Origin of the sequence: uncultured Schumannella sp. (assembly GCF_905479755.1) — a bacterium.
GTDB lineage: Bacteria > Actinomycetota > Actinomycetes > Actinomycetales > Microbacteriaceae > DCRR01.
The window spans coordinates 1-42659 of record NZ_CAJQNT010000031.1; the positions used below are offsets into that span (position 1 = coordinate 1).

Consider the following 42659-nt stretch of genomic DNA (forward strand, 5'->3'; position numbering starts at 1 on the left):
GTCCTTGAAGCGCCCGTCATAGGCCTTGAGGATTGTGTTCTTGGTCGAAAGATAGACCGGAAACTTGCGGCCCAGGCCGTAGTTCAGCGAGGCGCGGGCGAAATCGCGGATCGACTCGTCGAGGTTGTACATCGCCATGGCGACGCCGGAGGATGGCGCGTCGAACACCTCGCGTTCGATGACCTCGCCGTCCTCGCCTTCGAATTTCATGGTCAGCTTCCCCTTGCCGGGGAACAGGAAGTCTGTGGCGCGATACTGGTCGCCGAAGGCATGGCGCCCGACAACGATCGGCTGGGTCCAGCCCGGCACCAGACGCGGCACGTTCGAGCAGATGATCGGCTCGCGGAAGATGACGCCGCCGAGGATGTTGCGGATCGTGCCGTTGGGGCTGCGCCACATCTTCTTCAGGCCGAACTCCTCGACGCGCGCCTCGTCGGGTGTGATCGTCGCGCACTTGACGCCGACTCCGTGCTTCTGGATGGCGTGCGCCGCGTCGACCGTGACCTGGTCGTCGGTCGCGTCGCGGTGTTCGATTCCGAGGTCGTAGTACTCGAGCTCAATGTCGAGGTAGGGGTGGATCAGGCGGTCCTTGATGAACTGCCAGATGATCCGCGTCATCTCGTCGCCGTCGAGTTCGACGACCTTGCCTTCGACCTTGATCTTGTCGACCACGCCGCGTCCTTTCGGGAGACTGTCTGGGGGCCGGAACCGGCCCATCACAGACTACCCGCTCTCCGAACTATCTCGACATCGAGAGAATTCACCGCGAAACGCCGCGGGGCGTTACCCTGTCGTTATGGCAGAGCTGAGACTGCACGACCTGACCGCCCAGACCATTGCGGCGGCGAACAGCCTCACGCTCAAGCCCGGTCAAGAGGCCTTCATCGAGCCGGAGACCTACACGGCCGCGGAAGACAAGCTCGACGCGTCCGGCTCCTGGCCGCGCGTGGTGCTCGACGAGAACGACGTCGTCGTGGGCTACATCATGGGTGCGTTCGATGCCGACGCGAGCGAAGAGTACCTGCGTGCCGCCCTGTGGCGCGTCCACGTCGCCGCCGAGGCGCAAGGCACGGGCGTCGGCCGGTTCGCCGTGAAGGCGTTCGCCGACGAGGCGCGCACGCGCGGCTTCGATCACGTCACGGTCGTCTGGGCGAGCGGCGACGAAGGCCCCGAAGAGTTCTTCAAGGCCGTCGGCTTCGAGATCATCGGCGAGACGCCGTACGGCGAAAAGCTCGGTGCGCTCAAGCTGTAACGCGCCCGTGGCCCCTCCCGGCGCCGACTTCACCTCGGCCGTGCTCGAGCTCGTGGCCGACATTCCGCCCGGTTGCGCCATGAGCTACGGCGACGTCGCCGCCGTGCTCGGCTCGCGCGGGGCGCGTGCGGTGGGCATGGTGATGGCCCGCTCGGGCGCCGAGGTGCCGTGGTGGCGCGTCATCCGCTCCTCCGGCCACCCGGCGATCGGGCATGAGCAGCGCGCCCTCGAACACTTCCGCGCCGAAGGCACACCGCTCATCTGGGCGGCCGACGGCGCGAGCTACCGCGTCGCGCCGTCCGCGCGCTGGGCGCCGCGTTAGCTAGACGAGCGAGTCGCGCCAGGCGGCGTGCAGCCTCGCGAAGCGCCCCGTGCCGCCGATCAGCTCGGCGGGCGCGCCGTCCTCCACAATCTGACCGTGCTCCATCACCAGCACCCGGTCGGCGATCGCCACGGTCGACAGCCGGTGGGCGATGATGATCGCCGTCCGGTCTGCCAGCAGCGTCGTCAGACCCTCCTGCACGAGTCGTTCGCTCGGGATGTCGAGCGAGGCCGTCGCCTCATCGAGGATCAGCACCGCCGGGTTCGCCAAGAACGCGCGCGCGAAGGAGAGCAGTTGCCGCTGCCCCGCCGAGACGCGCCCGCCGCGCTTATTCACGTCGGTGTCGTAGCCGTTCGGCAACTCCTCGATGAACCCGTGCGCCCCGACCGCCTTCGCGGCCTGGATGATCTCGTCGAACGTCGCGCCCGGCTTGCCGAGCGCGATGTTCTCGGCGACCGTCCCACTGAACAGGTACGCCTCCTGCGTCACCATCACGATCGCGCGCCGCAGATCCTTCGGGTGCAGGCGGCGCAGATCAACGCCGTCGAGCAGGATCTCGCCGTCGCTCGGATCGTAGAAGCGCGCCACGAGCTTGGCGAGCGTGGACTTCCCGGCGCCGGTCGACCCGACGAGCGCGATCGTCTGCCCCGCCGGAATGTTCAGCGTGAACTCCGGCAGGATGACCCGGTCGGCCCGATAAGCGAAGCGCACCTTCTCGAAGTCGAGGCGGCCCTCCGCCTCCCAAAGGTCGACCGGATCCACCGGATCCGGCACGCTCGGCCGCTCGTCGAGCACGCCCGAGATCTTCTCCAGCGCCGCCGCCGCCGACTGGTAGGAGTTGTAGAACATCGCCATCTCCTCCATCGGGTCGAAGAAGCGGCGCACATAGAGCAGAACGGCGAGCAGGGCCCCAACCTCGAGACCACCGTCGATCACCCGGAAGCCGCCAACCAGCAGCGCCACCGCGACCGCCACGTTGCCGATCAGCACGAGCCCCGGGTCGAAGATGCCGAACAACTGAATCACGCGCGCGTTCGCGTCGCGGTACTCCTCGACCTGCGCACCGAAGGCGCGCGCATTGCGCGGCTCCTTGCGGAACGCCTTCACGGCGCGGATGCCGGTCATCGTCTCGACGAAGTTCACGATCACCTTCGCCGACGCCACACGGGTGCGGCGGAACGCGCGCTGCGAGCGCGTCTGGAACCACCGGGTCAACAGCAGCAGCGGCGGCAGCGACCCGGCGAGAACGAGGCCCGACACGGGGTCGAGAATCACGAGCGCGCCCGCGATGAACACCATGTACAGCACGCCGCGCACGAGACCGTTGACGCCCGAATCCAGCAGTTCACGAATCGAATCGAGGTCGCTCGTCTGGCGCGCGATGATGCGACCCGAGGTGTAGCTCTCGTGGAACTCCAGGCTCAAGCGCTGCGCGTGCAGGTACACGCGGCGGCGCAGGTCGAACAGCACCGCTTGGCTCACGCGCGCCGAGAGCACGGTGTACTGCGCGATCAGGATCGCGCCGATCAGCCCGGTGATCAGGTAGGCGACCACGATCAGAGCGACGGGCATCCAGTCCTGGTCGTCCAGCAGCGCCGGCAGACCGCGATCGATTCCGATCGCGATGAGCGCGGGACCCGCGACCTGCGCGGCCGTGCTGACCACGACGACCAGCATGGTGAGGGCGACGCGCAGCTTGAGCGGCGCGAGAAGCGAGCCGAGTAGCCGCAGCGAACGCTGCCGGATCACGCGCGACTCGACCTTCGTGTAGTCGTCGCGCTCTTCGCCGGTGACTCCGCTGACGCTCATCGTGCACCTCCCCCGGGAATCGTGATGGTGCCGGTCTCGGTCGAGATCGGCGCGGTCGTCGTCGGCACGATCCCCTCGGCCACCTCGCGCTCGCGCCCCGGCGGCACATCATCGTCGAGGGACGAGATGACGTAGCGGTAGTGCTCGTTGTGCGCGATGAGCTCCGAGTGCGTGCCGACGGCCGTCACGCGTCCGTCCTGCAGCAGCGCGACGCGATCGGCCAGCTGCACGGTCGACGGCCGGTGCGCGACGATGAGCGCGGTCGTCGTGGCGAGCACGCGACGCAGTCCCGCCTCCACGCGCGCCTCGGTGTCGACGTCGAGCGCCGAGAGCGGGTCGTCGAGGACGAGCACGGCGGGTGCCGCGGCGACCGCGCGCGCGAGCGCGAGCCGCTGGCGCTGACCGCCCGAGAGACTGAGCCCCTCCTCGCCGATCAGCGTGTCGACACCCTCGGGAAGCTCGTGAACGAAGTCGGCCTGCGCGATCTCGAGCGCCTCCGCCATGACGGCGTCGCCCTCCTCGCGCCGCGCACCCTCGTCGAACTCGGGGCGCCCGAGCAGCACGTTGTCGCGCACCGACGCCGAGAACAGGGTCGCATCTTCGAAGCCCATCGCGATGTGACGGCGGAGCTCGTCGCGACTCAGGTCGCGGATGTCCACCCCATCGAGCAGGATGCGTCCGCCGGTCACGTCGTACAGTCGCGTCGCGAGCGCCGTCAGCGTGGTTTTGCCCGAACCGGTAAGTCCGACCAGCGCCATCGTCTCGCCGGGCTCGAGTTCGAGCTGGATGCCATCGAGCAGGTCGCGGGCGCCGGCCGGCGCATCCTGATACCGGAAGTGCACGTCATTAAAGACGAGCCGGCCGTGCGGCTCGGTAACCGTCGCGGGCGCCTCCGGGTCGGTGATGGTGTTCTTCTCGTCGAGCACCTCGAACAGCCGGTCGACGGCGGTACGGGTGTCGAAGGTCATCGACAGCAGGAATCCGATCGACTCGATCGGGAAGCGCAGCACCGTCGCCGTCGCGAAGAAAGCGAACAGCTCGCCGACGCTCAACTCACCGACCGAGGCGAGCCAGACCCCGCCCAACAGGCTCACCGCGAACGCGACATCGGGCACCAGCAGCAGCCAGAACCAGATGCCCGCGATCGCGCGCGCCTTCTCCAGCTCGGTGCCGCGCAGTTCCTCCGCCTGACGGGTGAACTTCTCGAGCGAGTATTTGCCCCGCCCGAAGGCCTTCAGCACACGGATGCCGTGCACGCTCTCCTCGACCGCGGTCGCCAGATCGCCCTGCTGGTCCTGACTGCGCCGCGCGACGATCGAGTACTTCTTCTCGAACAGGTACCCGGTGACCCACAACGGAATCGACAGCACCAGGAACAGCAGACCGAGAATCCAGCTCCAGTAGACGAGCACGGCGAAGCCGATCACGATCGTGACGATGTTGACGACGAGCAGCACGAGACCGAAGGAGAGCCAGCGACGGATGTGGCTGAGGTCGCTCATCGCCCGCGAGAGCAGCTGACCCGACTGCCAGCGGTCGTGGAAGGCGACCGGCAGATCCTGCAGCTGCGCGTAGAGGGTGTTGCGCATCGTCGCCTCGACGTGGGTGCCGGGCGTCAGGACGAACCAGCGGCGCAGCGCGATGAAGATCGCCTCCAGCACGCCAAGGCCGAGCACGGCGAGCGCCGCCGGCCAGATGAGTCCCGGGTCTCCGGCCGCGAGCGGTCCGTCGACGAGCCCCTGCAGCACCACCGGGATCACGAGCGCGACAACACCGGCGAACAGCGCCGCGATACCGCCGAGCAGGATGCGCGGCAGCGCCGGGCGCACGAACGGCACCAGGCGCAGCAGGGTCGACACGGTGCCGCGCGGACGCGGCGAAGTCGTGGTGGACGACGAAGAAGGCATTGCGGTGGTCCTTTGGGGACGCCGAAGCGTCAACAGAGCTGAGAAGAAGTCGTGCCCGAGCGGACAGCCTTCCAGATTAGGCGCGAGTGACGCGCCCGGCAAGTGCGAACGCGACCTAGTGGAAGAAGTGCCGCTCGCCGGTGAAGTACATCGTGACCCCGGCGGCGTTCGCCGCCTGGATGGTCTCGTCGTCGCGCACCGAACCGCCCGGCTGCACGATCGCGCGCACGCCCGCATCCAGCAGAATCTGCGGTCCATCGGCGAACGGGAAGAACGCATCCGAGGCGGCCACGCTCCCGGCGGCGCGCTCGCCCGCGCGTTCCACCGCGAGCTTGCACGAGTCCACGCGGTTGACCTGCCCCATTCCGACGCCGACACTCGCGCCGCCCGTCGCCAACAGGATGCCGTTGCTCTTCACGGCGCGGCAGGCGCGCCACGCGAAGTCGAGGTCGGCGAGGGTGTCGGCATCGGCCGCGGGCCCTGCCGCCAAGGTCCACTCGCTGGCCGGCGCAAAGTGCGCGTCGACCTCCTGCACGAGCAGGCCGCCCGAGATCTGCTTCAGCTCGGCGGGCTCGCGCCGGTAGTCGGCGGGCAGCTGCAGCAGACGCAGGTTCTTCTTCGCCTGCAACACCTCCAGGGCGCCCGCCTCGAAGCCGGGAGCGACAATCACCTCGGTGAAGATCGGGGCGATCGACTCGGCCGCCTCGCGCGTGATCGGCCGGTTCGCGGCGATCACACCGCCGAACGCCGACACCGGATCGCAGGCGTGCGCGAGCGCGTGCGCCTCCGCGATCGCGTCAGCCGTCGCGATTCCGCACGGGTTCGCGTGCTTGATGATCGCCACCGTCGGGGTCTCGTGGTCGTAGGCGGCGCGCAGGGCGGCGTCGGCATCCACGTAGTTGTTGAACGACATCTCCTTGCCGCCGAGCTGGGTCGCCTGGGCGATGCCCGCCGAATGCGCGACCGTGTAGAGCGCGCCCGCCTGGTGGCTGTTCTCGCCGTAGCGCAGCGTCGCCGCGCGGTCGGCGCTCAGGGTGAAGGTCGGCGCGAACTCGATCGCGGCACTCGCCGCCGGTACGGCGCCGTCGGCGACCGCCTCCGCCTCCGCCAGCAACGCGGTGCTCTCGAACCAGGCGGCGACCGCGGCGTCGTAGTCGGCCGTGTGCCGGAACGCCTCACGGGCGAGTTCGAAGCGCGTGCCGAGCGTGGTGCCGCCGGCACGCACCGCCTCGATCAGCGCGTCGTAACGGGCCGGGCTCGTCACCACCGCAACGTTGGCGTGGTTCTTGGCGCTCGCGCGCACCATCGCCGGGCCGCCGATGTCGATCTGCTCTACGACGGCGTTCGGCTCGGCCCCCGAGGCGACCGTCTCGCGGAACGGGTACAGGTTCACCACGACGAGCTGGAACGGCGCGATGCCGAAGCTCGCCAGCTCCTTCTCGTGACGCTCCAGACGCAGGTCGGCGAGCAGGCCCGAGTGTACGGCGGGGTGGAGGGTGCGGACGCGGCCGTCGAGGTGCTCGGGGAATCCGGTGACGTCGCCGATCTGGGTGACCGGGAGTCCCGCATCCGCGATCGCCTTCGAGGTGCCGCCGGTCGACACGATCTCGACGCCCGCCTCCACGAGTGCGGTGGCGAGCTCGACGAGGCCCGTCTTGTCGCTGACCGCGATCAGGGCGCGCGTGATGGGGACGACGTCGCGGTCGCGGTACTCGGCGGGGTCGATGGCGGGGCCGGACATCACAGTTCCTTGAGGTCGAGGTGCGAGTTGGCGATGTCGAGCACGACCTGCACGAGCAGTTCGCGTTCGACCCGCTTGATGCGGTTGTGCAGGTGGTCTTCGGTGTCGCCAGGTTCGATCGGCACGCGCTGCTGCGCGATCACCGGACCGGAGTCGATGCCCTCATCGACGACGATGACGCTCGCGCCGGTCTCCTTGGCGCCGGCGACGAGCGCGTCGCGCACCGCGTGCGCGCCCGGGAACTCGGGCAGATACGCCGGATGCGTGTTGATCAGATTCGGCGCGAGGGCCCGCACGGCGGTCGCTGGTAGCAGTCGCATGAAGCCGGAGAGGATCACCAGGTCGGCATCCCACTGGCGGATCTGCGCGACGAGGGCCTCGCCCCACGCCTCCCGGTCGGGGTAGGCCTGGAACGGAACGACGAAGGTCGGGATGCCGTAGTCATCGGCGTGCATCAACCCGTCGGCATCGCGATCGGCGCCGATCGCCACCACCCGCGCGGGGAATTCGGCGTCGTCGCTGGCGTCGAGCAGGGCCCGGAGATTGGACCCGCCCCCCGAGATGAGGACGACGAGGCGGAGCACGCCCCCAGCCTACCCGCGCCCGAGTGTGACGTTTCTCCGGAGGTTCCGGGTCGCGAGTGTGACGTTTCTCCGGAGGTTTCGGGGGCGAGGGTCCCGGGATGCCGAGGGCGCATCCGCTCTCAGAAGCACTTTCTCCGGAAAAGCGACACACTCGCGCGGGGGGCACCGCGCCGGGCGGTGCTCGAGGAGCGGCGGATGCGGGAGGTCAGTCGCGGCGGCGGCGGTCGGCGACCAGGAAGCCGAGCCCGATCGCGACGGTGAACTCGATCAGGGCGACGACCCCGACCGCGAGCGGGTCGGGGCCGACCAGCGCGAGCCGCCCCGGGCCCGCCGATCCGGCGGAGGCGGCGGCAAGCCCCGCCATCACGAGCGCGCCGAGCACGCCAGCGCCGAGCACCGTGCCGAGCAGTGCAACCGGCCCGCGCACCGGCGCCGCACGGTCCTCGGCGGCGTCGCGCAGCATCCGTCGCCTCGCCGCGGCCCCGACCAGGAACGCCGCGACGACGGGGACGAGGAGTCCCAGATACCCGAACGCGCCGATCTCGGGCGGCACGGCCCCGAGGATCGGGAGCGCCGGAATCGGCCCGAGCACCGTGCCGAGCGGCGACACCGTCGAGCCGAGCCCGACCGCGAAGCCGGGGCCGAGCAGCCAGCTGGCCGTCCAGACGACGAGGTTCGGCAAGATCGCGAACTCGGCCGCCGTCACGACGGCACCGCCGAGCACCTCGCCGTGGAGCGATTCGTAGAGGCGGATCACCTCGGCGTAGCGCAGCACGAGCGCCGCCGCGAACACCACCGCGGACGCCGCGATCGTCAGCGCGGCCGCACCGAGACCGGCGCGCACCGCGCCGAGGGCGGCCGCTCGCACGCCCGGATCGAGGCGCCCATCCCGCCACCCCTCCCGTGGTGCGCGCGCCCGCACGCGCTCGCGCAGCAGGCCGAGCGCGAGCCCGAGCGCATAGACGAAGGCGGGCAGAATCGCCGCCTGCACGAGCGAGGGCCTGGCGTCGTCGTGCAGGCTCACCGCCGTGAGGCCGAAACTCACCAGCGCGACGGCGACGATCGCGCCGAGTGCGCCGAGCATCCGATGCCCCGCTTCGGCGATGCGGCGACCCGCGCGCGCGGCGAGCAGGAGCGTCAGCAGCGCGCCGCCGAGCAGCGCGATCGTGACCGGCACCGCGGCCTCGGCCTCGGCGATCCCGAGAGCGGATGCGGTCACCTCATCGAGCCGGAATGTCACGTCGACGCCGTGGCCGAGTAGCCACACGTCGAGGGCGCCGCGCCAGAACACGAGCCAGTCGACGCCGAACCCGAAATACGCCGCCCACAGGATCGTGAGCGGAACCAACGGCAGCGCGATGCCGACCGCGACCGTGAGTACCGCCTCGAACATCGAGAACAGGACGGTCAGGCGGCGGCTCACGGTGCGACCCTACCGCCGGTCCGCGGCCGCGCCCGGGTGCCTCGCGCGCGTCCCTCCCCCGGCCCGCCCCCTTTCACGAAATGCAGGAGATTCTGCGCGGCGAGAGCCGCGCGACCCCGCTACGACAGGGCAGGGTCTCCGCCGCTCCTGCATTTCGTGACAGGCACCACAGGCGCGACAGGCACCACAGGCGCGACAGGCGCGGGCGACCCCGCCCCGACGGGGGCTCAGCCGACGCGGCTCAGCACAGGGGGTCGGTGGCGGGCACCTCATCGCGCAGCAGGTAGGCATCCACGGTGTCATCAATGCAGGAGACACCCTGCGCGTAGATCGTGTGTCCCTCGCCCTCGTAGCTGATCAGCACGCCGCTCGACAGCTGCTCGGCGAGCGAGACCGCGTTCGCGTACGGGGTCGCCGGGTCGTTGGTGGTGCCGATCACGAGGATCGGCGGCGCGCCCGCCGCGGTGAACGAGGTCGGCAGCTCGGCGACCGGCACCGGCCAGTTCGAGCAGACCACGTCGAGCACGGCGTAGTCGTCGTACGCGAAGTAGCGGCCGAGGATCGGCGCGCGGTCGTCGATGATCTCGACGCCCTCCAAGGGGGTCACCCCGTCGGTGCCGAGGTCGCCCTCATTGCAGGTGACGGCGGTGTAGATCTCGTTGCCGTTGCCGTCGTACCAGCCGCCGTAGCGGCCGTAGTAGGAGTCCGCGTTGTCGAAGGTCGGATCCGGATCCCCGACGGCGAGCGCCGCGAACATCGCGGTCAGCGACGGCCAGCTCCACTCGGAATACAGCGTGTAGGCGATGCCGGTGCCCACGGTGGCGGAGTCGAGTTGGCGCCCATCGGAGGCGACCAGTTCAAGGTCGTCAATCCGGTCGAGGAGGTCGCGCACCTGCAGCAACCCGTTGTCGACGCTTCCCGTGAACGGGCAGCCGCTCTCGGACAGGCACCAGGCCATGTACGAGCGCAGCGCGCTGTCGAAGCCGGCCATCTGGGTGGCGAGCGCTTCGAGGTCGCTCACCTGCGGATCCACGGCCCCGTCGAGCACCATCCGCCCGACCTTCTCGGGGAACAGCTCCGCGTAGACCGCACCGAGGTAGGTGCCGTACGAGTAGCCGAGGTAGTTGAGGGAGGTGTCGCCGAGTACGGCGCGGATCACGTCCATGTCGCGCGCGACGCTCGCCGCATCCAGGTGCCCGAGCAGCGGGCCGGTGTTCTCGAGGCACGCGTTCGCCCAGTCGAGCTCGCGCGCGGTCAGCTCGTCGATCCACTCCTGGGTGCCGTAGTCGACGTCGTAGGTGCCGTAGAGCAGCTCGTCCTGGTCGGCGGGGTCGGTGTAGCAGACGACGGGGGTCGAGCTGCCGACCCCGCGCGGGTCGAAGCCGATGACGTCGTAGCTGGCGAGCACATCATTCGTCACGACGTAGGCGGCCGAGTTGACGACGAAGTCGAAGCCCGATCCGCCCGGACCGCCCGGGTTGATCAGAAGGGAGCCCATCGCCGTCCCGGGGGCGCGGTGCCGGGAGATCGCGATTTCGATCGTGGCGCCGGTCGGGTCGCTCCAGTCGAGCGGCACGGTCACACGCGCCTCGTCGAGCCGGGTGTCGATGGACGACCAGCTGAGTTCTTGCGTGTAGTACGGCTCGAGCTCGGCGGCGACGTCTTCACCGGTGGGCGTGCTCCCGCCGGGTGTCTCCGGCCCGAACAGCGAGATCAGCGAGCATCCGCTGAGGACCAGGCCGACGGCCGCCCCCACAGCGGTGGCGGCGACGATGCGCGGTCGAGACACGAGACCTCCTGGTGGTCGCGCGACTCTCACGCGGCCCGCGACCAGCCTAGGCGGGGTTCCGCGCTCAGCCGAGGACCGCGCGCGCAGCGTCGCGCGCCGTCGCCGGGCTGTGCGCCGCCGCGGCCGCCTCCGCCATCGCGCGGCAGTCGGCACGGCTCAGCGCTCCGAGCTTCTGGGCGACGCGCGGGATCGCGCGCGCCGACATCGACAGCGAGGTCACACCGAGCCCGACGAGCACCGCCGCGAGGGCCGGATCGGCCGCCGCTTCGCCGCACACGCCGACCGGGGTGCCGCTCACCTCGCCCGCGGCGCCAACGCTGCGGATGAGACGCAGCACCGCGGGCTGCCACGGGTCGTTCAACTCGGCCAGTTCGCCGAGTTGACGGTCGGCGGCCATCGTGTACTGAGTGAGGTCGTTGGTGCCGAGGCTCACGAAGTCGACGACCTCGACGAGTTCGGGGGCGCTGAGCGCCGCCGCGGGGGTCTCGATCATGACGCCCGCGCGCTCGATGCCGTGCTCGCGGCAGAGCGCGACGAAGGCGGAGGCCTCCTCGACGGTGGCAACCATGGGCGCCATCACCTGCACCTCGGCGCGCTCCTCGGCGGCGGCCTCCGCGATCGCCCGCAGTTGCGTGGCGAGGATCTCGGGCCGACGCCAGGAGGTGCGAAGCCCCCGCACGCCGAGCGCCGGGTTCTCCTCCCCCGCCGCCGTCACGAAGGGCAGCGGCTTGTCGGCGCCCGCATCGAGGGTGCGCACGACGACTTTGCGGCGGGGGAACGCGGCGAACACCTCGCGGTAGGCGCTGCGCTGCTCCTCGACGCTCGGCGCCTCGGCGCGGTCGAGAAAGAGGAATTCGCTGCGGAACAGGCCGATGCCTTCCGCCCGGGCCTCGGCGGCGGCTCGCGCGTCGGCCCCGCCGCCGACGTTGGCCAACAGGGCGACCGGATGCGCATCCGCCGTCGCGCCGGAACCGCTGAAGTCGGGCACCGCCGCGGCGTCACGCACGCGGGCGACCTCGTCGGCATCCGGGTTGGGGCTCACCTCGCCGGTCTCGCCGTCGACGAGCACGAGCATTCCTTCCGGCAGCGCGAGGGCGTCGCGCACGGCGACGACCGCCGGGATGCCGAGCGAGCGAGCGATGATCGCGGTGTGCGAGGTCGGCCCGCCCTCTTCGGTGACGAGCGCGAGGCAGGTGGCGGGGTCGAGCGTCGCGGTGTCGGCGGGGGCCAGGTCGCGGGCGACGAGCACGAACGGTTCCGAGCGGTCGGGGATGCCCGGCACCGGCAGGTCGAGCAGCGTGGCGACGAGACGGTCGCGCACGTCGCGCACGTCGGCGACGCGTTCGGCGGTGCGTCCGCCGAGCCCCGCGAGCATGTCGGCGAGGTCGCCCGCGGAAGCCCAGAGGGCGTTCGCGGCGGGGATGCCCGAGGTCTCGATCGCGGCGACCGCCGGGTCGATGAGCCCGGGGTCGGTCGCCATGAGCGCCGTGGCCTGGAGGATCTGTTGCGCTTCGCCGAGGGCGGTGGTGGCCCGGGCGGTGAGTTGCTCGGCGACCGCGGTCGCAGCGGCCCGGAGCCGGTCGATCTCGGCGGCGCGAGCGGGTTCGGCGAGCGCCTCGGCGGGGGCGGGTTCGGCGATCGGGGCCGCCACGTGCACGACCGGTCCGACGGCGCGTCCCGCACTCACCCCGAGCGGCCCGGAGGCGCGCACGGGCGCCGGGGCGGCGGCCAGCGTCGGAGCATTGAGCTCGCCGAATCCGTCGTCGACAAGCGCCTGGATGTGGTCGAGCACCGCGTCCGCATCGGGTCCGGCGGCCGAGATCTCGATCTCGTCACCGCCGCGGCTTCCGAGCCCGATGAGGGCGGTGGGACTCGCGGCGGCGACCGTCGCACCGGTGCGCAGCAGGGCGAGGCGCGCGTTCTCGGCGCGGCCCGCTTCGGTCGCCAGCAGCGCCGCGGGGCGGGCGTGCAGGCCGAGCGGGTTGCGCAGCGTCATCCGGCGCGAAATGCGGTCGGCTTCGGCGTTTCCCTCAGCGGCGGGCGCCGCCGCGGGCGCCGCCTCCGCGTCGCCCAGCTGACCGCTCTTGGGAGCAAGAGCGGCCTGGGCTTCGGCGGCGGCCTCCTCGAGTGAGGCGCCGCCGGCCGCACGCACGATGGCCGCGAGGAGCCCCTCCACGAAGGGGGCGGCCGAGAGCTTCACCTCGACGTCGCTCGCCCGCAGTTCGAGCGCCAGCTCGGCGCTCAACACGGCCGAGCCGAGATCCATGAGGACGAGCACGCCGTCGGTGTCGGCGAGCTCATCGATCGCGGTGGCGACCTTCATCGCGTCGGTGCCGATGATCGGGGAGCCGTCGGCATCCGTTCCGGCACCGGCGGCGAGCTCCACGCGCGGGGCCCCGTTCGGGACCATCGCGAGGGCAAGGTCGAGGGCCGCCTCGGCCAGTTTCAGACTGTGCGAGACGACGACGAGGCCGATCATGGTCTAGCTCTCGAGTGTCTCGGCAAGGCAGCGCAGCAGGAGCGCACTCGAGGCGGCGCCCGGGTCCAGGTGGCCGGCGCTGCGCTCACCGAGGTAGCTCGCACGCCCCTTGCGGGCGACGAGCGGCTCGGTCGCATCGCGACCCTTCTCGGCGGCATCCGCCGCGGCAGCCGCGGCCTCGGCCGGGGACTTGCCGTCGGCAACGGCGCCGTCGAAGGCATCGAGGGCGGGGGCCAGCGCGTCGAACATGGTCTTGTCGCCGAGCTCCGCCTTGCCGCGCGCGACGATGCCGTCGAGCCCGGCCCGCAGGGCCGCCGCGAGCGCCGCACCGTCGAATTCGGTGACGGCGCCCGCGGTCATGCCCATGCGAAGGAAGAACGTGCCGTACAGCGGGCCGCTCGCTCCGCCGACCGAGGTGACCAGGGTCATCCCGACGCTCTTGAAGAGCTCGTCGGCGGTCGCGGGAGTGCCCTCCTCCAGTTTCGCCATGACGGCGGCGAAGCCGCGTGCCATGTTCGCCCCGTGGTCGGCATCGCCGATCGCGGAGTCGAGTTCGGTGAGGTAGGCGCGCTGTTCCGTCACCTGCGTGCGGTACGTCTCGAGCCATGCCACCAACTGGGTGAGGGGGACCGTGCTGTTCGTCATGTCAGTTCTTCCGTTCCGTGCGTGGGTAACTCAGAGGCCCCAGCGGAGGCCTGCGGTGTTGACGGGAGCATCCCACAACCCCAACAGCTCATCATCCGCCTTGAGCACCGTGACCGAGCAACCCGCCATGTCGAGCGAGGTGATGTAGTTGCCGACCAGGTTTCGGGCGATCGTCACCCCCGCCTTCTCGAGCAGCTTGGCGACCTCGCCGTACATCAGGTACAGCTCGATGAGCGGCGAGCCGCCCATGCCGTTGAGCATGACGATCGACGGCCCCGACGTGACGTCGAGGTCGGCGAGGATCGGCTCGACGAGCTGCTGGGCGATCTCGTGCGCTCCGGCGAGCGGCACGCGGTGGCGTCCCGGTTCGCCGTGGATGCCCACGCCGATCTCCATCATGTCGTCCGGCAGGTCGAAGGTCGGCTTGCCGGCCGCGGGCACCGTGCAGCTCGTGAGCGCCATGCCCATCGAGCGACCGGAGTCGTTGACCTTGTTGGCCAGGGCCGCGATGGCCGCGAGGTCGCGGCCTTCCTCGGCGGCGGCACCGACGATCTTCTCGAGCAGGACGGTCACGCCGACGCCGCGGCGACCCGCGGTCCAGGTGGAGTCCTGCACGGCGACGTCGTCGTTGGTGACGACGGTCGCCACCTCGATGCCGGACTCCGCGGCGGCAAGCTCGCCCGCCATCTCGAAGTTCATGACGTCGCCGGTGTAGTTCTTCACGATGTGCAGCACGCCGGCTCCGCGGTCGACGACCTTCGTCGCCTCCTGCATCTGGTCGGGCGTCGGCGAGGTGAAGACCTCACCGGCGCACGCCGCGTCGAGCATGCCGAATCCGACGAATCCGCCGTGTAGCGGCTCGTGGCCGGAGCCACCGCCGGAGACGAGGGCGACCTTGCCGTCCTGCTTCGGTGCGGCCCGGTAGATGATCCGGTTCTTGTGGTCGACCGTCAGGTCGGAGTGGGCGGCCTCGACGCCGACGAGCGCGTCGGCGAGAACAGCCTCGGGGGCATTGATCAGTTTCTTCATCAGTTCGCCTTCTCTTCGGTCAGGGCGGTCTTGAGGCCGGTCTTGTCGGCCTGCGTCTTCGAGATGGCGCCGAACAGCAGGGCCGCGACGATTCCGCCGAGCACCTCGGCGACGATGTACACCCAGTACTGCTCCCAGGCAACGCTGCCGCCGAGGAGGGACTGCACGATCATCGGGCCGGTGGTGCGGGCCGGGTTGATCGAGGCGCCGGTCGCCGGGGCGACCGGGATGATCGCGGCGAAGACGACGAGGCCGATCGCGAGACCGGCCCATCCGGGCGCGGCCTTGCGGTGGATGACGCCGAACACCGCGAAGACGAGCAGGAAGGTTCCGATGAACTCCGCGAACAGCGCCTGCGGAACCGACACCACCTCGGGGTTGAACGCCGCGACGCCGAGCCCCAGCTCACTGGCACGCATGCCGAGAACCCCGACGATGGCGAACGCGCCGGCCGTGGCACCGAGCAGCTGCGCGATGAGGTAGCCGGGAACTTCCTTCCACGGGAACTTCCCGGTGACGGCGAGGCCGAGGGTCACGGCCGGGTTGATGTGGTTGCCGGAGATGTAGCCGAACACGTACACCGTGACGACGACGATCGTGGCGAACGACAGCGAAATGAAGCCCAGGTCGCCACCGGTGAACGGCCCGTCACCACGCACCATCGCGAGCGCCGGCACCGAGCCGACGCCGACGAAAACGAGGAAGGCGGTGCCGAGGAACTCCGCGGCAAGCTTTTGCCACGTGGTGTTCTCATCCATATGTACTCCTTTGGACATGCGGTTTGTTCGATGCGGGGTTCCGCGAGCGCTTCAATTTCGGAACGCTATTCGATAATGTCGAATATGCTCCGGTTGTGAGCGGGTTGTCAACCCCCCGGAGTGAACGGCAAGGGCGCCGGCCGCGCCCATAATGGAAACCTTGCGGAAAGGGGTGGCGGTGATCCAAGCCATTGACCGCGCCGCGAAGGTGCTGAGCTCGCTGCAGGGCGCACGCCACCTCGGAATCACCGAATTGGCGGCCGCCCTCGAGCTTCCCCCCTCAACCGTGCACGGCATCGTGAAGTCGCTGCAGCAGCACGGCCTGGTGGCGAAAGAGCGCGGCAGCAACCGCTACATGCTCGGCCCGGCACTGCTGAAGCTGAGCAACGTCTACCTCGACACGCTCGACGTGCGCGCCCGCGCCATGCGCTGGACGCGCGAGCTCTCCCGGCGCACCGGACTCGCCGTGCGGCTCGGCGCCGAGCTGTTCGACGAGGTCATCGTCATCCACCACAACCGTCGCCCCGACGGCAGCCAGCAGATGCTCGAGACCGGGCTCACCATCCCCGCGCACGCCTCCGCGATGGGCAAGATCCTGCTCGCCTACGACGGCGACTACGCGTCTGAGGTGCTCAGCAAGCCGCTGCGGAGCCTCACCGGCGACACCGTGACGGATGCCGCCAAGCTCTCGCTCGGACTCGCCCAGATCGCCACGCGCGGCCTCGCGACCGAAGAAGACGAGGCGGTACTCGGAGAGTCGAGTGTCGCCGCCCCGGTCTCGGATGCGTCCGGCAACGTCATTGCCGCGGTCGCGGTCGTGCTCCCCACGAGCGAGTGGCCGCCGGAAGACCCGGTGCTCAACGACCTGCGCGAGACCGCGCGCAACATCTCGCGCGAACTCGGCGCGATGAACTGGCCGCCGCCCGCACCCAGCGGCGCGGCGACCGAACTCGCCGAGGACTAGAGCGCGGCGATGATCTCGCGCATGAGCGCGGCGGTCTCGCTCGGCGTCTTGCCGACCTTGACGCCCGCGGCTTCGAGGGCTTCCTTCTTGGCCTGAGCGGTTCCCGCCGAGCCCGAGACGATCGCGCCCGCGTGACCCATCGTCTTGCCCTCGGGCGCGGTGAAGCCGGCGACGTATCCGACCACCGGCTTCGTGACGTTGGCCTTGATGAAATCGGCCGCACGCTCTTCCGCGTCGCCGCCGATCTCGCCGATCATGACGATCGCCTTGGTCTCGGGGTCGGCCTCGAACGCCGCGAGGGCGTCGATGTGCGTCGTGCCGATGATCGGGTCGCCGCCGATGCCGATCGCGGTCGAGAAGCCCAGGTCGCGCAGCTCGAACATCATCTGGTAGGTCAGGGTTCCCGACTTCGACACGAGGCCGATGGGTCCCTTGCCGGTGATGTTGTTCGGGGTGATGCCAACCAGCGACTCGCCGGGCGTGATGATGCCCGGGCAGTTCGGGCCGATGATGCGGGTCTTGTTGCCCTTCGCCTTGGCGTAGGCCCAGGCCTCGGCCGAGTCCAACACCGGCACGCCCTCGGTGATGACAACGAGCAGCCCGATCTCGGCGTCGATCGCCTCGACCATCGCGTCCTTCGTGAAGGCCGGCGGCACGAACGCGATGGAGACGTCGGCGCCCGTGGCCTCCATCGCCTCCTTGACCGTCCCGAAGACGGGGAGGCTCACGCCACCCTCGTGCTCGACCGTGGTGCCCGCCTTGCGCGCGTTGACGCCACCCACGATCTGGGTGCCGGCCTTGAGCATCAGGGCGGTGTGCTTCGTGCCTTCGCCGCCGGTGATGCCCTGGACGATGACCTTGGAGTCCTTGTTCAGGAAGATCGACATTCTGTTTCTCGATTCTGGAGTTCGATACGCCGCGTGCGGCTACTCAATCAGCGGGATGCCAGCGGGGTCAGGCCGCGGCGAGCTCGGCGGCCTTGTCGGCGCCCTGGTCCATGTTCTCGGCGATCGTGACGAGCGGGTGGTTGGCGGCGGCGAGAATCGCACGCCCCTCCTCCACCTGGTTGCCGTCGAGTCGCACGACGAGCGGCTTGGTGGCCGCGTCGCCCAGGATCTCGAGCGCCTTGACGATGCCGTCGGCGACCGCAACACACGAGGTGATGCCGCCGAAGACGTTGACGAACACGCTCTTGACCTGCTCGTCGCCGAGGATGACGTCGAGGCCCGCGGCCATGATGGTCGCCGAGGCGCCGCCGCCGATGTCGAGGAAGTTGGCCGGCTTGACTCCGCCGTGGTTCTCGCCCGCGTAGGCGACCACGTCGAGGGTCGACATGACGAGCCCCGCGCCGTTGCCGATGATTCCGACCTGGCCGTCGAGCTTGACGTAGTTGAGGTCGTGCTCCTTGGCCTTCGCCTCGAGCGGGTCGGTCGCGGCCGCATCCTCGAGCTCTTCGTGCTCGGGGTGACGGAACGCGGCGTTCTCGTCGAGCGAGACCTTGCCGTCAATCGCGAGAATCGCGCCGGCGCCGGTGAGGATCAGCGGGTTGACCTCGACGAGCGTCGCGTCTTCCTTCACGTACACGTCGTAGAGCGTGACGAAGACCGGGGCGACCTGGTCGACGAGCTCGGCGGGGAACTTCGCGGCGATCGCGATCTCCTTCGCCTTGGCGAGATCCAGGCCTTGGCCCGGGTCGACCTCGATGCGCGCGAGGGCGTCGGGGCGCTCCTCGGCGAGCTGCTCGATCTCCATGCCGCCCTCGTAGCTCGAGAGCGAGAGGTAGGAGCGGTTCGCCCGGTCGAGCAGCACCGAGAAGTAGTACTCCTCCTTGATGTCGGCGCCCGCGGCGACCATGACGCGCTTGACGACGTGGCCCTTGATGTCGAGGCCGAGAATCGCCTCCGCGGCGGCCTCCGCCTCATCGGGCGTCTTGGCGACCTTGACGCCGCCGGCCTTGCCGCGGCCTCCGACCTTGACTTGCGCCTTGACGACGGTCACGCCGCCGAGCTTCTCGGCGGCCGCGCGGGCCTCGGCGGGGGTGTCGGCGATGATCCCGGGGAGTACGGGAACCCCGTACTTCTCGAAGAGATCACGGGCCTGGTACTCAAAAAGATCCACGCTTTTGCTTCTTCCGTTGCAGTGGAGGGGTGCGGTGCCTCGATGTCGAGATAGTTCGATATCGAGACAGTTGGGCCAACAGGCACTCTACCCGTTTCACCTGGAGCGTTTTTCCGAAGGACGGCTTTCGCGAGTGAAAACTTCCGGGTTTCTTGCCGACCGAGTGCGACGATGAGGCATGCCGAGCCGCGATCGTGAGCTGGACCGCTACACGCGGGAGGGCGCCCTGCTGTTCGGGGGCGTGCTCGCGATCCTGCTGCAACTGGGCGATCCGGTCGTGGCGCGCGGCGTCGCCGCCCACAGCGGGTTCGCGCACGATCCGCTCGGGCGGCTGCGCCGCACGCTCGAATACGTCTACGCGATCCGCCTCGGCCGCGAGCAGCACGAGCGCCTCGCCCGGCAGCACGTCAACCGCGCGCACGCGGGCGTTCCGGGTGCGCGCGACGCCGAGCATCAGCTCTGGGTGGCGGCGACCCTGTATGCCGTCGGGATCGACACGCACGAACGACTCGTCGCGCCGCTCGCCGACCGAACCCGCGACGAGATCTACGCGGCGAGCGCGCGGCTCGGCACCGCCCTGCAGCTTCCCGCGGAGGCGTGGCCCACCACCCGCGCCGACTTCGACGACTACTGGAACGACCAGGTCGCGCACCTGGACTTCACGCCCGAAGCGCGGCGCGTCGCTGCCCTCCTGCTTCATCCGAGCGGGCCGTGGTGGCTGCGTCGCGTCATGCCGTTCGTGGTCGAGGTGACGGCGGCACTCGCTCCGCCGTCGGTGCGCGCCCCGCTCGGGCTCACGGATGACCCCGCGCGACACGCCCGCGCGCTCCGCCGCGCGCGCACCCTCGTGCGCCTGACCCCGGGACCGCTGCGGCGCCTGCCGTCGCGCCTCCTGCTGCGCGGACTGGTCGCCGGGCGACCTCACTCCGCCAGGATGCCGTAGAGCGATTTGCGCAGCGCCTCCATCTCGGCGATCGCGCGCGTGCGCTGCTCGGCGGTCGCCTCGTGCGGGAACTGCCAGAGCGCGCGCATCAGTCGGCCGGCCGCGTCGCGATATTCGCGCAGCTCGGCTCGGGCGTCGGCACGGTCGGCGCCGACGTTCCACGCCGCCGCGATCTCATCGGCGTGCTCGTCCACGTAGGCACGGCCCTCGTCGGTGAGCGCGAACTCGCTCGCGCGACCGCCGCCGCCGGTCGAGGCGATGAGCTCCTCGTCGACGAGCTGCTGCAGGGTCGGGTAGATGGAGCCGGGGCTCGGCCGCCAGGCGCCCTCCGAGCGCTCCTGGATGCGCTTGATGAGCGAGTAGCCGGAGCCGGCCTCCTCGGCGAGCAGTCCGAGGATGGCGGCGCGCACGTCGCCGCGCCGGGCGCGCCCGCCCGGGCCGCCGCGGCGGCCGCGCGGGCCGAAGGGGAAGTCGAAGGACTCGGGACCGAAGCCCGGTCCGCCGCTGAAGCCGGAGTCGAATCCGGGGCGGCGTCCGCGGGATTCCCAGCCGGGGTGAGAGGAGTGGTTCATGGTTTCTCCTGAATGTCGTGGGATCGCGACGAATTATTCGCGATAGGTCAACGATATATCGCTAATGCATCGCCGACAAGACCCCTAGGCTGTGCGCGTGAGATTCGCTGCGCTGCGCGCCCGCTGGTACAAGGGCTATCTCACCGGGGGAAGCCTGCTCATGGCGGGCGACAACGCCGAGCACGCCCTCACCTACTGGGTCATGTGGCAACTGTTCGAATCGCCCCTGCTCGCCGGCTTCGCCGTCGTCAGCCACTGGTTGCCGCACCTGTTCTTCTCGATCCCGTTCGGCGCGCTCGCCGACCGCTACGACAACCGGCGCATCATCCAGATCTCCTGCGGCATGTTCATGCTCGCCTCGCTGCTGTGGGCGATCCTGATCCTCAGCAACTCGCTCGAGATCTGGCACTGCATCCTGTTGCTCCTGTTGCACGGCTTCGCGAGCGCGCTCTGGCGCCCCGCCGACCAGGTGATGATCTACGACATCGTCGGGCCGCGCGACCTGCCGAGCGCCGTGCGCCTGATGGCCACCGGACTCAGTCTCGGCCAGCTCGTCGGCCCCGCCTTCGGCGCCGCGATGCTCTTCACCGTCGGCCCCGGCATCGGGATGCTGCTGAATATGGCGATGTACCTGCCGTTCGTGATCTACCTCGCCGTCACCCCGCTCGACGGGCACCAGCACCGCACGACCCCCCGACCGCGCGTGCACGCGCGCGACGTGTTCGCCGTGGTGCGCAAACTGCCGAAGTACCCCTCGATCTTGATCGTGATGATCGTGCAGGGTGCGACGGGCCTGTTCATCGGTGCCGCACTGCTGCCGCTGTTCCCCGAATTCGGGAACCTGCTCGGCCTCGACGACTCCGGCCTCGGCTACGGGCTGCTCATCGTCTCGATGGCGGCGGGCGCCGTGATCGGCGGCCTCACGCTTGAGGCGATCGGGCGCATCCGCGCGGGCGTCGGTCTCGCGGTCGGAGCGGCGATCCTCTACGCGGCGTGCCTGCTGATCTTCGCGGTCTCGCGCGAATACCTGGTGTCCTTGCCGATGCTGCTGCTCGCGGGCTTCGCGCTGATCTGGTCGGAGTCGTCCGGTCAAACGGTCGTGCAACTGGATGCGCCCAGCGACGAACGCGGCCGCTTCGTCGGTGCCTCGAGCGTCACCGGCTTCGGCTTCCGTGCCGGCAGCGGCGTGCTGGTGGGCATCCTCGGCGGCATCGTCGGGGTGAGTGGCGCTCTCGCGATCGACGCCGGCGCGCTGCTGCTCGTCGCGGGCGCGCTCGGCGTGGTGGTGCTGGCCCGCGGCATCCGCTCCCGCGCCGACGCCGCGGTGGTTCCCGTCATTCCCGAGCCCGAGGACTGAGCCGCCGCAGGTGGCGCGGGCGCGGGCTAGAGCTTCTCGATCGGCGCGATCTTGATGAGCAGACGCTTGCGCCCGGCCTGCTCGAACTGCACCTCGGCGACCGACTTGGGTCCGGCACCGGTCACCTCGGTCACGCGCCCCTCGCCGAAGTCGGCGTGACGGATGCGGTCGCCGACCGCCAAGGACAGGTCGCCGTTGTCGCGCACCTTGTTGGTGACCGGGCTCGTCCACTCGGTCTTGGCCCGGCCCGGCGGCAGCGAGGTCGAGTACGAGAACTTCTCCTCGCGCGGGGTGCGCGCGTTGAGCGCGCGCGGGCGCAGGCCCCCGCGCGAGGTCGCGTCGCCGGCGCTCTGCCGCCACTCGATCAGCCCCGCGGGGATCTCCTGCAGATACCGCGAGGGCATCGCCACGGTCGTCTCGCCGAAGGTCGAGCGACTCATCGCGAGAGACAGATGCAGCTTCTTGCGCGCGCGCGTGATGCCGACATAGAACAGTCGTCGCTCCTCGGAGAGCCCGCCGGGCTCCCCCGCCGACATCTGGTGCGGCAGCAGCCCCTCCTCGACGCCGGTGAGGAAGACCGCCTCGAACTCGAGGCCTTTCGCCGTGTGCAGCGTCATCAACGAGACCGTGCCCGAGCTGTCGTCGAGATCGTCGGCGGCCGCGACCAGCGCGACCTCGGTGAGGAAGTCGATCAGTCCGCCCTCGGAGTTGTTCCGCCCGAACTCCTTGGTCACCGCGACGAGTTCTTCCACATTCTCGATGCGCGCCTCGTCCTGCGGGTCGCGCGTCGCGCGTAGCGCCTCGACATACCCGGTCTTATCGAGCAGGAAGGTCAGCACATCGGCGGGAGCCCCACCCGGCCGTCCGCCGCCCGGCGTCGTTGCGATCCGCGTCGCCTCGTCGAGCGTCGCCGCAAGCGTCAGGATCGCCGCCGTCACCTTCGGTCCGAGGCCGAGTTGGTCGGCATCCCGCAGCGCCTCGCGCAGGGGAATCTCCAGACGATCCGCGTGCGCCTGCAGCGCCGCCTCGGTCGCCGGTCCGATGCCGCGCTTCGGCGTGTTCATGATGCGGCGCAGCGCCAGATCGTCGGCCGGATTCGCGACCTGGATCAGGTACGCCATCGCGTCCTTGATCTCGGCACGCTCGTAGAACTTGGTGCCGCCGAGCACCCGGTAGGGCAGCCCCGAGCGGATGAAGATCTCTTCCAGCGCACGGGTCTGCGAGTTGGTGCGGTAAAACACGGCGATGTCGCTGTAGCGCATCCCGCCGGAGTGCAGGGTGGCGATCTCGTCGGCGACGAACTGTGCTTCGTCGTGCCCCGAGTACCCCGTGTAGCCGACGATCGCGTCGCCCGCCCCGACATCGGTGAACAGGTTCTTCGCCTTGCGGTCGAAGTTGTTCGAGATGACGGCGTTGGCCGCGTCGAGGATGTTCTGCGTCGAGCGGTAGTTCTGCTCGAGCAGGATCACTTTCGAGTCGGGGAAGTCGCGTTCGAATTCGACGATGTTGCGGATGTCGGCGCCGCGGAACGCGTAGATCGACTGATCCGAGTCACCCACGACCGTGAGCGAGGCGGCGGGGATGCCGCCGTCCGGAGCGAGCGACATGCGTGTGTCGGCGGGCACGTGTTCGGGCTTGACCGCGCGCACGAACTCGCGAATGAGCGAGTACTGCGCGTGGTTGGTGTCCTGATATTCGTCGACGAGCACGTGGCGGAATCGGCGCTGGTAGAGCGCCGCCACCTCGGGGAAGGCGCGGAACAGGTGCACCGTCTCACCGATCAGGTCGTCGAAGTCCATCGCGTTGGCGCGACGCAGCCCCGCCGTGTAGCGGCGGAAGAGCTCGAGGAACATGACCTCTTTGGGGTCGTCGGCGTTGACGTTCCGCGAGTAGGTCTCCACGTCGGAGAGCTCGTTTTTGAGCTTCGAGATCTTGGCGCTCACGTTGCCGGGGGTGAAGCCGAAGGTGTCGGCATCCATCTCTTTGATGATCCGCTTGATGAGCGCCCGGCTGTCGGCGGAGTCGTAGATCGTGAAGCCCTGCGTCATGCCCATCACCTCGGCCTGACGACGCAGGATGCGCACACACGCCGAGTGGAACGTCGAGATCCACATGCCCTCGGCTGCACCCCCGACGAGCTGGTTCACGCGCTCGCGCATCTCGGCCGCGGCCTTGTTCGTGAACGTGATCGCGAGGATCTGACTCGGCCACGCCTCGCGGCTTTGCAGCAACCCCGCGATGCGCCGGGTGAGCACGCTCGTCTTGCCGGAGCCGGCGCCCGCCACGATCAGCAGCGAGGGTCCGCGGTGCAGCACGGCCTCGCGCTGGCGCGGGTTGAGGCCCTCCAGCAGGGCCTCGTCGACCGCGACCGGCCCGCGACCCGCGCTCTCGGGGGGCGGCATCCAGGCCTCCGGGTCGGAACCGAAGGGAACGGAGTCGGTGGGGAGGAAGCTCATGACCGGTCGAGTCTACGGCGGGCCGACGACGAAAACGGCGGTCGGGCCCGCCCAGGAGGGAGCGGGACCGACCGCCGGGTCGGGTGACAGCTAGGCCGCCGGCTTCAGCGTGATCGCGCTGCGACCCACCGAGAGCCAGATGCCCGCGACGACGAGCCAGAATCCGCCGACGAGTCCGCTCAGGCCCGGCACGCCCGAGACCACGAAGGCCCCGGCCACCAGGATCGCGAGGATGCCCGAGAACGCGCCGAGCCCACGGGAGACGCTCCGCTCGACGAAGGCCATCCACGCCACGGCGGCCGCGGCGATGATCGCGCCGAGCCACGGCAGGTAGGCGCCGAAGTCGGTCAGCATGTAGTAGACGAAGAGGCCCTCCTCGCCGTAGGCGCCGGCCTCCGGTCCGTCGAATCCGTAGTTCGCCAGGGCGCCCTTCCACCCGAAGGCGAGGGTGAGGCCGGCCGCGGTCGTCAGCAGCGCGCCGCTCACGACGCGCGCGGCGATCGAGTTCGCGTACGCGGTTTCGACGCGCACGCGCCACGCGCCGTGCAGCGCGAGCATCGCCGCGACCGCGACGAAGCCGAGCACGAAGCCGAGGTAGTTGTTGGTGCGCGTGATGTCATCCATGTCGGCCGGCGTCACCTCGTAGGGGATGCCGTTGGCGATCGACTGGATTTCGGTGAGCGGGCGCACATCCATCAGCACCGTCGCGGTGAAGCCGAGCGCGCCCGCGAGCACGGCCCACAGCGGCCACAGCCGGTGGCGGGCGGGCGCTGTCGGTGCGTCGGCCGCGGGCTCGGCGTCGGGAGCCTGGTCGATGTCGGGAGCGGTGGTGTCGGCGGTCATGAGAGTCCTTTCGCGGGGGTGAGCGCGCGGATGCGCGGGCCGCGTCCACGCGCGAGCCGAAGAGGACACTACGAACTCCCGCGCACCGGATCGGCGGGCGGCGCGCTCCGATTACGCCGCGACTACGCTCGCGGCAGCAGCTCGCGGGGCAGGTCGGGATGATCGGCGAAGACCCCCTCGACGCCGGTGTCAAGGATCAGCTCGAACTCGCGGCGCCAGTCCCCCCAGGCGGCGGGCGAGGAGCCGCGACGGTGCGGCGGCTCGAGGAAGCGGTTCTCGGGGCGCAACGTCCAGGTGTAGACGAGCAGCCCCGCGTCGTGGGCGCGGGCCACGAGGTCGGTCGCGCGCATCCCGTCGCCGTCGGCCGCCAGCAGCAGCGACTTGTTGACGCTGATGCCGTCGACTTCGGCGGCGAGCCTTGCCAGACCGGCGTTGGTGAGCTGGGTCGAGTAGGCGGGCGCCTGCCGCCCGAAGCGGGCCCGCAGATCCGGGGCCGCCCCCGAGTTTTCGATCAGGTAGACGTAGCGGGCCGCAAGTCCCAGCTCCCGCAGTTCGGTGAGCGCGGACTGCTCGAAGCACTCCACGGTCAACTCGGGCCGCCCGCTCCAGGAGGCCAGCTCGCGCGCGACCGTCTGTTCGAGCGGCAGCCCGATGGAGGCGAAATAGCTCGGATGCTTGACCTCGGTCACCAGACCGATCTGGCGCCCGGTGCGCACCCGCGCCTCGTCCAGCAGTTCGAGCAGGTCGACGAGCCGCAGAATCGGCTCGCGACCGTCGAAGGTCGTGGAACTCTGCCGCAGCTGCGGGAGTCGTTCGCGGGTGCGCAGCGTCGCGAGCTCGTCCCAGTCGAAGTCTTCGGTGAACCAGCCGCTGAGCTTCTGTCCGTCGACGATCTTGGTGGCGCGCCGGTCGGCGAACTCCGGGTGATCGGCGACATCGGTCGTGCCCGAGATCTCGTTCTCGTGGCGGATGACGAGCACCCCGTCGCGCGAGCTGACGAGGTCGGGTTCGACGGCATCCGCCCCCAGCATGATCGCCCACTGGTAGGCCGAGCGCGAGTGCTCGGGCCGGTAGCCGCTCGCACCGCGATGCCCGATCACGAGGGTCTCGTTGGAGGTCACGGTGCCACGATAGTGTGGCCGCATCATGGCTCCCCGCGACCGCGCCCCCTCCCCGGAACGCAGGCCGCCGTGGCGCGAACCCGCCGCCCTCATTCCGTTGCGCTGGGGCTGGTATCGCGAGCGGCTCGCGCTCGGAACGGTGCTCATCGTCTCCGGCGGCGTCGCCATCGCCGGGTCGAACACCTGGTCGCTGTGGTTGCTCGGGCTCGGCACCACCGCGTACCTCGCGGGCTGGAGCATTCTGCCCTCGGCGGGGTGGCGACGGGTGCTGGTGCTGTTTCCTGCCACCACGGCCGCCTGGCTCCTGCTCACCGGCCCGCGCTTCATCGGCGTGCTCGTCGTGCCCTACCTCGCCTGGCTGCTGGTGCGCCACCGGCCGGCGCGTAGCTACGCCACCGTGCTCTTCGTGATCGCCGCATCCGTCATGATCGCGCGGATCTTCACGAGCGGATCGGTCTTCACCGAGTACGAATACATGACGGCCGCGCTCGGCAGCGGTCTCGGCGTGATGGTGCTGTCCTCGTGGGCGGCGCGGGCGCTGCACGCCGCCGGCGCCGCCAAGCCTCTCCCGGCGCGAGGCTCCGCCGCACGGGGCGCGGCTCCGCCTGCGGCGAAAAATCAGCCTGGAGAGCCCGAGACTTCCTAAACTGGTCTTGGCGACGCAGCCGCGTCGCTTCGCCCCCGAATTCTCGAGGACACAACAGACACATGGCCAACTTCGCCTTCACCAATTCGCCGGCGTTCTCCGGTCGCGGAGTCGCGAGCGCCGCGGCGCCCGCGATCCCCACGCCCGCTGAGCTCGACGCCCAGTACTCGCGCGGCACGGCAACCCCGGACCAGATGGACCGGATGAGCTACGAGGACGTCATCGCCAAGACCGTGGGTAGCTTCGCGATTCTCGTTCTCGGCGCGGCAGTCGGCTGGTTCGTGCCGGCGCTCACGATTCCCGCGGCGATCGCCGGTCTCGTGCTCGCCCTCATCAACACGTTCAAGAAGCAGCCCTCGGTGCCGCTCATCCTGATCTACGCGGCGGTCGAAGGCGTCTTCGTCGGCGGCATCTCGGCGATCTACTCGTCGATGTTCGCCGACGGCATCGTGCCGATGGCCATCTTCGGCACGCTCGGCGTCGTCGGGGTCACCCTCGCGCTGTTCGCGAGCGGCAAGGTGCGCGCCTCCAAGCGCGCCACCAAGATCTTCATGATCGCGATCATCGGCTACGCCGCCTTCTCGCTCATCAACTTCGGTCTCGTCATGTTCGGCGTGAGCGACTCGATGTACGGACTGCGCGGTTCGGTCGAGATCTTCGGAATCCCGCTCGGCGTGATCCTCGGCATCATCGTGGTGCCGCTCGCGGCGTACTCGCTCGTGCTCGACTTCGACATGGTGCAGCGCGGCGTCAACAACGGCGCCCCGCGCATCTACGGCTGGACGGCCGCCTTCGGCATCATGGTCACCGTCGTGTGGCTCTACGTCGAGATCCTGCGCCTGCTGAGCTTCTTCATGCCGCGGAACTAACGCGACAACGCGAAAGCGGCCCGGGCCTGGAAAGGCTCGGGCCGCTTTTCGTTCACGCTTCAGCGGGACAGATTCGGCTCACCCTGTGCGCCGAGCCCCGAGACGGGACTCGGGGAGCAGCCCGCGAAGGCCAGAAATGGCCTTCGCCCACGGGCTACTCCCACTCAATGGTTCCCGGGGGCTTCGACGTGACGTCGAGCACGACCCGGTTGACCCCGTCGACCTCGTTCGTGATGCGGTTCGAGACGCGCGCGAGCACGTCGTAGGGCAGTCGCGTCCAGTCGGCGGTCATGGCGTCCTCCGAACTGACCGGGCGCAGCACGATCGGGTGACCGTAGGTGCGGCCGTCGCCCTGCACGCCGACGCTGCGCACATCGGCGAGCAGCACCACCGGACACTGCCAGATCTCGGCGTCCAGGCCCGCGGCGGTGAGCTCCTGGCGCACGATCGCATCCGCCGCACGCAGCAGTTCGAGCCGCTCGAAGGTGACCTCACCGACGATGCGGATGCCCAGGCCCGGCCCCGGGAACGGGTGCCGGCCGACGATCGCCTCCGGCAGGCCCAGCTCGCGACCGATCGCGCGCACCTCGTCCTTGAACAGGGTGCGCAGCGGCTCGACGAGCTCGAACTGCAGATCCTCGGGAAGCCCGCCGACGTTGTGGTGGCTCTTGATGTTGGCCGTGCCCGTGCCGCCGCCCGACTCGACAACGTCGGGGTAAAGCGTGCCCTGCACGAGGAACTTGATCGGGTCGCCTTCGGCGGCGAACTCGGCCACCAGCTCCGCTTGCGCGGCCTCGAAGGTGCGGATGAACTCGCGACCGATAATCTTGCGCTTCGTCTCGGGGTCGCTGACCCCGGCGAGCGCCGTCAGGAACTGCTCGGCCGCATCCACCGTGACCAGGCGGATGCCGGTGGCCTCCACGTAATCCTTCTCGACCTGTTCGCGCTCGCCCTGGCGCAGCAGGCCGTGGTCGACGAACACGCAGACCAGCTGGTCGCCGACCGCCTCGTGCACGAGGGCCGCCGCGACCGCCGAATCGACGCCGCCGGAGAGCCCGCAGATCACGCGCCCGGATCCCACCTGGTCTTTGATGCGCGCCACCTGTTCGGCGATCACATTGTCGGCGTTCCACTCGGGGGCGATGCCCGCCGCGCGGTGCAGGAAGTTCTCCAGCACCTGCTGGCCGAAGGCCGAGTGCTTCACCTCGGGGTGCCACTGCACGCCGTACAGCTTGCGTTCATCGCTACCGAAGGCCGCCACCGGGGTCGAGTCGCTGGAAGCCAGCACCTCGAAGCCCTCGGGCGCCTTCACGACCGAGTCGCCGTGGCTCATCCAGGCGCTCTGCGTCGGGGGCTGCTCGTTGAGGAACACGCCGCCGCCGCCGGACAGGCGCACCTCGGTCGAGCCGTACTCGCGCGCGCCCGTCTTGGCGACCTCGCCGCCGAGCTGCCGGGCCATCACCTGGAAGCCGTAGCAGATGCCCATCGTCGGAATCCCGAGCTCGAGAATCGCCGGATCGAGGCTCGGCGAGCCGGGCTCGTAGACGCTCGACGGTCCGCCCGAGAGCACGATCCCGACCGGGTTCTTCTCCCGGATCTCGGCCGCCGTGATCGTGTGCGGCACGATCTCGCTGTAGACGTTCGCCTCGCGCACGCGGCGGGCGATCAACTGGGCGTACTGCGCGCCGAAGTCGACCACCAGGACGGGGCGGGATTCGGCGTGTTCTGCGGCAGCGGCATCCGCTTCGTGGGTCACGCGGTCACCTCGACCGGGCTCGCGGCGTCCTCAACCTTGGCGATTTCAGCTTTCACGAACTTCGGCACCTCGTATTCGAACCAGAACGACAGAAATGGAATCACGCCGCCGAGCGCGATCCACAGGAACCGGAAGAAGCTGAACCGCAGCATCCGCCAGAGCATGAAATCGAGCGCCAGGTAGAGCACGTAGAGCCAGCCGTGCACCGACAGCAGCACGACCGACAGGTTGATCGCGGTCAGCTGACCGACCTGCGTGAGGGCGAGGAACCCGAACGGGCCGCCGAGCTCGATGTCGAGGTGGAATCCGTAGCGGAACACCATCATCACGACGAGCCCGAGCAGGAAGAACCCGGTGATCATGGCCGAGACGCGGTACACCGCGAGGACCGTGCGGATGCGGGGAACGTCAGGAAGACTCGGTCCGGCAGGCATGGCTCTAGTCTACGGTCGCCGCCTCGACCTCTTTCTCGACCTCGTCCATCACGAGGCGATACCAGAGGTAGAAGGCGAAGCCCGCGAAGATGAGCCACTCCAGGGCGTAGAACAGGTTGAGCAGGTTGACCGAGGCCTCCGGCAGCGGCGCGGGCGCATCGATCAGCGTGAGACCCGCCGGAGCGGAGTCCGAGATCAGATAACCGCCGTAGATGGTTCCGGTGTAGTCCGGCCAGAGGTTGATGAATTCGGCGATCGAGACGGCCGAGCGTTCCCCCGTCTCCAGATCCTCCGAGCGCGGCGGTTCGCTCGGCAGATACCGGCCCTGCAACTCGACCTCCCCGCCACCCTCGGGCGCGGCGGCGAGCGCCTCAGCCTCCGTCGCCGCCCACCCGAGCGCCACGACGAGTGACGCCGCCTCGGTGGTGCCCGGGGCATCCACGAGAAGTCGCGCGATCGTCCAGTAGCCGGTGTCACCGTCGTGCAGGCGCGACGAGAGCACGAGCGTGTCCTCGGGCGCGAAGCGTCCCGTGACGCTCACGACCCGGCCGAGCTGGTCGCCCGTGGTCGAGGTGGCGGGCGTCGCGAGCTCGGTGAGCGGCACGACGGTCTCGGTGTCGATCTCGTTGACGGAGCTCGCGATCACACTGCGCTCCAGCTGCCAGCGGCCGAGCCCGGCGAACGCCGCCGCCACCGCGAGCACCAGCACGAGCGCCGCGATCCACTTCGGTTGGCGCGCGAGGCGCCAAAAACGCGCCGTCTTGGTCTCGTTCAATACTCCGGATCCCTCTCCCGCGGCGGCACGACCCCGTCGCTCTGCTCCGCGGCCTGCGCGGCACGCGCGGCCGCCTCCTCGACTTCGTCGTTCTCATCGCTCGGCGCCCGCAAGGGCCGGCGGGGTGCCAAGGGCGCCCCGGGGGCCTCGCCCGCCGCGACCTCGAAGGCCTGCTCGGACTCCGTGGGCTCGGCCGCCATGATCTCCTCGGCCAGCGCCAGCAGCGGGTCACCCGGCTCGGCCGTGCCCACCCGGGGGGCGCTGCGGCGACGCAGCACCGCACCGAACTTCTCCGAGTTGACCGCGAGGACGGGTCCGATCACCGCCATCGAGAGCACGTACAGACCGGCGAACGGCGTCAGCCGGTCATCCAGCCCGGCCGCCGCCGCCAGCGTCGCCAAGATCAGGGCGAACTCACCCCGGGTCTGCAGCATCGCGCTGACGTTGAGCCCCTGGGCGGCCGTGAGCCCGTTGAGTCGGGCGATCAGCTGACCGCCGGCGGTGTTGATCACGAGCGTGACCACGATCGCGGCCACCACCGGCCACACCACCTCCCCGAATGTCGACGGGTCGAGCGCGAGGCCGAAGGCCAGGAAGAAGAAGGCCGCGAACACGTCGCGCAACGGTCTGGTGAACTGCTCGATGCGGGCACGCAGGTGGGTCGAGCCGAGCACGAGGCCGATCAGGAAGGCACCGATCGCATCCGAGACGCCGAGCAGTTCCCCGATGCCCCCGAAGGCGACGGCGAGGCCGAAGAACAAAATCGTGAACAACTCGTCGTCGCGGGTCTGCACGAGCCGCCCGACCAGCCGCCCGCCGAATCGCGCGAGCGAGAACATCGCCACCAGGAACGCGAACGAGATCGCGAGTTCCACGACGATCGGCCACAACTCGGTCTCGCCGCCGATCACGACCCCGACGATCGCGAGGTAGATCGCGATGAACACGTCCTCCACGACGGCGATACCGAGGATGACCGGGGTCTCGCGGTTGGCCAGGCGCCGCAACTCGATCAGCAGCTTCGTGATGATGGCGCTCGAGGAGACGCCGGTCATCCCGGCGATGATGAGCGCCTCGCGCGAGCCCCAGCCGAGGAAGAGCCCGAACGCGAAGCCGACGCCGAAGTTGATCGCGATGCGGGTGCCGCCCGAGATGAGCAGTGCCCGCGCGTTGCCGAAGAACTCGTCGAGGTCGAACTCGAGCCCAAGGCTGAACAGCAAGAAGATCAGCCCGAAGATCGCCACCAGCTCGACATCGTCGGCGCTGAAATCGAGCGGGAACAGCGCGAAATTGGGGCTCGCGACAAGCCCCACCAGCATGTAGATCGGAATCGCCGGGAGGCCGATGAATTTGCCGAGCCGTCCCAGCATGTAGGCGATGAGGAACAGGACGCCGAGGACGAGAAGTTCTTCGCCGTGCATGCGCTACTCCCCGGGCGGGGAGTCCTGCACCGGGATCGCCGTCGTCGGCGTCTTCGCCTTGACCTCGCCCGTGCGGTAGAACTGGAACGCCTTCGCCACCTTTTCGGGGCTCCCGGCGACGACGAGCGTGTCACCCGGGAACACTTTGAAGTCCTCGGCGGGCGCGGGGTTCGCGGCATCCGAACGGACGACCGCGACGACCGTCACGCCGGGGAGCCCGCGGCTGGCCATGTTGCCGAGAATCTGCCCCGCGATGTGGTCCTCGTAGTCGACATGGAACCAGTCGATCGACAGCCCCGGAATCTCGTCGATGCCCGACAGCGCCTCGGTGATGCGCGTCCCGCCGAGCAGCTCGGCGAGCGTGTGCGCCTCGTCTTCGTCAAGTCGCAACGACACCTTCTGGCTGTCGCCGTCAGTCTCGTCCGCATCCGCGAACGCGATCAGATCGCTCTGGCCCGAGCGGTGCGTGATCACGCCGACCTTTCCCCCGTCGCCGGAGACGAAGGTGTGGAGCACGCCGACACCGGGCAACTTGACTCGACGCACGTCGACCATTCACGGCTCCTCTCGGCGCAACCCCGGTCAGTCTAGTTGGGGCTGAATTCGGGCGCTTGCCGCCGGATGTGATCGGCCGACTCGTCGTCGGGCTGGCGCTGGCTCTCCAACTCCGCCTCGACCCGCGCGAGGTAGAGCGCCAGCTCGCGCTCCACGCGGGCCTCATCCCAGCCGAGTTCCTCACCCATCAGACGTGCGGCGACCGGTGCCGCGGCGACGCCGCGGTCCCAGGCCTCGATCGAGATGCGCGTTCGCCGTGCGAGCACGTCGTCGAGGTGCAGCGCCCCCTCGTGACTGGCCGCGTAGACGACCTCCGCCCCGATGTAGTCGTCGGCACCCGGGAGCGGCTCCAGCAGTTCGGGCCGGGCACGCACCAGATCCAGGAGCTCATCGGTGAGCACGCCGTAGCGATCAAGCAGCCGCTCGACGCGGTACTTGTGCACCCCGAACGCGCGCGCGATCTTGCCGCGCTTGTTCCAGGCGGCCTGGTAGCCCTCGGCGCCGAGCAGTCCGATGTTCTCCGTCACCGACTCGGCGGTGCGGCCATCGAGCGCCGCCGCGGCCTCGTCGATGGCATCCTTCGCCATCACCCGGTAGGTGGTCCACTTCCCACCCGCGACGACAACCAGACCCGGCACGGCGTGCGCGACGACGTGCTCGCGGCTCAGCTTGCTGGTCTCGTCGCTCTCCCCCGCGAGCAGCGGACGCAGCCCCGCGAACACGCCCTCGACGTCGTCCCGCGTGAGCGGCACCGAGAGCACCTCGTTGACGTGCTCGAGGATGTAGTCGATGTCGGCCGCCGTCGCCGCGGGATGCGCCTTGTCGAGCGTCCACCGGGTGTCGGTTGTCCCGATCAGCCAGTGCCGCCCCCACGGGATCACGAACAGCACGCTCTTCTCGGTGCGCAACAGCAGCCCCAGCTTCGAGTGGAACCGGTCGCGCGGCACCACCAGGTGCACGCCCTTCGAGGCGCGCACCTTGAACTGGCCCCGCTCCCCGACCATCGCCTGCGTCTCGTCCGTCCAGACGCCCGTCGCGTTCACGACCTGCTTCGCCATGATCTCGAAGTCCTCGCCGGTCTCCACGTCGTGCGCCTTCACGCCGACGACGCGCTGGCCGACCTTCACGAATCCGACCACCTTGACTCGGTTGGCGACGTGCGCGCCGTAGAAGCTCGCGGTGCGGGCGAGCGTCGCGACATAGCGCGCGTCGTCGACCTGCGCGTCGTAGTAGCTGAGGCCCCCGACGAAGGCGTCGTGGCGCAGGCTCGGCGCCGCTCGCAACACCTGCCGACGACTCAGGTGGCGGTGATGCGGCACCCCGGGCGTGCGGAAGCCCGTGTAGCTGAACAGGTCGTAGAGGAGCATCCCCGCACCGACATACGCGCGCTCCACAAGCGGTTGAGTCAGCGGGTAGAGAAACCGCACCGGTTTGACCAGGTGGGGAGCGATCCGCTGCAGCAGCAGACCGCGCTCGATGAGCGCCTCGCGCACGAGCGGAAAGTCGAGCTGTTCCAGATAGCGGATGCCGCCGTGCACCAGCTTCGAACTGCGGCTGGAGGTGCCCGAGGCCCAATCGCGCGCCTCCAGCATGCCGGTGCGGAGGCCGCGCGTCACCGCATCCAGCGCCGCACCGGTGCCGACGATTCCGCCGCCGATCACGAGCACGTCGAGTTCCTTGGCGCGCATGTTGGCGAGCGCGGCGGCCCGCTCCTCCGGCCCGAGCTTGTTCGAGCGGGTGACAGAAGCAGGGCTCATCGAAACGCTCCTCGCGCGTTAGCTCTGACGATACGGCGCGATGACGACCTCGACGCGCTGGAACTCCTTGAGATCCGAATACCCGGTGGTGGCCATCGCGCGCCGCAGCGCCCCCATCAGGTTGACCCGGCCGTTCGCCGTGTCCGAGGGGCCGAACAGCAGCTGTTCGAGCGGGGCGACCGTGCCGACCTCGACGCGGTGGCCGCGCGGCAGTTCGGAGTGGTGCGCCTCGGCGCCCCAGTGCCAGCCGCCGCCGGGTGCCTCCTCGGCGCGGGCGAGGGCCGAACCGAGCATGACGGCGTCGGCTCCCATCGACACGGCCTTGACGATGTCGCCGCTCGTGCCGAGTCCGCCGTCGGCGATGACGTGCACGTAGCGCCCGCCGGATTCGTCGAGGTAGTCGCGGCGAGCGCCCGCCACATCGGCGACGGCGGTCGCCATCGGGGCGTGGATGCCGAGGCTCGAGCGCGTGGTCGAGGCGGCGCCGCCGCCGAAGCCGACGAGCACGCCCGCGGCGCCCGTGCGCATCAGGTGCAGCGCGGCCGTGTAGGTCGCGGCCCCGCCGACGATGACCGGCACGTCGAGCTCGTAGATGAACTCCTTGAGGTTGAGCGGTTCGACCGTCTTGGAAACGTGCTCGGCGCTCACCGTGGTGCCGCGGATCACGAACAGGTCGACCCCCGCATCCACGACGGTCTTGTAGTGCTCCTGCGTGCGCTGCGGGCTGAGCGCGCCGGCGACCGGCACCCCCGCCGTGCGGATCTCGGCGAGTCGGGCCTTGATGAGCTCGGGCTTGATCGGCTCGGCGTAGAGGCGCTGCATGGCCGCGGTGGCCTCGCTCGGCGCGAGCTTGCAGATCTGGGCGAGCACCGGCTCGGGGTCGTCGTAGCGCGTCCAGAGGCCCTCGAGGTCGAGCACGCCGAGGCCGCCGAGTTTTCCGATCGCGATCGCGGTCGCGGGGCTCACCACGGAGTCCATCGGCGCCGCGAGCACGGGGATGGTGAACGTGAACGCGTCGATCGTCCAGCTGATGCTGACGTCCTTCGGGTCACGCGTGCGGCGGCTGGGCACAATCGCGATGTCGTCAAAGGCATACGCGCGGCGGGCTCGCTTGGCCCGCCCGATCTCGATGTCGCTCACCCCCCAACCCTACCCACCCCAACCTGTGCTGGCGGGGATGCATCCCGGGCGTTCGCGAGTGCCGCGCGCGGTACGCGGTCGGGGCGCGGGTCACGCGCTCGGCGAGTCGAGGCGCCACGACGGGGCACGCCGCCCGCGTCGAGCACGCGCGCGAGCCGCTCCCGACTCATCACATCGGCCCACACCAGACGCACCATCGCGTCGGCCTGCCTCCGCAGCCGGTCTTCGCGCAGCTTCTCCCGCCACAGCACCGACTGCGCGTCCTCCCCGCCGTTGCGCTCGCGCTCATACTTCTGCTTCCCATCGAACTCGCCCAGGATGCGCCGATCCGCCCAGGCGAAATCGGCGCGCATCACCCCCTCCGCATCAACGAACTCCACCTGGAGTTCCGGCGACTCGAAACCGGCGAGAAAGATCGCCGCCCGCGCTGCCGACTCGCCCGGACTTTCGGATGCCCCATCGGCGAACTCGATCGCCCGCGCGGCCGCGCGCGTCGCCAGCCTCGATCCCGCGCCCTCGAACTCGCGCCAGAGCTCGGCGCGCGGTGCTCCGGCGGCGAGGACCGCATCCGTCGCCATGACGCCGGCCAGGAAGTCTCCGGCGGAGGCGAGTTGCAGCGCGGTGCGCGCGCGGCTGGTGACGCGGACCCCGTCGTGCTCGACAGGGTCGGCGGTTTCGAATCCCGCGGTCACGCGTCGGACGCCCGGATCGCTGCGGCCGCCGCCGCGGTACGGGCCGAGCAGGGTGACGGTGGGCGGCCACGTGCCGAAGATGGGGAGATCCCACACGGCGGCCGCGGAGGTCCCCGCCGCGCGGAACTCGGGGCCGACCTGGGCCAGTGCGGCGCGCACGCGCAGCACATGCTGCTCGCGCGCCGAGAGCGAGCCCCAGCGTGTGCTGTCGCAGTAGATGCCGAGTCGCACGCGGGTGAGCAACCCCGAGGCGCACGCTTCCCGGAGGGCACGCGGGTCGCCGCCCAACTCGCGATAGCGGGCGACCGAGAGCAGGCCGTGCTCGTCGGCGGCGAGTCGGAGTTCGAGGGAGAGGTCGGGGGAGAGTCGCATCCCGACACGATCGCAAGCGAGCGCCTCCGGTGCGCTCGCGCGCGATGCAGCTGGGGACGCTCGGCGCGCTGCAGCGCCTGCGAACGAGTAGCCCGCGACCCAACCGAGTGCCGCGCGCGGCACTCGCCGGCGTCAGGGATGCATCCCTGCCGCCACTCAGCGGGTGTAGTTGGGGGCCTCGACGGTCATTTGGATGTCGTGGGGGTGGGATTCCTTGAGGCCGGCGGGGGTGATGCGCACGAACTTGCCGAGCGACTTCAGCTCCGGGATCGTGCGGGCGCCCACGTAGAACATCGACTGCCGCAGCCCGCCCACGAGCTGGTACACGGTCGCGCCGAGCGCGCCACGGTAGGGCACCCGACCCTCGATGCCTTCGGGAATCAGCTGCGCATCCGAGGGCACGTCCGCCTGGAAGTACCGGTCGCGCGAGTACGAGGTCTTCTTGCCGCGATCGCTCAGCGCGCCGAGCGAGCCCATGCCGCGGTAGTTCTTGAACTGCTTGCCGTTCTGGTAGACCAGGTCGCCCGGGCTCTCGTCGGTGCCCGCAAGCAGCGAGCCGAGCATCACGGTGTCGGCGCCCGCCACGAGCGCCTTGGCAATGTCGCCCGAATACTGGAGGCCGCCATCGGCGATCAGGGGAACGCCCGCGGCACGCGCCGCGAGGGATGCCTCATAGACCGCCGTCACCTGCGGCACCCCGACCCCCGCCACCACGCGCGTCGTGCAGATGGACCCGGGGCCCACGCCGACCTTGATGGCGTCGGCACCCGCATCCACGAGCGCCTGCGCGCCCGAGCGGGTGGCGACGTTGCCGCCGATGATGTCGACCGCGGCGAAGGCCGAGTCCGACTTGAGGCGCGAAATGATCTCGAGCACGCCCTTCGAGTCGCCGTTGGCGGTGTCGACGACGATGACGTCGACGCCCGCGTCACGGAGTGCGCCGGCGCGCTCCCAGGCGTCGCCGAAGAATCCGATGGCGGCGCCGACGCGCAGACGGCCCTCGTCGTCTTTGGTGGCGTTCGGGTACTGCTCGCTCTTGTCGAAGTCCTTCACGGTGATGAGTCCGCGCAGTCGGCCCGCCTCGTCGATGAGCGGCAGCTTCTCGATCTTGTGCTGCGCGAAGATCGCGATCGCGTCGTCGGGGTCGATGCCTTCGGGCGCGGTGATGAGCGGCGCCTTCGTCATCACGTCGCGCACGAGCGCGGTCCCCTTCTCGAAGGGCGAGACGAATCGCATGTCGCGGTTGGTGATGATGCCGACGAGCGTTCCGTCGCCCTCGACGACCGGAAGGCCGGACACCCGGAACTGCCCGCAGAGCGCGTCGACTTCGGCGACCGTCGCATCCGGCGTCGTCGTGACCGGGTTGGTGATCATGCCGGACTCGCTGCGCTTCACCTTGTCGACGTGGCGCGCCTGCTCGTCGATCGACAGGTTGCGGTGCAGCACCCCGAGGCCGCCCTGGCGGGCCATTGCAATAGCCATGCGCGACTCGGTGACGGTGTCCATCGCGCTCGAGACGAGCGGCGAGGTCACGGTGATGCGCTTGGTGAGGCGCGAGGAGGTGTCCGCCTCGCTCGGGATCACATCCGTGTGCCCGGGCAGGAGCATCACGTCGTCGTAGGTGAGTCCGACGAAGGCGAAGGGGTCGTGCTGGTCCATGGTGCTCCTGCAAGGCGTGGGAGTGGGTACCGACTACAGCGCTGGAGACGGGTATACGAAGCTTAACGGCTCGCCGCCCGCAGAATTCCGGCGAAATTGAGTTCGCATGGAAACACTGCCGCAACATAGGCTCAGTAACGTCAACGACGACGTCCGTGTGTGAATGCGCTCGTCGCGCCTGCTTTTCACCCGAGAACTGGAGGTCCTGTGGCTCCCGCCGCCGACCGACCCACGCGCCACCGCGTGCGCATCGTGACAGGAGTGCTGGCGACCGCGATCGCCGCCATGGCACTCTTCGCCGCATCTCCCGCCTACGCCGACGAGGTCGACACCGACACGTACCCCTATCGGGTGAGCGGCAACGTTCAACTCGACGGCAACCCGTTGGAGGACGTCGAGCTGACGGTCGACGGCAACGGCATCACGACCGTGGTCGAGACGGATGCCGAAGGCCAGTGGGCCGTGGGCGTCCCCGAGCGCAACGTCTCCTATTCGGTCACCCTCAACGAGGACACCCTCCCGGAGGGCATCGCCGTGGTCGATGAGACCTCGGAGACGCCGAACGTGCGCGAGGCCGCCGTCGGTGCGGGCGGTCGCGTCACCGTGAACTTCTTCATCGGCGAGGGCGAACGCAACGTCACCAGCTTCTTCGATCAGTTCGTGCAGCGGCTCGTCAACGGCTTGAACTTCGGCCTCATGCTGGGGCTCGCCGCGATCGGCCTCTCGCTCGTGTTCGGCACGACCGGCATCTCGAACTTCGCGCACGCCGAAATGGTGACCTTCGGCGCCGTGATGACGTTGATGTTCTCCACCCTGTTCGGCTTCGAGATCTGGCTGGCGATCCCGCTCGCCGTGGTGATGGGTGCCGCGGCCGGCTGGGGTCTCGATGCGGGCCTGTGGAGACCGTTGCGCAAAAAGGGCGTCGGCATCGTTCAGCTGATGATCGTCAGCATCGGTCTGTCGCTCACCGCGCGCTACGTGTTCCAGTTCTTCATCGGCGGTGGCACGATCCAGCTTCCCGGCGCTGACGCCCCCAAGATCCCGCTCTTCGGTGTCGTGTCGCTCAGCGTCATCGACATGGCGAGCATGGGGTTGTCGATCGTGGTCATCCTGGTCTTCGCCTGGTGGTTGCTGTTCACTCGGCTCGGCAAGGCCACGCGCGCCGTCTCCGACAACCCTTCGCTCGCGGCCGCATCCGGCATCGACGTGGACCGCGTGGTCCGGGTGGTCTGGGTCGTCGCCGCGACGCTCGCCTCGCTTTCGGGTGTGCTGTGGGCGTACTTCCGCCCCGGCATCAAGTGGGACATGGGCGCGCAGATCCTGTTGCTCGTCTTCGCCGCGGTCACCCTCGGCGGCCTCGGCACCGCGTTCGGCGCCCTGATCGGCTCGATCATCGTGGGCATGCTCGTCGAGGTGTCGAGTCTCTGGATCCCGGCCGACCTCAAGTACGTCGGCGCACTCGGCGTGCTCATCATCGTTCTGCTGTTCCGACCTCAGGGCATCCTGGGTCGCCGAGAGAGAATAGGTTAGGCGCCCGCCATGGATTGGCTGCAAATCCTCTCGAACACCGGTTCCTCGATTCTGAGCCCGGCGACTCTCGCCTACGCCCTCGCGGCGCTCGGCCTCGCGGTACACTTCGGCTACGCGGGTCTGCTCAACATGGGTATCGCCGGCTTCATGGCGATCGGCGCCTACGGCTACGCGATCTCGATCCTCACGTTCGGATTCCCCTGGTGGGGCGGCGTGCTCGTCGGCCTGGTCGGCGCGGTGATCTTCGCGCTCATTCTGGGAATCCCGACGCTGCGCCTGCGCGGTGACTACCTCGCGATTGTCACGATCGCGGCGGCCGAGGTGTTGCGTCTGCTGTTCCTGACGACCGCGTTCGACGAGGTGACCGGTTCGGCCGACGGCCTGAGCGGCTACCACTCGAGCTTCCGCGACGCGAACCCGATCCCGCAGGGCACCTACGGCTTCGGCCCGTGGGAGTACAACGAGACCCAGTGGTGGGTGCGCATCATGGGCATCATCACGCTCGCGTTCGCGATTCTGCTGGTCTGGTCGCTCATGCGCAGCCCTTGGGGCCGGGTGCTGAAGGGCATCCGTGAGGACGAGGATGCCGTGCGCGCGCTGGGCAAGAACGTCTTCTCCTACAAGCTGCAGGCCCTCATCATCGGTGGGGTGATCGCGGCGGCGGGCGGCATCGTCTACGCCCTGCCCTCGGCCATCAGTCCCGGCGTCTACGTCACCTCGTTGACGTTCTTCGTCTGGACGGCTCTGCTGCTGGGTGGCGCCGCGACCGTCTTCGGTCCGGTGATCGGCGCGGTGATCTTCTGGGTCATCCAGACCCTGCTCAGCAACGTCCTTCCGGCGATGGTGCAGGCGGGCGTGCTGCCGTTCATGTCCTCGATCCAGGCTCAGACACTCCGCTTCGTGCTGGTCGGTGTAGCCCTCATGCTCATCGTCATCTTCCGGCCCCAGGGGATCCTCGGGAACAAGAAGGAGCTGACCTTTGTCAAGTAGCGACCAGACGCCTCCCGTCGCGCGCGAGAAGTCGACGGGCCTGCACACCGGAGAGATCAAGCCCGGCGTGGCGAAGGTCGACCCGGTGATCGTGATGGACGGCATCCAGCGCCGCTTCGGCGGTCTCACCGCGGTCGACGTCGACCACCTGGAGATCCCCCGCAACGCCATCACGGCGCTGATCGGCCCCAACGGGGCGGGCAAGACCACCCTGTTCAACCTGCTCACCGGGTTCGATAAGCCCGACCAGGGCGAGTGGTCGTTCGATGGCCGGTCGATCTCGGGTGTTCCCGCCTTCAAGGTCGCGCAGCGCGGCCAGGTGCGCACCTTCCAGCTGACGAAGGCGCTCGGTCTTTTGACCGTGCTCGAGAACATGAAGCTCGGGGCCAAGAACCAGACCGGCGAGCGGTTCCTGCCGAGCCTGTTTCCGTTCTTGTGGCGCGCTCAGGACGAGAAGATCGAGGCGAAGGCCGAGGTCATCCTCAAGAAGTTCAAGCTCGACGCCAAGAGCGACGATTTCGCCGCAAGCCTGTCGGGCGGTCAGCGCAAGCTGCTCGAGATGGCGCGCGCGCTCATGTCCGACCCGACGCTCGTCATGCTCGACGAGCCGATGGCCGGTGTCAACCCGGCCCTCACGCAGTCGCTGCTGGACCACATCCTCGATTTGAAGGATGAGGGCATGACGGTGCTGTTCGTCGAGCACGACATGCACATGGTGCGTCACATCGCCGACTGGGTGGTCGTGATGGCCGAGGGCAAGGTCGTCGCCGAGGGCCCGCCGGATGCGGTGATGAAGGATCCCGCCGTGATCGATGCCTATCTCGGCGCCCACCAGGACGTCGACCTCGGAGTCGTGACCGGACGCATCCCCGACCCGTCCGGCACCGGCAAGAAGGCGGCCGAGCAGATCGAGGCCGAGTACGAGGCCGAAGTCGACGCCGAGGTCAAAGCCGAGAAGCGCAAGAAGAAGTGAGCGAGACCATGGCCACTCCCGCAGCCGCCACGACGACCGCCGTCGTCGAGGTCAAAGACCTTGTCGCCGGATATCTTCCGGGCGTCAACATCCTCAACAGCGCCAACCTGGTCGCCCAGCAGGGCGAGTTGATCGGCATCATCGGCCCGAACGGGGCCGGCAAGTCGACGCTTCTCAAGGCCATCTTCGGCCAGGTGAAGATCCGCAGCGGCAGCATTTCGCTCGAGGGTGAGGAGATCACCGGCCTCAAGGCGAACAAGCTGGTGGCGCGCGGCGTCGGTTTCGTGCCGCAGAACAACAACGTGTTCCCGAGCCTGTCGATCGAAGAGAACCTGCAGATGGGGCTCTACCAGCGACCGAAGGCCTACGAGGAGCGGTTGGAGTTCGTGACGAGCATCTTCGCGGAGCTCGGTTCGCGCCTCAAGCAGCGCGCCGGATCGCTCTCCGGTGGTGAGCGGCAGATGGTCGCGATGTCCCGCGCACTCATGATGGACCCGAAGGTGCTGCTCTTGGACGAGCCCTCCGCGGGCCTGTCGCCGGTGCGCCAGGACGAGGCTTTCATCCGCGTCTCGGAGATCAACAAGGCCGGCGTCACCACGATCATGGTCGAACAGAACGCGCGACGCTGCCTGCAGATTTGCGACCGCGGCTACGTGCTCGATCAGGGTCGGGATGCCTACACCGGCACCGGGCGAGAGCTGCTGAACGATCCCAAGGTCATCGGTCTCTACCTCGGCACCCTCGGCGCCTGACCGCGCCCCCGCCGGTTGAGTAGGCCGCAGGCCGTATCGAAACCGCGCCCCCTTGCCGGTTGAGGAGGCCGCAGGCCGTATCGAAACCGAGCCCCACCCGGGGCCTCGATACGTCGCGACGCGACTACTCGACCGCCAAGCTCCCCGCCGGTTGAGTAGGCCGCAGGCCGTATCGAAACCGCGCCCCACCCGGGGCCTCGATACGTCGCGACGCGACTACTCGACC

General features: G+C 69.4%; 37 protein-coding genes. 11 read left to right on the forward strand and 26 right to left on the reverse strand.

From position 1 onward, the window contains the following. A partial coding sequence (locus QZ258_RS09165) for an NADP-dependent isocitrate dehydrogenase (protein ID WP_294180836.1) occupies positions 1–672 on the reverse strand: 672 nt, incomplete at its 3' end. A gap of 124 nt (positions 673–796) precedes the next feature. Between QZ258_RS09165 and QZ258_RS09170 the strand changes: the two genes are divergently transcribed. Together QZ258_RS09170 and QZ258_RS09175 are read left to right on the forward strand one after the other, a co-directional pair. After that, on the forward strand, positions 797–1252 hold the full coding sequence (locus QZ258_RS09170) for a GNAT family N-acetyltransferase (protein WP_294180840.1): 456 nt from the start codon (positions 797–799) through the stop codon (positions 1250–1252). Positions 1253–1259: 7 nt separating this feature from the next. Further along, positions 1260–1574, forward strand: a complete 315-nt coding sequence (locus QZ258_RS09175) for an MGMT family protein (RefSeq protein WP_294180842.1) — start codon at positions 1260–1262, stop codon at positions 1572–1574. Here the strand turns inward: QZ258_RS09175 and QZ258_RS09180 are convergent, their stop codons facing one another. The 10 genes from QZ258_RS09180 to QZ258_RS09225 form a co-directional block, all read right to left on the reverse strand. After that, a complete protein-coding gene (locus QZ258_RS09180; protein WP_294180845.1) occupies positions 1575–3383 on the reverse strand; it encodes an ABC transporter ATP-binding protein in 1809 nt (602 codons plus the stop codon). Beyond that, positions 3380–5290, reverse strand: a complete 1911-nt coding sequence (locus QZ258_RS09185; RefSeq protein WP_294180847.1) for an ABC transporter ATP-binding protein — start codon at positions 5288–5290, stop codon at positions 3380–3382. Before QZ258_RS09185 ends, QZ258_RS09180 begins: the two co-directional genes overlap by 4 nt. Positions 5291–5405: 115 nt before the next feature. Beyond that, complete coding sequence (gene purH, locus QZ258_RS09190) at positions 5406–7031, reverse strand: bifunctional phosphoribosylaminoimidazolecarboxamide formyltransferase/IMP cyclohydrolase (RefSeq protein WP_294180849.1); 1626 nt, start codon at positions 7029–7031, stop codon at positions 5406–5408. Next, positions 7031–7615, reverse strand: a complete 585-nt coding sequence (purN, locus tag QZ258_RS09195; RefSeq protein WP_294180851.1) for a phosphoribosylglycinamide formyltransferase — start codon at positions 7613–7615, stop codon at positions 7031–7033. The genes purH and purN overlap by 1 nt, the downstream gene beginning before the upstream one ends. 205 nt (positions 7616–7820) lie before the next feature. Further along, positions 7821–9038, reverse strand: coding sequence for a DUF6350 family protein (locus QZ258_RS09200; RefSeq protein ID WP_294180853.1), 1218 nt, complete (start codon positions 9036–9038; stop codon positions 7821–7823). 241 nt (positions 9039–9279) lie between these two features. Continuing rightward, positions 9280–10827, reverse strand: coding sequence for an alpha/beta hydrolase (locus QZ258_RS09205; protein WP_294180855.1), 1548 nt, complete (start codon positions 10825–10827; stop codon positions 9280–9282). A 64-nt stretch (positions 10828–10891) separates the two neighbouring features. Further along, a complete protein-coding gene (gene ptsP, locus QZ258_RS09210; RefSeq protein ID WP_294180858.1) occupies positions 10892–13306 on the reverse strand; it encodes a phosphoenolpyruvate--protein phosphotransferase in 2415 nt (804 codons plus the stop codon). Between the two features lie 3 nt (positions 13307–13309). Further along, on the reverse strand, positions 13310–13951 hold the full coding sequence (gene dhaL / locus QZ258_RS09215) for a dihydroxyacetone kinase subunit DhaL (protein ID WP_294180860.1): 642 nt from the start codon (positions 13949–13951) through the stop codon (positions 13310–13312). Positions 13952–13981: 30 nt separating this feature from the next. After that, positions 13982–14980, reverse strand: coding sequence for a dihydroxyacetone kinase subunit DhaK (dhaK, locus tag QZ258_RS09220; protein ID WP_294180862.1), 999 nt, complete (start codon positions 14978–14980; stop codon positions 13982–13984). Continuing rightward, the gene (locus QZ258_RS09225) at positions 14980–15738 is read right to left on the reverse strand and encodes an MIP/aquaporin family protein (protein ID WP_294180864.1); all 759 of its coding nucleotides are present in this window, start codon (positions 15736–15738) and stop codon (positions 14980–14982) included. The genes dhaK and QZ258_RS09225 overlap by 1 nt, the downstream gene beginning before the upstream one ends. Positions 15739–15916: 178 nt before the next feature. Here QZ258_RS09225 and QZ258_RS09230 point away from each other — a divergent pair, with 178 nt between their 5' ends. Further along, positions 15917–16702, forward strand: a complete 786-nt coding sequence (locus QZ258_RS09230) for an IclR family transcriptional regulator (RefSeq protein WP_294180865.1) — start codon at positions 15917–15919, stop codon at positions 16700–16702. Here the strand turns inward: QZ258_RS09230 and sucD are convergent. Together sucD and sucC are read right to left on the reverse strand one after the other, a co-directional pair. Beyond that, positions 16699–17589, reverse strand: a complete 891-nt coding sequence (gene sucD, locus QZ258_RS09235; protein WP_294180867.1) for a succinate--CoA ligase subunit alpha — start codon at positions 17587–17589, stop codon at positions 16699–16701. The genes QZ258_RS09230 and sucD overlap by 4 nt on opposite strands. A gap of 67 nt (positions 17590–17656) precedes the next feature. Next, a complete protein-coding gene (gene sucC, locus QZ258_RS09240) occupies positions 17657–18820 on the reverse strand; it encodes an ADP-forming succinate--CoA ligase subunit beta (RefSeq protein WP_294180868.1) in 1164 nt (387 codons plus the stop codon). Positions 18821–18998: 178 nt separating this feature from the next. Between sucC and QZ258_RS09245 the strand changes: the two genes are divergently transcribed. Next, positions 18999–19763, forward strand: coding sequence for an oxygenase MpaB family protein (locus tag QZ258_RS09245; protein ID WP_294180873.1), 765 nt, complete (start codon positions 18999–19001; stop codon positions 19761–19763). On the opposite strand, the gene QZ258_RS09250 is transcribed toward QZ258_RS09245, so the two are convergent. After that, a complete protein-coding gene (locus QZ258_RS09250) occupies positions 19742–20335 on the reverse strand; it encodes a PadR family transcriptional regulator (protein ID WP_294180874.1) in 594 nt (197 codons plus the stop codon). The genes QZ258_RS09245 and QZ258_RS09250 overlap by 22 nt on opposite strands. 97 nt (positions 20336–20432) lie before the next feature. Between QZ258_RS09250 and QZ258_RS09255 the strand changes: the two genes are divergently transcribed. Beyond that, a complete protein-coding gene (locus tag QZ258_RS09255; RefSeq protein ID WP_294180877.1) occupies positions 20433–21692 on the forward strand; it encodes an MFS transporter in 1260 nt (419 codons plus the stop codon). Positions 21693–21718: 26 nt separating this feature from the next. Here QZ258_RS09255 and QZ258_RS09260 read toward each other — a convergent pair whose 3' ends face one another. The 3 genes from QZ258_RS09260 to QZ258_RS09270 form a co-directional block, all read right to left on the reverse strand. Then, positions 21719–24094 carry an ATP-dependent helicase gene (locus tag QZ258_RS09260; RefSeq protein ID WP_294180913.1) on the reverse strand — a complete coding sequence of 792 codons (2376 nt, stop codon included), beginning with the start codon at positions 24092–24094 and terminating at the stop codon, positions 21719–21721. Between the two features lie 144 nt (positions 24095–24238). Further along, positions 24239–24991 (reverse strand): hypothetical protein, encoded by a 753-nt coding sequence (locus QZ258_RS09265; protein WP_294180879.1) that lies wholly within the window; start codon positions 24989–24991, stop codon positions 24239–24241. Positions 24992–25113: 122 nt separating this feature from the next. Then, entirely contained in the window at positions 25114–26112 is a 999-nt protein-coding gene (locus QZ258_RS09270; RefSeq protein WP_294180881.1) for a glycerophosphodiester phosphodiesterase family protein, read from the reverse strand. 25 nt (positions 26113–26137) lie between these two features. On the opposite strand from QZ258_RS09270, the gene QZ258_RS09275 reads away from it, so the two are divergent. Both QZ258_RS09275 and QZ258_RS09280 read left to right on the forward strand, forming a co-directional pair. After that, on the forward strand, positions 26138–26758 hold the full coding sequence (locus tag QZ258_RS09275) for a hypothetical protein (RefSeq protein WP_294180883.1): 621 nt from the start codon (positions 26138–26140) through the stop codon (positions 26756–26758). Between the two features lie 62 nt (positions 26759–26820). Then, a complete protein-coding gene (locus QZ258_RS09280) occupies positions 26821–27627 on the forward strand; it encodes a Bax inhibitor-1/YccA family protein (RefSeq protein ID WP_294180885.1) in 807 nt (268 codons plus the stop codon). 154 nt (positions 27628–27781) lie between these two features. Here the strand turns inward: QZ258_RS09280 and guaA are convergent, their stop codons facing one another. From guaA to guaB, 9 genes are all read right to left on the reverse strand, one after another. Next, a complete protein-coding gene (gene guaA / locus QZ258_RS09285; protein ID WP_294180887.1) occupies positions 27782–29383 on the reverse strand; it encodes a glutamine-hydrolyzing GMP synthase in 1602 nt (533 codons plus the stop codon). After that, a complete protein-coding gene (locus QZ258_RS09290; RefSeq protein WP_294180889.1) occupies positions 29380–29817 on the reverse strand; it encodes a DUF3817 domain-containing protein in 438 nt (145 codons plus the stop codon). Before QZ258_RS09290 ends, guaA begins: the two co-directional genes overlap by 4 nt. Positions 29818–29821: 4 nt before the next feature. Continuing rightward, positions 29822–30592: an SURF1 family protein gene (locus QZ258_RS09295; RefSeq protein ID WP_294180893.1), complete on the reverse strand. Its 771-nt coding sequence runs from the start codon at positions 30590–30592 to the stop codon at positions 29822–29824. Next, positions 30589–32013, reverse strand: a complete 1425-nt coding sequence (locus QZ258_RS09300; RefSeq protein ID WP_294180895.1) for a cation:proton antiporter — start codon at positions 32011–32013, stop codon at positions 30589–30591. Before QZ258_RS09300 ends, QZ258_RS09295 begins: the two co-directional genes overlap by 4 nt. 3 nt (positions 32014–32016) lie before the next feature. Next, on the reverse strand, positions 32017–32568 hold the full coding sequence (locus QZ258_RS09305) for a cation:proton antiporter regulatory subunit (protein ID WP_294180897.1): 552 nt from the start codon (positions 32566–32568) through the stop codon (positions 32017–32019). A gap of 32 nt (positions 32569–32600) precedes the next feature. Continuing rightward, a complete protein-coding gene (locus tag QZ258_RS09310; protein WP_294180899.1) occupies positions 32601–34325 on the reverse strand; it encodes a glycerol-3-phosphate dehydrogenase/oxidase in 1725 nt (574 codons plus the stop codon). 18 nt (positions 34326–34343) lie between these two features. After that, entirely contained in the window at positions 34344–35465 is a 1122-nt protein-coding gene (locus tag QZ258_RS09315) for a GuaB3 family IMP dehydrogenase-related protein (RefSeq protein WP_294180901.1), read from the reverse strand. Next, positions 35462–36529: a type IV toxin-antitoxin system AbiEi family antitoxin domain-containing protein gene (locus QZ258_RS09320; protein ID WP_294180903.1), complete on the reverse strand. Its 1068-nt coding sequence runs from the start codon at positions 36527–36529 to the stop codon at positions 35462–35464. The genes QZ258_RS09315 and QZ258_RS09320 overlap by 4 nt, the downstream gene beginning before the upstream one ends. A 156-nt stretch (positions 36530–36685) precedes the next feature. Next, a complete protein-coding gene (guaB, locus tag QZ258_RS09325; protein ID WP_294180905.1) occupies positions 36686–38188 on the reverse strand; it encodes an IMP dehydrogenase in 1503 nt (500 codons plus the stop codon). Positions 38189–38437: 249 nt separating this feature from the next. Between guaB and QZ258_RS09330 the strand changes: the two genes are divergently transcribed. From QZ258_RS09330 to QZ258_RS09345, 4 genes are read left to right on the forward strand one after another with little or no spacing between them, the layout of a single operon-like run. Beyond that, complete coding sequence (locus QZ258_RS09330; RefSeq protein ID WP_294180917.1) at positions 38438–39718, forward strand: branched-chain amino acid ABC transporter permease; 1281 nt, start codon at positions 38438–38440, stop codon at positions 39716–39718. A 9-nt stretch (positions 39719–39727) separates the two neighbouring features. Further along, positions 39728–40708, forward strand: coding sequence for a branched-chain amino acid ABC transporter permease (locus QZ258_RS09335; RefSeq protein WP_294180907.1), 981 nt, complete (start codon positions 39728–39730; stop codon positions 40706–40708). After that, positions 40698–41681 carry an ABC transporter ATP-binding protein gene (locus QZ258_RS09340; protein WP_294180909.1) on the forward strand — a complete coding sequence of 328 codons (984 nt, stop codon included), beginning with the start codon at positions 40698–40700 and terminating at the stop codon, positions 41679–41681. The genes QZ258_RS09335 and QZ258_RS09340 overlap by 11 nt, the downstream gene beginning before the upstream one ends. A gap of 8 nt (positions 41682–41689) precedes the next feature. Next, a complete protein-coding gene (locus QZ258_RS09345; RefSeq protein ID WP_294180911.1) occupies positions 41690–42433 on the forward strand; it encodes an ABC transporter ATP-binding protein in 744 nt (247 codons plus the stop codon). Positions 42434–42659 lie beyond the last annotated feature (226 nt).

Coding starts and splice junctions, on each gene's coding strand:
- QZ258_RS09250 (WP_294180874.1), bottom strand. CDS start 20,335: ATGAACCACTCCTCTCACCCCGGCTGGGAATCCCGCGGACGCCGCCCC.
- QZ258_RS09305 (WP_294180897.1), bottom strand. CDS start 32,568: ATGGTCGACGTGCGTCGAGTCAAGTTGCCCGGTGTCGGCGTGCTCCAC.
- QZ258_RS09225 (WP_294180864.1), bottom strand. CDS start 15,738: ATGGATGAGAACACCACGTGGCAAAAGCTTGCCGCGGAGTTCCTCGGC.
- QZ258_RS09310 (WP_294180899.1), bottom strand. CDS start 34,325: ATGAGCCCTGCTTCTGTCACCCGCTCGAACAAGCTCGGGCCGGAGGAG.
- QZ258_RS09290 (WP_294180889.1), bottom strand. CDS start 29,817: ATGCCTGCCGGACCGAGTCTTCCTGACGTTCCCCGCATCCGCACGGTC.
- ptsP (WP_294180858.1), bottom strand. CDS start 13,306: ATGATCGGCCTCGTCGTCGTCTCGCACAGTCTGAAACTGGCCGAGGCG.
- dhaL (WP_294180860.1), bottom strand. CDS start 13,951: ATGACGAACAGCACGGTCCCCCTCACCCAGTTGGTGGCATGGCTCGAG.
- guaB (WP_294180905.1), bottom strand. CDS start 38,188: ATGGACCAGCACGACCCCTTCGCCTTCGTCGGACTCACCTACGACGAC.
- QZ258_RS09300 (WP_294180895.1), bottom strand. CDS start 32,013: ATGCACGGCGAAGAACTTCTCGTCCTCGGCGTCCTGTTCCTCATCGCC.
- QZ258_RS09260 (WP_294180913.1), bottom strand. CDS start 24,094: ATGCCGCCCCCCGAGAGCGCGGGTCGCGGGCCGGTCGCGGTCGACGAG.
- purH (WP_294180849.1), bottom strand. CDS start 7,031: ATGTCCGGCCCCGCCATCGACCCCGCCGAGTACCGCGACCGCGACGTC.
- QZ258_RS09180 (WP_294180845.1), bottom strand. CDS start 3,383: ATGAGCGTCAGCGGAGTCACCGGCGAAGAGCGCGACGACTACACGAAG.
- QZ258_RS09335 (WP_294180907.1), top strand. CDS start 39,728: ATGGATTGGCTGCAAATCCTCTCGAACACCGGTTCCTCGATTCTGAGC.
- QZ258_RS09275 (WP_294180883.1), top strand. CDS start 26,138: ATGGCTCCCCGCGACCGCGCCCCCTCCCCGGAACGCAGGCCGCCGTGG.
- QZ258_RS09265 (WP_294180879.1), bottom strand. CDS start 24,991: ATGACCGCCGACACCACCGCTCCCGACATCGACCAGGCTCCCGACGCC.
- sucD (WP_294180867.1), bottom strand. CDS start 17,589: ATGTCGATCTTCCTGAACAAGGACTCCAAGGTCATCGTCCAGGGCATC.
- QZ258_RS09280 (WP_294180885.1), top strand. CDS start 26,821: ATGGCCAACTTCGCCTTCACCAATTCGCCGGCGTTCTCCGGTCGCGGA.
- QZ258_RS09245 (WP_294180873.1), top strand. CDS start 18,999: ATGCCGAGCCGCGATCGTGAGCTGGACCGCTACACGCGGGAGGGCGCC.
- dhaK (WP_294180862.1), bottom strand. CDS start 14,980: ATGAAGAAACTGATCAATGCCCCCGAGGCTGTTCTCGCCGACGCGCTC.
- QZ258_RS09345 (WP_294180911.1), top strand. CDS start 41,690: ATGGCCACTCCCGCAGCCGCCACGACGACCGCCGTCGTCGAGGTCAAA.
- QZ258_RS09185 (WP_294180847.1), bottom strand. CDS start 5,290: ATGCCTTCTTCGTCGTCCACCACGACTTCGCCGCGTCCGCGCGGCACC.
- QZ258_RS09170 (WP_294180840.1), top strand. CDS start 797: ATGGCAGAGCTGAGACTGCACGACCTGACCGCCCAGACCATTGCGGCG.
- QZ258_RS09320 (WP_294180903.1), bottom strand. CDS start 36,529: ATGCGACTCTCCCCCGACCTCTCCCTCGAACTCCGACTCGCCGCCGAC.